Origin of the sequence: Nonomuraea ferruginea, from assembly GCF_039540635.1 — a bacterium.
Lineage (GTDB): Bacteria > Actinomycetota > Actinomycetes > Streptosporangiales > Streptosporangiaceae > Nonomuraea > Nonomuraea ferruginea.
In genome coordinates, this window is the sequence record NZ_BAABFD010000009.1 from 1 (window position 1) to 55,112 (window position 55,112).

General features: G+C 70.1%; 58 protein-coding genes and 1 tRNA gene (1 of these 59 running past the window's edge). 39 read left to right on the top strand and 20 right to left on the bottom strand.

Annotation, left to right across the window (positions count from 1 at the left end):
* Positions 1 to 109: 109 nt before the first annotated feature.
* Positions 110 to 433 (bottom strand): winged helix-turn-helix domain-containing protein, encoded by a 324-nt coding sequence (locus tag ABD999_RS18040; RefSeq protein WP_345482802.1) that lies wholly within the window; start codon positions 431 to 433, stop codon positions 110 to 112.
* Between the two features lie 138 nt (positions 434 to 571).
* On the opposite strand from ABD999_RS18040, the gene ABD999_RS18045 reads away from it, so the two are divergent.
* The 4 genes from ABD999_RS18045 to ABD999_RS18060 all read left to right on the top strand — a co-directional run bounded on the left by ABD999_RS18045 (position 572) and on the right by ABD999_RS18060 (position 4,192).
* Positions 572 to 844, top strand: coding sequence for a hypothetical protein (locus tag ABD999_RS18045; protein ID WP_271279003.1), 273 nt, complete (start codon positions 572 to 574; stop codon positions 842 to 844).
* Between the two features lie 626 nt (positions 845 to 1,470).
* Complete coding sequence (locus tag ABD999_RS18050) at positions 1,471 to 2,163, top strand: GntR family transcriptional regulator (protein ID WP_271279004.1); 693 nt, start codon at positions 1,471 to 1,473, stop codon at positions 2,161 to 2,163.
* Complete coding sequence (locus tag ABD999_RS18055) at positions 2,160 to 3,068, top strand: aminoglycoside phosphotransferase family protein (protein WP_271279005.1); 909 nt, start codon at positions 2,160 to 2,162, stop codon at positions 3,066 to 3,068. The genes ABD999_RS18050 and ABD999_RS18055 overlap by 4 nt, the downstream gene beginning before the upstream one ends.
* A gap of 224 nt (positions 3,069 to 3,292) precedes the next feature.
* Positions 3,293 to 4,192, top strand: coding sequence for a hypothetical protein (locus ABD999_RS18060; protein ID WP_271279006.1), 900 nt, complete (start codon positions 3,293 to 3,295; stop codon positions 4,190 to 4,192).
* Here the strand turns inward: ABD999_RS18060 and ABD999_RS18065 are convergent.
* A complete protein-coding gene (locus ABD999_RS18065; RefSeq protein WP_486348711.1) occupies positions 4,078 to 5,451 on the bottom strand; it encodes an NsdA family TPR-like regulatory protein in 1,374 nt (457 codons plus the stop codon). The two genes, ABD999_RS18060 and ABD999_RS18065, sit on opposite strands and share 115 nt — an antisense overlap.
* Before the next feature lie 321 nt (positions 5,452 to 5,772).
* Between ABD999_RS18065 and ABD999_RS18070 the strand changes: the two genes are divergently transcribed.
* The 15 genes from ABD999_RS18070 to ABD999_RS18140 all read left to right on the top strand — a co-directional run bounded on the left by ABD999_RS18070 (position 5,773) and on the right by ABD999_RS18140 (position 18,868).
* Positions 5,773 to 5,940 carry a hypothetical protein gene (locus ABD999_RS18070; RefSeq protein WP_271279008.1) on the top strand — a complete coding sequence of 56 codons (168 nt, stop codon included), beginning with the start codon at positions 5,773 to 5,775 and terminating at the stop codon, positions 5,938 to 5,940.
* Between the two features lie 23 nt (positions 5,941 to 5,963).
* Positions 5,964 to 6,293, top strand: a complete 330-nt coding sequence (locus ABD999_RS18075; protein WP_271279009.1) for a WhiB family transcriptional regulator — start codon at positions 5,964 to 5,966, stop codon at positions 6,291 to 6,293.
* Complete coding sequence (locus ABD999_RS18080; RefSeq protein ID WP_271279010.1) at positions 6,294 to 6,671, top strand: RRQRL motif-containing zinc-binding protein; 378 nt, start codon at positions 6,294 to 6,296, stop codon at positions 6,669 to 6,671.
* Entirely contained in the window at positions 6,668 to 6,862 is a 195-nt protein-coding gene (locus tag ABD999_RS18085) for a hypothetical protein (protein ID WP_271279011.1), read from the top strand. Before ABD999_RS18080 ends, ABD999_RS18085 begins: the two co-directional genes overlap by 4 nt.
* Positions 6,859 to 7,842 (top strand): DUF2637 domain-containing protein, encoded by a 984-nt coding sequence (locus tag ABD999_RS18090; RefSeq protein ID WP_271279012.1) that lies wholly within the window; start codon positions 6,859 to 6,861, stop codon positions 7,840 to 7,842. The genes ABD999_RS18085 and ABD999_RS18090 overlap by 4 nt, the downstream gene beginning before the upstream one ends.
* A complete protein-coding gene (locus tag ABD999_RS18095; protein ID WP_271279013.1) occupies positions 7,842 to 8,246 on the top strand; it encodes a hypothetical protein in 405 nt (134 codons plus the stop codon). Before ABD999_RS18090 ends, ABD999_RS18095 begins: the two co-directional genes overlap by 1 nt.
* Positions 8,243 to 10,495, top strand: coding sequence for an FtsK/SpoIIIE domain-containing protein (locus ABD999_RS18100; RefSeq protein ID WP_271279014.1), 2,253 nt, complete (start codon positions 8,243 to 8,245; stop codon positions 10,493 to 10,495). Before ABD999_RS18095 ends, ABD999_RS18100 begins: the two co-directional genes overlap by 4 nt.
* Before the next feature lie 140 nt (positions 10,496 to 10,635).
* Positions 10,636 to 10,854, top strand: a complete 219-nt coding sequence (locus ABD999_RS18105; RefSeq protein ID WP_271279015.1) for a hypothetical protein — start codon at positions 10,636 to 10,638, stop codon at positions 10,852 to 10,854.
* Between the two features lie 44 nt (positions 10,855 to 10,898).
* Positions 10,899 to 11,795 (top strand): bifunctional DNA primase/polymerase, encoded by an 897-nt coding sequence (locus ABD999_RS18110; protein ID WP_271279016.1) that lies wholly within the window; start codon positions 10,899 to 10,901, stop codon positions 11,793 to 11,795.
* On the top strand, positions 11,792 to 13,366 hold the full coding sequence (locus ABD999_RS18115; RefSeq protein ID WP_271279017.1) for a YfjI family protein: 1,575 nt from the start codon (positions 11,792 to 11,794) through the stop codon (positions 13,364 to 13,366). Before ABD999_RS18110 ends, ABD999_RS18115 begins: the two co-directional genes overlap by 4 nt.
* Positions 13,363 to 13,593 (top strand): helix-turn-helix transcriptional regulator, encoded by a 231-nt coding sequence (locus ABD999_RS18120; protein WP_271279018.1) that lies wholly within the window; start codon positions 13,363 to 13,365, stop codon positions 13,591 to 13,593. The genes ABD999_RS18115 and ABD999_RS18120 overlap by 4 nt, the downstream gene beginning before the upstream one ends.
* A 2-nt stretch (positions 13,594 to 13,595) precedes the next feature.
* Positions 13,596 to 14,990: a tyrosine-type recombinase/integrase gene (locus ABD999_RS18125; protein ID WP_271279019.1), complete on the top strand. Its 1,395-nt coding sequence runs from the start codon at positions 13,596 to 13,598 to the stop codon at positions 14,988 to 14,990.
* Between the two features lie 315 nt (positions 14,991 to 15,305).
* On the top strand, positions 15,306 to 15,920 hold the full coding sequence (locus ABD999_RS18130; RefSeq protein WP_271279020.1) for a toll/interleukin-1 receptor domain-containing protein: 615 nt from the start codon (positions 15,306 to 15,308) through the stop codon (positions 15,918 to 15,920).
* Entirely contained in the window at positions 15,920 to 17,845 is a 1,926-nt protein-coding gene (locus tag ABD999_RS18135) for a hypothetical protein (RefSeq protein WP_271279021.1), read from the top strand. Before ABD999_RS18130 ends, ABD999_RS18135 begins: the two co-directional genes overlap by 1 nt.
* A 117-nt stretch (positions 17,846 to 17,962) precedes the next feature.
* Positions 17,963 to 18,868 (top strand): hypothetical protein, encoded by a 906-nt coding sequence (locus tag ABD999_RS18140; RefSeq protein WP_271279022.1) that lies wholly within the window; start codon positions 17,963 to 17,965, stop codon positions 18,866 to 18,868.
* Here the strand turns inward: ABD999_RS18140 and ABD999_RS18145 are convergent.
* A complete protein-coding gene (locus tag ABD999_RS18145) occupies positions 18,837 to 19,895 on the bottom strand; it encodes a hypothetical protein (RefSeq protein ID WP_271279023.1) in 1,059 nt (352 codons plus the stop codon). The genes ABD999_RS18140 and ABD999_RS18145 overlap by 32 nt on opposite strands.
* A gap of 232 nt (positions 19,896 to 20,127) precedes the next feature.
* Positions 20,128 to 20,199: transfer RNA gene (locus ABD999_RS18150), tRNA-Arg, on the bottom strand.
* A gap of 115 nt (positions 20,200 to 20,314) precedes the next feature.
* On the opposite strand from ABD999_RS18150, the gene ABD999_RS18155 reads away from it, so the two are divergent.
* Positions 20,315 to 20,692, top strand: coding sequence for a response regulator transcription factor (locus ABD999_RS18155; protein ID WP_148034913.1), 378 nt, complete (start codon positions 20,315 to 20,317; stop codon positions 20,690 to 20,692).
* Here ABD999_RS18155 and ABD999_RS18160 read toward each other — a convergent pair.
* Positions 20,682 to 23,417, bottom strand: coding sequence for a helix-turn-helix transcriptional regulator (locus ABD999_RS18160; protein WP_148034120.1), 2,736 nt, complete (start codon positions 23,415 to 23,417; stop codon positions 20,682 to 20,684). The two genes, ABD999_RS18155 and ABD999_RS18160, sit on opposite strands and share 11 nt — an antisense overlap.
* Before the next feature lie 100 nt (positions 23,418 to 23,517).
* Here ABD999_RS18160 and ABD999_RS18165 point away from each other — a divergent pair, with 100 nt between their 5' ends.
* The gene (locus ABD999_RS18165; RefSeq protein WP_148034121.1) at positions 23,518 to 24,135 is read left to right on the top strand and encodes a LysE family translocator; all 618 of its coding nucleotides are present in this window, start codon (positions 23,518 to 23,520) and stop codon (positions 24,133 to 24,135) included.
* 4 nt (positions 24,136 to 24,139) lie between these two features.
* A complete protein-coding gene (locus tag ABD999_RS18170) occupies positions 24,140 to 24,682 on the top strand; it encodes a TetR/AcrR family transcriptional regulator (protein ID WP_148034122.1) in 543 nt (180 codons plus the stop codon).
* Between the two features lie 35 nt (positions 24,683 to 24,717).
* On the opposite strand, the gene ABD999_RS18175 is transcribed toward ABD999_RS18170, so the two are convergent.
* The 6 genes from ABD999_RS18175 to ABD999_RS18200 are packed head-to-tail and all read right to left on the bottom strand — an operon-like array spanning position 24,718 to position 33,882.
* Positions 24,718 to 25,914, bottom strand: a complete 1,197-nt coding sequence (locus ABD999_RS18175) for a hypothetical protein (protein ID WP_271280026.1) — start codon at positions 25,912 to 25,914, stop codon at positions 24,718 to 24,720.
* Between the two features lie 12 nt (positions 25,915 to 25,926).
* Positions 25,927 to 26,307, bottom strand: a complete 381-nt coding sequence (locus ABD999_RS18180; RefSeq protein WP_148034124.1) for a RidA family protein — start codon at positions 26,305 to 26,307, stop codon at positions 25,927 to 25,929.
* Complete coding sequence (locus tag ABD999_RS18185; protein ID WP_271280029.1) at positions 26,304 to 27,383, bottom strand: alanine racemase; 1,080 nt, start codon at positions 27,381 to 27,383, stop codon at positions 26,304 to 26,306. Before ABD999_RS18185 ends, ABD999_RS18180 begins: the two co-directional genes overlap by 4 nt.
* A gap of 36 nt (positions 27,384 to 27,419) precedes the next feature.
* On the bottom strand, positions 27,420 to 28,955 hold the full coding sequence (locus ABD999_RS18190; RefSeq protein ID WP_261808823.1) for an N-acyl-D-amino-acid deacylase family protein: 1,536 nt from the start codon (positions 28,953 to 28,955) through the stop codon (positions 27,420 to 27,422).
* Between the two features lie 11 nt (positions 28,956 to 28,966).
* Positions 28,967 to 33,202, bottom strand: a complete 4,236-nt coding sequence (locus tag ABD999_RS18195) for a DUF4153 domain-containing protein (protein WP_271280025.1) — start codon at positions 33,200 to 33,202, stop codon at positions 28,967 to 28,969.
* A complete protein-coding gene (locus ABD999_RS18200; protein ID WP_271280024.1) occupies positions 33,199 to 33,882 on the bottom strand; it encodes a response regulator transcription factor in 684 nt (227 codons plus the stop codon). The genes ABD999_RS18195 and ABD999_RS18200 overlap by 4 nt, the downstream gene beginning before the upstream one ends.
* A gap of 72 nt (positions 33,883 to 33,954) precedes the next feature.
* Between ABD999_RS18200 and ABD999_RS18205 the strand changes: the two genes are divergently transcribed.
* From ABD999_RS18205 to ABD999_RS18215, 3 genes are all read left to right on the top strand, one after another.
* A complete protein-coding gene (locus tag ABD999_RS18205) occupies positions 33,955 to 34,797 on the top strand; it encodes an arylamine N-acetyltransferase family protein (RefSeq protein WP_271280023.1) in 843 nt (280 codons plus the stop codon).
* A gap of 46 nt (positions 34,798 to 34,843) precedes the next feature.
* A complete protein-coding gene (locus tag ABD999_RS18210; RefSeq protein WP_345482803.1) occupies positions 34,844 to 35,923 on the top strand; it encodes a protein kinase domain-containing protein in 1,080 nt (359 codons plus the stop codon).
* Positions 35,924 to 36,017: 94 nt separating this feature from the next.
* Positions 36,018 to 36,209: a hypothetical protein gene (locus tag ABD999_RS18215; protein ID WP_148034129.1), complete on the top strand. Its 192-nt coding sequence runs from the start codon at positions 36,018 to 36,020 to the stop codon at positions 36,207 to 36,209.
* A 19-nt stretch (positions 36,210 to 36,228) separates the two neighbouring features.
* Here ABD999_RS18215 and ABD999_RS18220 read toward each other — a convergent pair whose 3' ends face one another.
* Both ABD999_RS18220 and ABD999_RS18225 read right to left on the bottom strand, forming a co-directional pair.
* Positions 36,229 to 36,531, bottom strand: a complete 303-nt coding sequence (locus ABD999_RS18220; RefSeq protein ID WP_187281369.1) for a DUF3817 domain-containing protein — start codon at positions 36,529 to 36,531, stop codon at positions 36,229 to 36,231.
* 2 nt (positions 36,532 to 36,533) lie between these two features.
* Positions 36,534 to 37,316, bottom strand: a complete 783-nt coding sequence (locus ABD999_RS18225; RefSeq protein WP_271279106.1) for an SURF1 family protein — start codon at positions 37,314 to 37,316, stop codon at positions 36,534 to 36,536.
* A gap of 104 nt (positions 37,317 to 37,420) precedes the next feature.
* On the opposite strand from ABD999_RS18225, the gene ABD999_RS18230 reads away from it, so the two are divergent.
* The gene (locus tag ABD999_RS18230; RefSeq protein ID WP_187281371.1) at positions 37,421 to 37,597 is read left to right on the top strand and encodes a hypothetical protein; all 177 of its coding nucleotides are present in this window, start codon (positions 37,421 to 37,423) and stop codon (positions 37,595 to 37,597) included.
* Positions 37,598 to 37,670: 73 nt separating this feature from the next.
* On the opposite strand, the gene ggt is transcribed toward ABD999_RS18230, so the two are convergent.
* A complete protein-coding gene (gene ggt, locus ABD999_RS18235; protein WP_271279107.1) occupies positions 37,671 to 39,407 on the bottom strand; it encodes a gamma-glutamyltransferase in 1,737 nt (578 codons plus the stop codon).
* A 95-nt stretch (positions 39,408 to 39,502) separates the two neighbouring features.
* Between ggt and ABD999_RS18240 the strand changes: the two genes are divergently transcribed.
* From ABD999_RS18240 to ABD999_RS18260, 5 genes are all read left to right on the top strand, one after another.
* Positions 39,503 to 40,615, top strand: a complete 1,113-nt coding sequence (locus tag ABD999_RS18240; RefSeq protein ID WP_271279108.1) for a sensor histidine kinase — start codon at positions 39,503 to 39,505, stop codon at positions 40,613 to 40,615.
* Positions 40,612 to 41,259 carry a response regulator gene (locus tag ABD999_RS18245; RefSeq protein WP_148034132.1) on the top strand — a complete coding sequence of 216 codons (648 nt, stop codon included), beginning with the start codon at positions 40,612 to 40,614 and terminating at the stop codon, positions 41,257 to 41,259. The genes ABD999_RS18240 and ABD999_RS18245 overlap by 4 nt, the downstream gene beginning before the upstream one ends.
* A gap of 111 nt (positions 41,260 to 41,370) precedes the next feature.
* On the top strand, positions 41,371 to 41,568 hold the full coding sequence (locus ABD999_RS18250) for a helix-turn-helix domain-containing protein (RefSeq protein ID WP_271279122.1): 198 nt from the start codon (positions 41,371 to 41,373) through the stop codon (positions 41,566 to 41,568).
* 8 nt (positions 41,569 to 41,576) lie between these two features.
* Positions 41,577 to 42,050, top strand: coding sequence for a Clp protease N-terminal domain-containing protein (locus ABD999_RS18255; protein ID WP_271279109.1), 474 nt, complete (start codon positions 41,577 to 41,579; stop codon positions 42,048 to 42,050).
* Complete coding sequence (locus ABD999_RS18260; RefSeq protein ID WP_271279110.1) at positions 42,050 to 42,421, top strand: VOC family protein; 372 nt, start codon at positions 42,050 to 42,052, stop codon at positions 42,419 to 42,421. The genes ABD999_RS18255 and ABD999_RS18260 overlap by 1 nt, the downstream gene beginning before the upstream one ends.
* Before the next feature lie 4 nt (positions 42,422 to 42,425).
* Here the strand turns inward: ABD999_RS18260 and ABD999_RS18265 are convergent, their stop codons facing one another.
* On the bottom strand, positions 42,426 to 43,049 hold the full coding sequence (locus ABD999_RS18265; protein ID WP_271279111.1) for a methyltransferase domain-containing protein: 624 nt from the start codon (positions 43,047 to 43,049) through the stop codon (positions 42,426 to 42,428).
* A 135-nt stretch (positions 43,050 to 43,184) separates the two neighbouring features.
* Between ABD999_RS18265 and ABD999_RS18270 the strand changes: the two genes are divergently transcribed.
* Positions 43,185 to 44,051 (top strand): sulfite exporter TauE/SafE family protein, encoded by an 867-nt coding sequence (locus ABD999_RS18270; protein WP_271279112.1) that lies wholly within the window; start codon positions 43,185 to 43,187, stop codon positions 44,049 to 44,051.
* A gap of 53 nt (positions 44,052 to 44,104) precedes the next feature.
* Positions 44,105 to 45,532, top strand: a complete 1,428-nt coding sequence (locus tag ABD999_RS18275; protein WP_271279113.1) for a tetratricopeptide repeat protein — start codon at positions 44,105 to 44,107, stop codon at positions 45,530 to 45,532.
* Here ABD999_RS18275 and ald read toward each other — a convergent pair.
* Positions 45,529 to 46,644, bottom strand: a complete 1,116-nt coding sequence (ald, locus tag ABD999_RS18280; RefSeq protein ID WP_271279114.1) for an alanine dehydrogenase — start codon at positions 46,642 to 46,644, stop codon at positions 45,529 to 45,531. The genes ABD999_RS18275 and ald overlap by 4 nt on opposite strands.
* Before the next feature lie 65 nt (positions 46,645 to 46,709).
* On the bottom strand, positions 46,710 to 48,095 hold the full coding sequence (locus ABD999_RS18285; protein ID WP_271279115.1) for an aspartate aminotransferase family protein: 1,386 nt from the start codon (positions 48,093 to 48,095) through the stop codon (positions 46,710 to 46,712).
* A 233-nt stretch (positions 48,096 to 48,328) separates the two neighbouring features.
* Here ABD999_RS18285 and ABD999_RS18290 point away from each other — a divergent pair, with 233 nt between their 5' ends.
* Complete coding sequence (locus tag ABD999_RS18290) at positions 48,329 to 49,669, top strand: M20/M25/M40 family metallo-hydrolase (protein WP_271279116.1); 1,341 nt, start codon at positions 48,329 to 48,331, stop codon at positions 49,667 to 49,669.
* Here the strand turns inward: ABD999_RS18290 and ABD999_RS18295 are convergent, their stop codons facing one another.
* Together ABD999_RS18295 and ABD999_RS18300 are read right to left on the bottom strand one after the other, a co-directional pair.
* Complete coding sequence (locus ABD999_RS18295) at positions 49,670 to 50,170, bottom strand: pyridoxamine 5'-phosphate oxidase family protein (RefSeq protein WP_271279117.1); 501 nt, start codon at positions 50,168 to 50,170, stop codon at positions 49,670 to 49,672.
* A gap of 40 nt (positions 50,171 to 50,210) precedes the next feature.
* Positions 50,211 to 50,837, bottom strand: a complete 627-nt coding sequence (locus ABD999_RS18300; RefSeq protein ID WP_271279118.1) for a winged helix-turn-helix transcriptional regulator — start codon at positions 50,835 to 50,837, stop codon at positions 50,211 to 50,213.
* Positions 50,838 to 50,904: 67 nt separating this feature from the next.
* On the opposite strand from ABD999_RS18300, the gene ABD999_RS18305 reads away from it, so the two are divergent.
* Positions 50,905 to 51,390: a pyridoxamine 5'-phosphate oxidase family protein gene (locus ABD999_RS18305; RefSeq protein ID WP_271279119.1), complete on the top strand. Its 486-nt coding sequence runs from the start codon at positions 50,905 to 50,907 to the stop codon at positions 51,388 to 51,390.
* Positions 51,390 to 52,040 (top strand): alpha/beta fold hydrolase, encoded by a 651-nt coding sequence (locus ABD999_RS18310; protein ID WP_271279123.1) that lies wholly within the window; start codon positions 51,390 to 51,392, stop codon positions 52,038 to 52,040. Before ABD999_RS18305 ends, ABD999_RS18310 begins: the two co-directional genes overlap by 1 nt.
* Here ABD999_RS18310 and ABD999_RS18315 read toward each other — a convergent pair.
* On the bottom strand, positions 52,031 to 52,561 hold the full coding sequence (locus ABD999_RS18315) for a cysteine dioxygenase family protein (RefSeq protein ID WP_148034143.1): 531 nt from the start codon (positions 52,559 to 52,561) through the stop codon (positions 52,031 to 52,033). The two genes, ABD999_RS18310 and ABD999_RS18315, sit on opposite strands and share 10 nt — an antisense overlap.
* 103 nt (positions 52,562 to 52,664) lie before the next feature.
* Here ABD999_RS18315 and ABD999_RS18320 point away from each other — a divergent pair, with 103 nt between their 5' ends.
* From ABD999_RS18320 to ABD999_RS18330, 3 genes are all read left to right on the top strand, one after another.
* On the top strand, positions 52,665 to 53,558 hold the full coding sequence (locus ABD999_RS18320) for a LysR family transcriptional regulator (protein ID WP_271279120.1): 894 nt from the start codon (positions 52,665 to 52,667) through the stop codon (positions 53,556 to 53,558).
* Positions 53,559 to 53,588: 30 nt separating this feature from the next.
* Entirely contained in the window at positions 53,589 to 54,215 is a 627-nt protein-coding gene (locus tag ABD999_RS18325) for a LysE family translocator (protein ID WP_271279121.1), read from the top strand.
* Positions 54,216 to 54,940: 725 nt separating this feature from the next.
* A protein-coding gene (locus tag ABD999_RS18330; protein ID WP_345482805.1) for a hypothetical protein crosses the window boundary here: on the top strand, positions 54,941 to 55,112 show its beginning. It continues 6,287 nt past the right edge of the window; 172 of the gene's 6,459 nt are visible here — the first part of the coding sequence; the start codon lies at positions 54,941 to 54,943; its stop codon lies off the right edge, out of view.

The window sequence follows — 55,112 nt, forward strand, 5'->3', positions numbered from 1 at the left end:
AGTGATGGTGTTATCGCTGAAATCGTGTCACTAGGGCCTTTCGCCGTTTCCACCAAGTCGTAAGCCACCGACCTGCGGTTTCACACCCGAACATGCCCTGGATCATGGATTAGCTGCGGAACGCGGGGTCTCGCCTCTCATCCGGAGTTGGCATGCGCGTGATCACACGTGCCCCGCCCGGAACATGATGCGGCTCGCGGGTTGGCTCAGTGGCCACCATCGACCCCCGCTTGCGCACCGTGGTGATCCGTCCTTCGGCACGGAGGTGGGCCAGGGCTTCGCGTACGGTGTCGCGGCCCACCTCGTACATCTGTGAGAGCTGAGACTCCGAGGGCAACCACGCGCCCGGCCGGTAGCGGCCGGCCGTGATGTCGTCGCGGATCGCAGCCGCGACCTGCCGGTAGACCGGCACCCCAGAGCTGTAGTCGATCACGGCAGACAAGTGTCACAGGGCCATATTGCCATGAGCCTTGTGGCCATGAAGCCCTAGCGTTAACGTGGGCAAACACCTGTTAGAGAAGATTTTCAAGGAACCAATTATCCGAAATTAGGACGGAGGACGCAATCTCACATGACTACGGCTCGCGAGGCTCTGTCTGACCCTGATCTCCGTGGCGCGTTCAGGTGGTTCTACGTCTGGCGCGACCCCGACGGCACCTGGCACGCCAGGCCCCTCCCCAAGCTGACCAGCGAAGAGATCGCCTACCGGATCCTGCCGGAGCTGGTCGCCGACTCCCCCATCCAGCTCGCCTACAAGTGCACGTGGCAGCGAAGCCGCCGCAAGGTCTACCGCTACCTGCAGAGGTACGCCAAGAGGAGCGCCACCCTTGAGTCAGCCTCCTGAGCCGCCCCCGGTGCGGTGGGAGCCGTACCAGCGCCAGCCCCGGGACCGCATCCGGATCACCGAGACCTCGTGCTGCGGGGCATACGAATGGGCCGCTCAAGGCGGGCTCTTCCTCATCCTGCGGCCCGCCCGTGTATCAGGCCGCTACGAGGAGACGGCCAGAGGTCTGTACCGACAGGCACGCGAGGTCTGGGCGAAACTCCAGGTCTTCCACAACCTGCAACACCGGCACGAGGAAGCGGTTCGCGCCGCCGCCAGACGCGAACGCCGTCTTCGTGGACGTCGCGGTGAGGAAGCCGCGTGACACGCACTCGCCCAAGCACGTGACACCCCCGCTTCACCCCTCCTGATCAATCTGCGAGTTTCTGCGGCATAACGCGGATCTTCACCGACGCGTATGTGAGCCACACGCCGCCCCGGCCTGTACGCGCTACCGCGAGTTCTGCGAATTGCGCGGCCGTACCAGCAAGATCGCAGCTCATCGCCGCACGGCAACAACCTGGTGCCGCCTCGCGTCCGGCACCCTCATGACGGGAAAGGAATAGAGGGACGTGAGGCCGGTAAGCCCCGCCGGCCACGCGTGCCCGCCCTACCCTAGAGACACTGTGCCTCGGCGAGGGAGCGCGATGAGCAAGGCGACGGATGCCCCTACCTACGTTCGGATAGCCCAGGACATCCGCAGTCGTATCCTCCAAGGCGATCCCCCCGCCGGCGCCATGCTCCCCTCCGAGGCCACGCTCGCGCGCACGTACGGCGTCGCGCGGGGAACGGTCCGCCAGGCGGTGGCGGAGCTGGAGCGCTCAGGGCTGGTGGCGAGCGAGGTCGGCCGAGGCCGGCGCGTCATGGGCAGCGACCCGGCGACGGCCACCCGAGCCGCGGCCACGCAGTACGAGACCATCGCCGAGACGCTTCGCAAGCGCATCGACAGCGGCGATCTCGTCGCCGGCCAGCAGCTACCCGGTGAGGCCGCCATCGCCGAGGAGTTCGGGGTGTCGAAGGGCACCGCCCGTCAAGCGCTTCAACTCCTGGCCGGCGAACGGCTCATCGCGGCCATCCACGGCAAGGGCTGGTTCGTCGGCGGTCCCGAGCACGCGCGGACTCGTGCCGACGTGGTCGCCGCCGAGTTCCGGAAGGACATCGCCACAGGCAAGCTCGCGGTGGGGTCCGTCCTGCCCGGGGAGAACACACTCGCCCAAGAGCGCGGCGTCGGCCGCATCACGATCCGGCGCGCCTTCGCGCTTCTGGAGGCGGAAGGAGCCATCGAGAAGAGGCCCGGCCTGGGCCGCGTCGTCAAAGCACGATCCAAAGGTGACACGTGACCGTATCTCAGACGCCCTCGATCCCCTTCACTTCCGTTGAGGCGCTGGCGACCTTGCAGGAGACCTGCAAAGCAGCAGGACTGGCCGATCAGGACGCCCGCCTGATCCGCCTCGGCGAAAACGCCCTGTTCGTACTCCCCGCCGAGCAAGTGGTCGTGAGGATCGCGCGTAGCGTCGAGGTGCTGGACGACGTACGCAAGGAAGTAGCTGTTTCAGCTTGGCTGAACAAGTCAGGGCTACCGGCGGCGAGAACGACGGCGCATGACCAACCGCTCATCGTGCGAGGCCGCCCGGTAACGCTCTGGCACCTCATCCCCGACAGCGGTTCGCCCGCGACCCTCGATGACCTGGCCGACGTCCTGCGCGAACTCCACGGCCTGGCCGTCCCCGCCGACCTGGGGCTGCCGGCGATGGACATCCTCAGCCGCGTCTCCGAACGCATCAACGCGGCGTCCGTCCTAACCGATGAGGATCGAGACTTCCTGCTGACGCGGCGACGCGAGCTACAAACCGCCTACGACGCGCTGGCCTTCCCTCTCACGCCGTGCGCGGTCCATGGTGACGCGCACAACGAGAACCTCATCAAGACCCTCGGCGGGAACGTCCTGCTCATCGACTTCGAGCGCTTCGCGTTCGGTCCGCCGGAAACAGACCTCGCCGTCACCGCCATCGAGCACACCGTCGGTTGGGGAACGCGAGCCGAATACGACAGGTTCGCGGAGCGGTACGGCTTCGATGTCCTGGCCTGGGAAGGCTACCCGGTGCTCAGAGACATCAATGAGCTGAAAATGACGACCTGGCTCATGCAGAACGTCAGCGAGAACGAAGCCATAGCGCAGGAGTTCCGCAACCGCATGTACTCGCTACGGAACCCCGACATGCCCCGCCGCTGGCGTGCTTTCTGAAAGGTCGATGTCCCTGGCCTGGAGATAGCCGCCCAGCGGGAAACCAGCACTTGTGCCGCCTACCCGAAAATCAAGGTCGGCGTCTGCGGCTTTCAGGATGACGCCTTACCCATCGTGTTGTGGCATCGGTCAGTCGCAGGGATGGAGTACCTCTCCTCAGCAGCCTCAACGCTCACCGCCCAAGATCACCGATAGGGTGCGCCAGAAGCAAAGGAGCCGCTGACGTGTCACCCTCAACCCCGTTAGCCTGGGCGGCGGCCCTCGCCGCCGCGGCCTACCCCACGTGGGACTCCTGGAAGACCTGGTTCGAGTGGTCCTCACTGTTCGCGGCCGCCGGCGTGTCCGAGAAAGAGCACTACGGGGGCACCGTCGAGGGGGTCGTGGGCTGCGTACGCTTGTACGACTCGATCGACCGCTCCCCGTTCCTGCCGCTGCGCGACGACCTCGCCACACTCACCGAACTCGCCACGACCTGGGCCGTGCCGGTGCTGGTCGTGCTGATCGCCCTCGTACGCCGGCGCTCGGCGACGGTGGGACCGCGCGCCGCATGGACGCTGACGCTGATCGCGCTCGTCCGGCCGCTCTCGGCCGACTACCAGGGGGACGGCATCTGCTCCGGCTCGCTGCCCATGTTCACCCCGGACTGGTTCGAGGCTGTCTCCGGCGGCTGGGGGCTCTATGAGCTGTGCCTGCTGGCAGCTGCCCTGCTGGTGCTGCTCGCGTCCGGCTCCCCGGCGCCGCCGATCTCCGGGCGGCGCGCGCTGACGGCGGTCCTGGATGTCCTGGTCGTGTACGGGGTGATGACTCTCGCCCCGCTCGTCACCGGGGACGAATCCCTGCGCGTCGGCCTGCTACGCCAGCTCCGGTTCGACGACATCCGCGACCATCCCGCCCGGCTGCTGGTGCTCGTGCTGCCGGTCGGCTACCTCCTGTGGAGACACGGCCGGCGGGAAAGGGGTAAGAGAAACGGTTCACGTCCGGACAAGCCGCCTCGCCACGGGTACGACCATCAATCGCTCCTCGGCGAGTACTTCCGGGCGACGACGGCGTTGAACTCTGCCACCTGGTCATCGCTCGCGTACGCGTCCAGGTCTGCTTGCAGGTCTCGGATGTACCGGAGATAGCGCTCCGACTTGAGCGGCCCGGCGAGGTCGATGGCCTCCAATGCGACAGCCGCAGCCTGGGAAGGCTCGCCCATGTGCACGTAGCTCGCCGCCTGGACCAGCCGGTCGAAGGCCAGGGTCCGCACGTACATCGGATCACAGAGCCCGACCGCCTGGCCGACGAATTCCATCGCCTGCGACGGCCTCTGCAGATCCCGGTAACAATGCGCGCCTTCGCTCGCCAGCTCGGCGGCGTCGAAGTAGCCGACCCACGACGGATCATCGTCCACGTTGCGCTGCGCGAACCACTTCTCCGCCTCAAGCAGGGCACGCGCACATGAGGTCTCATCGCCATTTCCAGCGTGGGCACGAGCCTCCATGGCGAAGAACAAGGCCATGGGCGTCGCGGTGGACGCGTTACGGCAGCCCTCCTGCGCCGCACGCGCGAGTTGGATGGCCTGATCGTATCTGCCCAGGTAGTTGGCCTGGTGGCTCATGTCGGCCAGGATCAGGCCGCCCAACATACGATCTCCGGACACCTGAGCGAGACGCAGCCCTTGCAGGAAATAGCGCTGTGCGAGCCCATGCCGGCCAAGGTCGTACGCCGTCCAGGCGACCAGTTCCGTGATTTCGGCCGCCGCCGCGTACAACGCTCGTCCTACCGACTCTTCGAACTTCCCATCGAGCATGGGAACGACTTCACGGTTGTAATACTGGACCAGCGCAGAACGCGCATGGCCGCCGCCGAACTGGAAACCCATGTTCGCGAACAGTTCGGTGGTGGCGCGAATGGTTTGGACATCCCAGATACCAACGGATGGCCGCGCATGCTCTCTCATCGATAGCGGCTCCGGACGCGACAGCAACCATGCGATAAGAGATTCGTTCCACGCATCCGGAACTACTACCGACTGAAGCGCCACCGGGTCGTCGGCGAGGTCCCGGCGTGTCAGACCCAGCAGCCGGCTTCCCACGTCGGATATGCCGCCGCCATGCGCCAGACTGCGTTCAAGCGTCTCAGGCGTCACGACGCTCGCGAAACCGATGTCGTCCAGCGTGAAGGTCGTGCCCGCCTTCTTGCTGAGCGCCTCAGCAATGAACCGCGCGGTGGCCGGCCGCGGCTTCACTCCGTCGAGCCAGCGTTTGACGTCCACATGTGTACAACTCAGCGTTACGCCATCTTCTTCTGCAATCTGCCGCACTCGTGAAGCAAGCCCCGAATTAGAACAATCAGCACGCCGCATCGCGTCTGCAAGCCCCACATTGGGCATTCGGGACATCTTCACCTCCGCATGTGCACGCCTCGGCAATCATGACGCGAACACGGCCTCATAGGCCCGCGTTCCCGAGAAATTCTGACCCGTGTTTCTCCTGCTCAGGGCTTGAATCACCCCCATAAAGCACCCCCTGTGCATTCAGTCCCGATCATGAGCACGGTGTTGCCGGAGAGCTCGACGAGGAAGGCTTTAGTCAGCAAGAGCGGGCGAGCCGAGCACCGCGGGACTCCGACACGAACAGTCCCTATGACTTGACTCTCCGTAGCTATACATGTTCTATGTCTCTTAGTACCTGCTTGCAGGTCAGAACCGAGAGGGCTCAACATGCTCGTCCGTCCACGCAAGGTGCTCCCGACCGTCATCACGATCTGCCTCGCCCTCTACGCCCTGAAGGACCCGGAGGGCGCGGCGACCGTGGCCAAGGCGGCAGCGCACCTGGTCATGAGCGCTTCCGAGTCGCTCGCCCGGTTCATCCACACCGCCAGCAACTGATCACCCAGGAAAGAGACCCGACAGTGGCTCACAACCCGAACCGCCCGCTCCACCCGGCACGCATGTCGCTCGCCGACCTCGAAACCGTCTGGCAGAGCAACGGCGAGACGCCGCTCCCGGAGTGCACCTACGACCCGGCGCTGCACACCGGCCCGCGACTCACGATCGAGAGCACCGAGGAGCGCGCCGCCCGCGAGGCCGTGGCGCGCGAGGTCTGCGCCACCTGCCCGGCCCTGCTGCTCTGCGAGCTGTACGCGAGGCAGGCCCGCCCGGCCTCGGGCATCTGGGCCGACCGTACGCCCGCCGAGCTGACGACCCACACCACCGCACTGGAAGACATGGAGGTGGCCTGAATGGCCCGCCGCACCCGCACCCGCTTCTGGGACCCGTCCGGCAACCGGTACGGCATCCCCACCTACCCGAGGAAGAAGATCCCGCCCCACCTGCGCACGCTGCGCCAGCTCGCCGCTGAAGGGCTCCGGCCGGGCGGACAGGAACCGCAGGCCCAGGTCCTGTGGTGCTCGCGCCTTCCCGGCCCGCCCCGTGTTCGCGCTGCCTACCTGTACGACGTGCGGTTCGCCCTGCCGAAGCGCAGCCGTCGCACCCGCACGACGCCCCCGAAGGTGAACACCTCCCGCCGCACATGTTCCGAGTGCCTGACCGACGTCGGCTACGTCCTGCCGCGCCACCTCGGCGTTTGCCTCGACTGCGCCGAGGAGGCAGCCGCATGAGTCGCCGCACCCTCGACACGTCCGGACGCCCTGGCGTCACCGTCCACGGCGCGAAGCTCCCGACCTACTACCAGCCCGAAGCCGGGCGTGACGGCTGGCTGGAGGCCGACCGCAAGCGCGGCATGAGTCGCAGCGGGCGCCCCACACGCGAACGCCGCCCGCGTACCGCCGAAAGGAAAGACACCCGATGACCATCTACGAGACCACACCGCGCCCGCTGGCCGAAGGCGAGCGCACCGCGATATCCGCCACCGCAGCCGTCACGGGAGCGCTCGGACTGCTGGGGTTCGCCAACAGCTTCGAGCGCGTCGCCACAGCGGCTGAGCCCTCGTTCGGGTGGTTCGCCTGGACGGTGCCGCTCGGCATAGACCTCGGCATCGCCGTGTTCTCCGCGCTCGACATCGTCCTGGCCCGCCTCGGCATGCGTCTGAGCTGGCTGCGGTTCATCCCCTGGGCGCTGACCGCCGCGACGGTCTACCTCAACGTGGCCGCCTACCTCAACGTCTCTGGGCGGACGGACTGGTTCGCGGTCGTCGCGCACGCCCTGCTGCCGCTCCTGTGGGTCATCGCCATCGAGGTCGGCGCCCACGTCGTACGTAAGCACGCGGACCTGACCAGGCCAGACCGTATGGACGGCATCCGCCGCTCACGCTGGCTACTCGCCCCTCTGGCGACAGTTTCCCTGTGGCGCCGCATGGTGCTCTGGGAGGTCCGCAGCTATCCCGAGGCCCTCGGGCAGGAGCGCGAACGCATCATGGCCAAGACCGAACTCCAGGACCGGTACGGCCGGCTGTGGCGGTGGAAGGCCACCCGGCGTGAGCGGGCCCTGTACCGCCTCGGCGAACTCACGCCCAAGCACACGGAGACGCCACTCGCCGTGGCGGCGGCAGAAACCCACCGCGCTGCGCTGCCGCCGGCCCCGCCGAAGCGCCCGGCGCGCAAGCCCAAGCGAGCGCAACCCGCACCGCCGCCGAACGTAGGAGACCTCTTGCCCCTGGGACGACACGTAGCCGCCGACCTGATCGCACAGGGCGACCCGCTGACCCGCGACCGCCTACGCGACGCCATCCGAAGCCGCGGCCAGAGCATCTCGACCGACCGCGCGGGCGCACTCCTGGCCCGGCTCAAGGCGGAAGGCCCCACGGCCGTACCGGAAGGCGAGGCCGCCTGATGAGCCTGAGCATCACCGACACGCGCATGACTTCGGACGGCTGCCCGAACGTGGCGGAACTCCTCGCCGGCGGATGGACAGTCACCGGCTACCCCGGACGGCTGTTCGACCGCAACCAGGCCATCACCGCCATGCTGCTGGCCGAACTGCTGGCACTGACCCTGCCCGCCGATGGACGCAACGCGCTCCTGGCCCACTGCTGGCGTACCGAACTCGACATCACCGAAGCGGACGGACCGCACACGCCGACCGCTGGCCCCACGACCACCGACCGCCCGGACGAAACGCGGTCCGACCGCGCATCGACCCTGACCGCTAGCTGGGACGCGGCCTCATCCGCCAAGACAACGACCGCGCCCCAGAACTCCGCCAACCACCAGGCAGCAGAGGTGCATTCATCATGACGCAGCGACCGGACGACCCCAACCACGACCCGGAGAACGACGGCACGCCCGACCGGTCCGTCCGCCCGGACGATCCCGCGCCGGACGACAAGGGCGCGGAGATCGTCGACCTCGACGCCGCCCGGTCCGGCCGCAACGCCGACCGGTCCCCGTCCGAACCGAAACCCACGACGGACGACGCGGACGGACCGGTCTTGGAGGGCGAGGTGCTCCGGGTGGACCGGCCCGGTCCGGCCCGTACGGACTGGCGGGCGAGCCTGGAGCGGAAGGCAACCAGCCGACAGCCGCTCATCCCGCTGTGGCTGCGCTCCCGCGCCGAGGCCATCGAGACCGTCAGGTGGGCGAGCCTCCATTACGTGCACGTGGCCGGCTACCAGGTCCTGCGCGCCCCGCTGTATGCCGGACGGCTCACCGTCCGGGCTCCGCGCGGCCTGGTCCGCCTCGTGAGCGGCATCGTGCGGTGGACCTTCGACCTTGAGGGCGAGCCCGTACGCCTGGCCGCCGTACAGAAATCCGACTACGAGGGGTACCTGAAGCTGAGCAGGCAACGAGACTCTCGCGTACGGCTGCGTGTCTGGATCACGGGAACGATCCTGGTCACGCTGCTCATCCTGGCCATCGTCGTGACCGGCCAGCCGACGGCCGCCCAGTGGGGAGCGCTCGCCGTGGCCATGGCCGCACTGGGCATCCTCGGCAAGCCTGCCGACCAGCCTCTGATCAACCGCGCCGTCATGGCGTCCGAGGTGGAGAAGCTGACCAGCGACATCGTGGTCCGCGCGCTGAGCGTGCTCGGCATCGCCGGTATCACGCAGGCGCTCTCCAAGAACCCCAAGGACGCCATCCGGTTCGTCGCCCCGATCACCCGCGACGGCCCCGGCTGGCGTGCCGACATCGACCTGCCGTACGGCGTGACCGTGGCCGATGTGCTGGACAGGCGGAAACAGCTTTCCGGCGCACTGCGCCGCCCGCTCGGCTGCATCTGGCCTGAGGGCGACTCCTCCATCCACGAGGGACGGCTGATCCTTTGGGTGGGCGACAAGGACCTGTCCACGACCATCGTTCGTTCCCCGCTCAAGCAGGCCCGCTCGCACGACGTGTTCAAGGGCATCCCGTTCGGCAACGACCCGCGCGGCCGCCTGGTCACGGTGCCGCTGATCCAGCACAACGTGCTGATCGGCTCCCAGCCCGGCCAGGGCAAGACCTCGTCAATACGCGAGCTGGCCGCCGGGATCGTGCTCGACCCCACGGTGGAGGCGTGGTTCCACGAGCTCAAGGGCACCGGCGACCTGGACCCGTACGACAAGGTCTGTCACCGCTACGTCTCCGGCATCGAGGACGAGGCCATCGCCTACGCCGCCGACTCTCTGACCCTGCTGCGCAAGGAGGTCATGCGCCGCTCGGCCGCGCTCAAGGCCCTGCCCGCGGACCTGTGCCCGGACAAGCGCGTCACCCGTACCATCGCCGACAAGCGCTCGCTGGGCCTGCATCCGCTGGTCTGCATCATCGACGAGTGCCAGAACTTGTTCGCCCACGCTGAGTACGGCGACAAGGCAGGCGATGACGCTGAGTTCATCATCAAGCTCGGCCGCGCCCTGGGCGTGGTCTTGATCCTGGCCACCCAGCGCCCGGACAGAGACAGCCTGCCCACTGGCATCTCCGCGAACGTCTCCATCCGGTTCTGCCTGCGGGTGGCCGGCCAGCTCGAAAACGACATGATCCTCGGCACCTCGGCCTACAAGAACGGCATCCGCGCAACGGTGTTCGTCCCGGAGAAGGACGCGGGCACCGGCTACCTGGTCGGCGCGACGCCGATGCCCAAGGTGGTCAAGGCCGCCTACCTCAACACCCCGGACACCCAGCTCATCGCCGACCGCGCCTACGCACTGCGCAAGGCAGCAGGAACGCTGTCCGGATACGCCCTCGGCGAGACGTCCGAGCAAACCGTGCCGAGTTACGACCTGCTAGCCGACATCCTGGGCGTGGTCCCGCCTGCTGAAGCGAAGGTGTGGAACGAGGTCATCGTGGATCGCCTGGCCGAGCTGCGGCCGGACATCTACGGCCCGTGGGCGGCGCTGGAGGGCGGCGCGAAGACAGCCCAGCTCACCACCGCGCTCAAACCGTACGGCATCCGCACCTTGCAGGTGTGGGGCACGCCGGAGGGCGGTGGCAAGGGCGCCAACCGCATCGGCATCACCCGCGACGACATCGTCACCGCAGTCACCCAGCGCGACAAGGGCAAGGCGTCGTAGCCCAGTCGATCGCCTCTAGACCTAGAGGCACACCCCTCTAGGTCTAGAGGCTCCCCTAGAGCCCGAAATGGTGTTCTACCTGGGCTCTAGCGCCTAGAACCCGACCTGCGGAAACCCTGAAAACGGCCCTGGAGGCCCTCATGGCCACTGTCATCGCCCTTCTAGCAGCCTGCCTACCGTTCATCACTCTCAGTTACATCATCATCTGCCTGGCGTGGCCCTGGAGCCGCTGCACCCGATGCCGCCCCGGCGGCAAGAACCGCACCTGCCGTGCCTGCAACGGCACCGGCAAGCGGCCCCGCCTCGGCTGGCAGATCTACGTCTACGCCCGCCGCCTCCACCGCGACGGCAACCACTGATGCCGCCCAACGCCCACGCGGCATCACCTGTTGAGGAGATCCACATGCATGACCTCACCCGCTACGCCCTGGCCGCCGCCGCCCGCGGCTGGCACGTCTTCCCGCTCGCACCGCACGACAAGCGTCCGCTGCCCGGCTTCACCGCCTGGGAGCAACACGCCACTACCGACACCGCACTCATCCGCCACATGTGGGCCCGCAGCCCGTTCAACATCGGGATCGCCTGCCGCCCGTCCGGCCTCGTGGTGCTCGATCTGGACGTGCCCAAGCCCGACGAGCATCCGCCGGTCAACTGGGCGCTGCCCGGTATCCACGACGGCGCGGATGTCCTGGCCTCGCTGTGCGAGCAGGCCGGCCACCCGCTACCGCTGGAGACCTTCATGGTTCGTACGCGGCGCGGTGGCACCCACCTGTACTTCACCGCACCGGACGACCTCGACCTTCGCAACAGCGCAGGCAAGCTCGGATGGAAGATCGACACCCGGGGGCATGGCGGCTACGTCGTCGGCCCCGGCAGCCACGTCGCCCTGCCGGACGGCAGCGGCTCCTACGACGTCTTGCACGGGCCGACACCGGCCGCGCTCCCGGCCTGGCTGACCGAGCGCCTCACCTCTACGCCGTCGCCCGCATCCAGCACATCCGCGGGGGCTGTGCTGGCCGCTTGTGGTGGGGACCGAGCAGCCGGATACGCCCTGGCGGCACTGCGCGGCGAGGTCGAACGGGTCCTGGACGCCAATCCCGGCACCCGTAACGACACGCTCAACATCGCCGCGTTCGCCCTGGGCCAGCTCATCGGGATCAGCCTGCTACCTCGCAACCTTGCCGAGGCGTCCCTGCTCAACGCAGCCGAGGCCATCGGCCTCGACTTCCGCGAGGCGTTCAACACCGTCCGCTCAGGACTCGACAGCGGCCTTAGCCGTCCCCGGAGGGCAGCCGCTTGACCATCACCAAGCCGACAGCTGAAGCCATCCTGTCCAACGTGGGCGCCGCTGCCCAGCTCACCGAGCTGCACAGCGCGCCACCAGTCTGGGAGACACCAGCGCCGCTGGGGCAGCGCGGTGAACTCCCGTCCTTCCCGGTGCACGCGCTCCCGGCCTGGGTCGCCGAGCACGTCAGCGCGGTGGCCGAGGAGACACAGACGCCGCTCGACCTGGCGGGCTGCGTCGCCCTGGCCGCCCTGTCCACCGCCGCCGGCGGACGCACGATCGTGAGCGTTCGCGGCTCATGGGTGGAGCCCGTGAACCTCTTCGTCCTGGTCGCCATGCCTCCTGGATCGCGGAAGTCCGCCGTGTTCCGCGCCATGACCACGCCCCTGACCCGTGCCGAAAGCCTCCTGCTGGACCGCATCGGACCGCAGATCACCGAGGCCGAGGTATCCCGTCGTCTGGCCGTGGAAATGGCCGAGAAGGCCACTCGCACCGCGGGGACGGCACGCGGCGAGGCGGCACCGGAAGCCATCGCCGAGGCCCAGAGCGCGGCACTGGCCGTGGAAGGCATCAAGGTCCCAGTCAAGCCGCGCCTCGTGGCCGACGACATCACACCCGAGACGGCAGCAAGCCTGCTGGTCGAGCAGGGCGGACGCCTATCAGTACTCAGCGCAGAGGGAGGCATCTTCGCCACGCTCGCCGGCCGCTACTCCGGTACACCCAACCTGGACCTGTTCCTCAAGGGGCACGCCGGAGACCCGCTCATCGTGGATCGCCGAGGCCGCAGCGAACGTGCGGACAACGCGGCCCTGACCATGGGGCTCGCGGTGCAGCCCGAGATCATCGCCGACATCGCGAGCATGCCCGGCTTCCGCGGCAAGGGGTTGCTCGGACGCATCCTGTACAGCCTGCCCAAGAGCAACGTCGGATACCGGCGCGTGGACCCGCCGCCCGTGCCCGAGCACATCGCGGCCCGCTACGACGCCAACCTGCAACGGCTCACGATCGGCATGTACGAGTGGGACGACCCGGCCCGCCTCACCCTGACGACCGAGGCCGCCGAGATCTTCACCGAGCATCGCCGCAAGACCGAGACCCGTCTCCGTCCGGACTCAGGAGACCTCGGGCACATCACCGACTGGGCAGGCAAGTTCGACGGCGCGATCATGCGCATCGCCGGCCTCATCCACCTGGCCGCTGACGTCGAGTCCGCCTTTCGCCACCCGATCAGCGCTGACACCGTCAACGCCGCCATCGGGCTGGGCAGCTACTTCGCCGCTCACGCCCTGGCCACTTTCGACGCCATGGGCGCGGACCCCGACATCGAAGCCGCCCGCACCGTCCACGCCTGGCTCCACCGCACCGGCACGACACGCTTCACCGTCCGCGAGGCGTTCACCGCCCTGCCGCGCAACCGCTTCCGCAAGGTAGGCGAGCTGGAGACACCACTCGACCTCCTGGAACAGCTTGGCTGGATCCGCCGCGAGCCCGAGCCACCTCGCACCGGCCCCGGCCGCCGGCCCTCACCCGCCTACGCCGTCCACCCCTGCCTGCACGACCAGAACCACACAGGGATGCGCCCGTGAAGCCCACCGCCATCAACATCGCCCACGCCAGCAATCGCACCGGCACCTGGATGACCGTCCCCGAACTGCTCGCCGAACTCGACATCAAGCGCCGCACTTGGCAGCGATGGCGCGCCCTCGGCGTGGCTCCGCGCTGCCATCGGCTTCCCAACGGCGAACTCCGCATCAAGCGCCGTGACTTCGAATCCTGGCTCGACTCGCTGGCCGAAACCCGGAGGGCAAGCTGACCATGAAGAGCTACCGCGTCCGTATCTGGAAGATCTCCACCAAGAAGACCGGCGGTCGCCCACACATGGTGCGGTGGGTCGTCGAAGACAAGGTGTTCTCCGAGCTCTTCACCACGTGGGAACTCGCCGACAGCTTCCGCGCCGACCTCAAGAGGGCTGCCCAGAACGGCGAGGCGTTCGACACCGAGACCGGCATGCCGGACTCCAAGGCACGCGCCCAGAACGCGATGACGTGGTACGCCCACGTCTGCGACTACGTGGACACCCGGTGGTCCAAGGTCTCTGGCAGGCAGCGAATCTCGATCGCGGAAACGCTTGCGGCGGTGACTCCACTCCTGGTTCGCGACCGTCGCGGCGCACCCGACGCGCGTGTTCTGCGCTCAGCGCTCTACCAGTGGGCGTTCAACAAGCAACACCGCGACTCCGACAAGCCCGAGGACATCGCCGAGGCACTCCAATGGATAGCCAAGGCATCCGTCCCGGTAACCGAACTCGCCGACTACGACCGCATCACCAGTGCGTTGGATGGGTGCGCCCGCAAGCTCGACGGCACAGCCGCCTCTGCCGGCTACTACAGCCGCCGCCGTCGCGTGCTGTTCAACGTGCTGCGCTACGCGGTGTTCAAGAAGCGTCTTGCCAAGAACCCGCTCAGCGAAGAACTCGACTGGAAGCCGCCCGAGGCCGAGGTATGCGAGGAGATCGATCCTTCCGTCGTGGCCTCTCCTGAGCAGGTACAGGAGCTGCTGACCGCCGTCAGCTATGCGGGCTGGCGGCGCGGGGATCGGCTGGTGGCGTTCTTCGCCTGCATGTACTACGCGATGATGCGCCCCAGCGAGGTGGCCGCTCTGCGACTGGGGGACTGCACCCTTCCCGAAAAGGGGTGGGGACAGCTTATCCTCAGCGGCTCAGCACCGACTGTGGGCAGCAAATGGACGGACAATGGTCAAGCCCACGAGCAACGTGGCCTCAAAGGCCGCCCGCGCAAGGCCAAGCGGGTCATCCCCATCCCGCCACAACTAGTGTCCGTCCTCCGCGATCACATTCGGCGCCACGGCGTGGCGCAGGACGGTCGGCTCTTCCGCACTGAGCGGGGCGGAACCCTCTACAAGTCCGGCTACGTACGGACCTGGAAAACCGCCCGTGCGCTGGCGCTACCGCCAGCGCTGGCCGCCTCCCGACTCGCCAAGCGACCTTACGACCTCCGCCACGCTGGCGTGTCCCTACGTCTGAACGCAGGTGTCCCGGCGACCCAAGTGGCTCAGTGGGCGGGTCATAGCGTAGAAGTGCTGTTGAAGATCTACGCCAAGTGCATTTACGGGCAGGACCACGTCTGGCACACCATGCTGGACGGCGCGCTTGGAGGTACTTCCAGCCAGCGAATCGACAGCGATCGCTGAAAGCATCCTCCGCCTCAGAACATCGATGGTGTCCGTGGCAATGTAAAAGTGGCCAGACCCACACGCACTTGGCCGTTGACAGATGGTGACCGCTGTAGATGCCGAGGGCTGATGACCAGGCGTAGACCAGCAATCTAACTGGCTGCGCCTGGTAGGTGCTGTTGTTGGGGACGTGGCATCGGCTGTGGACTGGCTGTGGACGGCGGTACCCCTGTCTCGTAGAGGAAACGGGTACATCCGTGCGGGGTACTTGTCATCCTCCATGGCTGTGTCAGACTACTTTGCGTTGCTGCCTGGCTGGATGGGGCGCCGTTGATGGCTGACATTTTTATCAATTTTCGTTCTGACGATACAGCTGCCGCAGCGGTATTGCTGGACAGCGAGTTATCTAGACGATTCGGGTCGGCTCGCATTTTCCGTGCTAAAAAATCTATTGCAGCAGGCACAGACTATGCTGAAGCACTTCTAGCTGCTGTCAGGGGTAGCAGCGCGCTCCTGGCCCTCATTGGACCGAACTGGCTGGCAGGGGCAACTATCACTGGGCATAGGCCGATTGATGATGAGCGCGATTGGGTTCGTCGGGAGATTGCTGAAGCGCTCACCAATAGAGTGCCCATAGTGCCTGTTATCATCGGCCGGCGGACACCTTCGCTCAAGGCGCGCGATCTGCCAGATGCACTAAAAACTCTGGCGTCGTTACAAAACCGTCGTGTCGATCTAGATGATCCGACTCCAGGTGTGGCTCGGCTAGGGGACGACCTTGCCGAACTAATTCCGCATCTCGCCGACAAGGCTCAACCAGAACCAGGGGCAGGTCAACAAACTCCTGCCGTAGGCACGATCATTTATGATGCCCACGGTCCGATCCATACGGGAAGTGGAAATCAATACGTGCGCTACGAAGGTTACCCGCCCGGGCAGGATGGGTGATGGGCGTGGGCGAGGTTATCGGTACGATCGTAAGCAGGCCGAGTGGTAGCACGCATGCCGGTAGTGGTGATCAAAACGTATACAACGGCCCAACTTACATCTTCGACCCACAATCGCAGCGTCCAAAGCGATCACCTCGTGCTGCTCATCGGAAAGATTTGGAGTGGCTTGATGATCGCTTTGTCGAGCCGAAGAAGTATCTAGAGGCAGCTACATGCCTGCGTGAGTGGAACGTTGTTCTTATTGCTGGCCGGCCGGGTAGCGGTAGCCGCAGTACGGCTCAAATGCTGCTGCATCGCTTACCAGGCGTCGATGGCCCCTATAGGGAAATACCCTTCGATCCAACAGAGGGCGACAGGGGTATTGTAGTGCAATCAGGAGACAGGATTCTGATTGATGCCTCTGCCGTATCTGATGAGCTGTACTCGGCTCTTCACGATCAGCTATTGGCGCGGCAGGCTAACGTCTGTGATGTTGGTGCTTTCATGGCAGTGGCGGTGCCAGCCGACATCGATACTGTGATACATGGCGATCTGGGGCGTCGAATAATACAAATCGAGAAGCCTGCGGTACACGTAGCGCTCCATCGCTATCTAGATTGCGATGGCATCGAAGTTGGGCTTGGCGATCTGGACCATCCTGCGCTTCGACTTAGGCCCATGAGGGACCTAGATAAACTCGCGCAGTCGATAGGAGATGCAAGGGAAAAGGGTGTCGGAGGCATCCACGAATGGCTTGAAGGTGCCCTCAAATCCGCTTCGGAACAGGCTAATGACGTCGCTAATAAAGCTAGAAGGATGAACGGATCTGAGCGCATTCTGTTCTTGGCTGCAGCGATGTTGCATGAAGCTCACGTCGATGCCGTCTACGACGCTGCTCAATCACTTCAAGGGCAGGTTGAAGTGGCTGGTGAGCCTACTCCATTATTGGAGCAGGAAGGGCTTGTGCGGCAGTTGGATAGTTTCAACGCAACTGTCGACGAGATGCGCGGCTATATTTCTTTTCCGGGATTTGATTACGATTCCAAGATTCGTACACATTTCTGGTCTAACTATCCTGGACTGCGCACCCAGTTCCGAGAGTGGATCAGGGATGTCGTCGACCAATCGACGTTGAGCGGTGGCGATCGTGACAGAGTCATCGCACGATTTGCGGAGCAGGCACTGCGAACCGGACGGCCAGCGGATCTTACTTCCTTGGCGGAGGGTTGGTCGGCCAAAGGAGCCTTGACGGCACGTTGGCCGGACGCAGTCAGGGTGCTGCAGTTGGGGTTAGAAGATCCACGTCATAGCAGCGCGATCCGCCGCAAGATCAGAGAGTGGGCGCTTCAAGAGAACCTTCCGGCCGAGCGAGGCCAAGTGTTGGTGGAGATATGTGCGGACGTGATCGCGCGGACCGACCCATTGAGCGCCGCCATACGGTTACGTCATCTCGCCCGACAGGAAGACCGAAGAACCTCCAGCGCCGCGCGAGAGGCAATACGTAGCCTCTGTCGCCAGGATCGCTGGTTCTGTCGGGAATTGATACATTTGTTAGTCGCTCGCATGGGTACAGCGCGCGTCGTTTCGCCAGCCGATATTGAGATCTTCCTGTATGTCACAGAACCGGACGAGAGTGCGGTTATCGTGTCGTCCCCTGGCCTCCGGCTATTGCTGACTCAGGGGTGGCAATTGGTTATGGCACAAAGTGAGACCCCTCAATGGCGTCGAAGCGTACAAAAATGGCTTGAAGCAATTAGCGAAAGCCGCCTTGATGAAGGTGCTCTAGACATCCTCTTGGATGCGGCTGCACAGAAAGACGATGTCTTAAGCTGCCTCTACGCCACTGCAGTTCGGTGGCGCCAGGGCCAAGTTGCGAACGTGCAAGAGCGTATGGCGGTCGCCAACCGCTTTTGTCAGCGGATCGATGATTTGCAAGGCCTATAACGGAGGCAGCTCATGAACATCAGAAACGTTGTATTGACTAGCATTGCCGCAGTTGCTGCTCTCCTCCTGGTGTTAGCGCAGGTCGGAGCATGGTCCATCTGGCTCATAATACTGCTCATGACAGCGCTCACCCTTTGTGCTGTTGCGGCATGGTTCCTCGTTCCCCAAAGTGCGCCGCGACCGCGAGATAGTCGGGAGCGCGTTGCGACGGTGTTTCAGGAGGTACGAGTCGGTGACATTGGCCTGCCAAGCTCACTGCCCGATTACACGTTCAGATTCTCGGCCGCTGTCCGATGGCGAAGACTTCGAGACGGCAATCATGCAAACCCGGCCGCATTAGCAATTGAGGACGTCATTACGCGGGCCAGCGTCATCGTTGCAACAGAGACACCAGAAAAGGTTTCCGCTCTTTCGCAACAGCTGAGTGTGGCCCTCGGTATACCGAAGCCGAACCGTTCAGGTGAGGTGGAGGCCATGACAAGTGAAGTCTCCCTGAGTATGCCTGCGGAGGATGTGCAGCGCCTAGAGAAGATGGCCGAACTTCGTAAAGACGAGGCGCTTTGGGAGGAGCAGCGACGTTACGAAAAAAGTCGGCGCGAGTATTTAGGCGAGGATGTGCTGAAATCCCCTGGGAGCGCAGTCGTCTGGTGGCTTGCGACGAAGGAAGACGGGGTGGATCAAGCTGCTGCTCTGATCGACACTCTAGCTCGACTCTCAGCTGCTGCAAATAACGATGAGTCTGTTCACAGCGGACTTCACCGTAAGGTGAACGGGGATGGTCTTGTCGATAGAACTTTGTCGGCTGCGGACGTGCTGGAGGACCTGATGGCCCGGATAGATCTGGACGCCGACAGCGACGCGGGGACTACTTTCGTGGACCGGGTGGCCAATGATATGGAGAAGGCGGGCCGCAGCGAGCATGCGGAGGAGATTCGCCACAGGTTCGAAATTCAAGCGCCGTGGGAGGAGCTTGAGGGCGGGAACGGAAGTCCTAGGTCGGAGGGGAACGATCCAGAGTCGTAGTGAAGGAGACATCCTGCGCTCTCAGCCGGCTGTACACCGCATCGAACGTCAAACCCGACACGAAGCCGATCGGGAGGATGAAGAAGAGAAGCCGGCGAGACCCCTCCGTGGTGAGGATATCTGGGGTTGTGGTTAGTTGGGCAGCGAGGAACAGCAGGGCGGTAATGGTTCCAGCAGCTGAGCCCAGCACAGCGGTACGCACCCAACTCTTGGCCACATCGAAGGCGTTGCGCATGATCGCGCCGCAGCCAGCCGCTAGAACAGGAGCCCCGACTAATGCGGTGATCCCAAGAGCAGTTCCGGGCGGTTGCGAGTAGGACAGCGGTATCGCGGCCAGCGCTAGCAAGAGGAACAGCACTCCCACCGCGAGGCTTGCCGTCGCATGCCAGCCTGCATGTCGTTGTTCGGCGTCGGACTCTTGGATTCGTGACGTGCGGAGCTCGCACTGACGGCTCAGCGACGCTACAAGGCGGCTGGGGGACTGCGCTTGCCAAGCTTCCGCCATGACATGGGCGTCCTCGTCACTGACGAGATCGTAAGCTGCAGCCAGACGTCGCCAAACGCGCTGAGCAGCACCACCCAGCGAGGCTGCCGCGACGACGGGAATCGAGCGGGATATGGCGATCAGACCTGCCGTGAACGCCGATCGGCCGCCTCCGATGATGAGCACACCGTCGGCTGACAGGAGCGCTCGGTAATAACCAACCTCCCAGTCGTCGCCTGGGTCCGGTCGTACATCGAAGCAGTCTCGGAAGGCGGTGGCCTCGGCGAAACCTGCTTCCTTGCCGAAGCGGCTGTTGACTTGAATGGATCGCTGCTCCGCGCAGCCCGAGCTGATGTAGCCCTTTACTACGCTGGATTCGATGAAATCGGGATTGCTGGAGAAGACAGCTAGTCTGTAACTGTTGACCGCAAGCTCCCGTCCTAGGGACTCGGCAGCCGAGATCACCTGAGCGGCGTCTGTCAGGGGTGGCTCGTAGGTGCGATGTGGCGACGCACTCCCGACTATGGCAATCAGTGGGCCCATGGGCCCTGATTTTCTGCGCTGGGGAGGAGGCTCGCAAGATTGTTGCGTGGCGCTCTACGTATCGAAGCTGCCTCGTGCGCGGTGGTGGCTCCTGGCCTACCATGATCGGTACGTGTCTGGTACGTGATCATGGTCACATGCTTGCCGTCGGTGGCAGCTGGTGGCACACCTGGAAAGCAGAAGGACCTGCGTTTCCGCAGGTCCTTGCCCATCTTGCGATGTAGATCGCGAGTGCCCCCTGTAGGATTCGAACCTACGCACCCGGCTCCGGAGGCCGGTGCTCTATCCCCTGAGCTAAGGGGGCTCAACGAGAACCAAGGCTACCAGTATCCCGCACCCACTCCGCACCAGATAACCGTCCGCCAACACATCCACAGAAAACCCCACGTGACCGCCCCGCTACCGCTAGCTTGACCGCCGTGGGTGACGTTCTTGGCAAAGTTCTGGTCGTAGACGATGACGAGGTCATTCGTCAGCTCATCGCCGTCAATCTCAACCTTGAGGGGTTCGAGGTGGAGACGGCCACCGATGGGCAGGATTGCCTGGATCGGGTGCTGGAGGTGCGGCCGGATCTGATCACGCTCGACGTGATGATGCCGATGCTCGACGGGTGGACGACGGCGGCGCGGCTGCGGAACGACGAGGCGACGCGGCACATCAAGGTGGTGCTGATCACCGCCAGGGCGCAGGACGACGACAAGCGCCGGGGCAGGGAGATCGGGGTCGACGCCTATCTGACGAAGCCGTTCGATCCGGCCGAGCTGATCCAGGTGGTGCGGGACCTCGTCACGGGATGAGGCCGTCGCGGCGGGCGATGGCCGCGGCCTGGGTGCGGGTGGAGACGTCGAGTTTGGCGAGAATGTTGGAGACGTGGACGCTGACCGTCTTCTGCGCGATGAAAAGCCGGCCGGCGATCTCCTTGTTGGTCAGCCCTTCGGCGACGAGACCGAGCACCTCGTGCTCGCGGGCGGTGAGCAGGCCGTCGGTGCCGCCGCCGCCGAAGCGGGCGCGGCGGGCGAGGTCGGCGAGGGCGCGGCGCAGGGGTTCGGCGCGCAGGCGGGTGGCCGTCGCGTCGGCTCGGGACCATTCGGCCTCGGCGGCGTCGCGGTCGCCTGAGGCGAGGAGGGCTTCGGCGAGGCGCCAGCGGGCGCGGGCTTCCTCGTAGGGGAAGAAGGAGAAGGCGCCGGCGACCTGGCGCCACAGCTCGGGGTCGGGGCGGCCGTGGACGCGGTGCCATTCGGCCTCGGCGCGCAGCGCCCACGCCTGGCCCTCGGGGCCCATCTGGACGCGTTCGCCGACGATGCCGGACTCGACGGCGTGGCGGGCGGTGGCGAGGAGGTCGTCGGCGCCGTCGGTGGTGCCGAGCTCGGCGAGGGCCCAGAGGCCGACGGCGGCGATGCGGATGCTGGCGGCGTCGCCGGCGAGCAGGGCGTCGAGGGCGGCGCGTACGTGGTCGAGGGCGGCGGCCGGGTCGCCCTTCCAGAGGGCGTGCTCGGCGGCCAGGCCGCGGAACATGTAGGCGATGAACTGGTCGTGCCTGAACGGGCTCAGCCACTCCAGGCGGCTCTCCACGTCGGGGCTGCCTCGGCCGACCTCGATGAACAGGGCGAACGACGAAAGCGTGGCCTCCGGGATGGTGCCGACGCGGGCGGCGAAGCCGGACGCGACCGCCTCGGCCTGGTCCCAGTCGCCGGAGGCGTAGTGGATGAGGAAGCGGAGGAAGCGCAGCTCGGTGCCGTAGGTGCTCCAGTTGAGGCCGGTCTCGTAGGCGAGGCGGATGCCGGCGTCGGCGACCTCGGCCGCCTCGGCCATGAGGCCCTGGTCGTAGTGGATGCGGGCGTGGTGGAAGCGGGCGCGCAGGTCCATCGCCAGGTCGCCGGTGCGCTCGGTGGTGACGAGCCGCACCAGGTCGTGGGCCTTGGTGAGGCCGTGGTGGAGCTCGGTGTAGATGGCGAGGATGATCTGGGCGCTCGTCTCTGCGTCCTTGGCGCCGGCGCGGCGGGCGGTGTCGAGGGCGCGGTGGGCGAGCTCCTCGACCTCGGCGTGGCGTGGGGTCCACAGGAGGGCGCGGGCGTGCGTGGCCAGGGCTCTGGCCAGCGAGACCTGGTCGGACGCGGTCGCGACCGCGTGTTCGGCGGCCACCACGGCGGCGTCGAGGTGGTCGATCTCGGCGAGGTAGTAGGCGAGCCGTTCGCTCACCTCGGAGGTCTGCGGCAGGGCGCGCAGGGCGGTGACGGCGCGGTGGTTGTCGCCGCTGTCGGCGGCGGCGACGGCGCTGCGGAGGGCGATCGTCTCCCGGGTCTCGCCGGCCAGCTCCTCGGCGCGGTCGACGCGGTCCCACAGGCCGAGCGCGCGGTCGTAGTGGTTGTGGGCCTCGGCGGGGGCGCCGAGGCGCTCGGCCTGGCGGCCGGCTTCGGCGGAGGCGGCCAGCGCGCCGGCCAGGTCGTGGCCGGCGAGGTGGTGGTGGGCCAGCTCGGCGGGCGAGGTGAGCAGGCGGGCGAAGGCGGCGTGGAGCCGGGTGCGCTCGCCGGGCAGCAGGTCGTTGTAGACCGCCTCCTGCAGCAGGGCGTGGCGGAACGCGTAACCCTGGCCGTGGACGCGGAGCAGCCCGCGCGAGACGATCTCCCGCACCGCCTCCTCGAACTCCGGCAGCGGCAGCCCGGAGACCTCGCGCAGCAGCTCGTCCTCGACGCGGCGGCCGGCGACGGCGGCGGCGCGCAGCACCCGCTGGCCGGGCTCGGAGAGCACCTCGACCCGGGACATCAGCAAACTTGCCAGGCCGTCGGGCAGGTCGTCGCCCTCGGCCAGGGCGGCGAACAGCTCCTCGGCGTAGAACGGGTTGCCGTCGGCACGGCTGATGATCAGGCCGAGGTCGCGGGCGGCGACGGAGCCGAGCGTGGACACGTAGTCGGACATCTCGCCGGCGCCGAGCGGGCCCAGCTCGACGCTGGTGACGGTCGGCAGGCGCTTGAGCTCGGCCAGGACCGAGCGGAGCGGGTGGCGGCGGTGGATGTCGTCGGTGCGGTAGGTGCCGGCGACGCAGACCCGCTCGGTCTGCACCATGCGGCTGAGGAACACGAGCAGGTCGCGGGTGGACCGGTCGGCCCAGTGGAGGTCCTCGATCACGAACAGCACCGGCTGGACCTCGTTGAGCAGGCCGAGCAGCGAGCCGAACAGCCGCTGCTGGGTGAGGCCGGCCTGCGGGGCGGTCTCGGTGCCGGGCAGGAGCTGGCCGAGCAGCGGGTGGGCGGCGGCGGCCGCGGCCACCGCGGGCTCGGCGCCGCGCAGGGCGTCGGCCAGCGGAAGGTAGGGCAGCGTGTCGCCGAGCTCGGCGCACTGGCCGACGAGCACGCGGAAGCCGCGCTCGCGGGCCTCGGCCACCAGCTCGGTGGTGAGGCGGGTCTTGCCGATGCCGGCGTCGCCGCCGACGAGCGCGACCCCGGCGGTGCCGGCCGCGGCCGCTTCGAGCACGCGGACGAGCCGGGAAAGCTCGGTCGCTCGCCCGACGAGAGAACCGTTCACGCCGTCACTATGCCATGCGGGGCCGACAATCGATTGGCCCACCTCAAGCGGGGCGGATTGGCCCTTATATGGGGACCAAACGTGCTCGTACAGTCAGCGCATGGTCTCCCTCACGACGTTCCTGCTGTTCGCCACCGCTTCGCTCGCCCTGGTGCTGGTCCCGGGGCCCAACCACCTCTACATCACCGCCAGGGGGCTGGCCCAGGGCCGGTCGGCGGGCCTGGCGAGCGCGCTCGGGGTGGAGGCGGGCACGCTGGTGCACATCGCCGCGGCGGCGCTGGGGCTGTCGTACGTGATCTCGCAGTCGGCGACGCTGTTCGCGATCGTGAAGTGGGCGGGCGTCGCTTACCTCGTCTATCTGGCGATCAGGGCGTTCACCGCGAAGGACGACGAGACGACGCGGGAGCCGCCCCGGCAGCCGCTGCGGCAGGTGTTCCTGGAGGGCGTGCTGGTCAACGTGCTGAACCCCAAGGTGACGCTGTTCTTCCTGGCGTTCCTGCCGCAGTTCGTGGACCCGTCGGCGGGGTCGCCGGCGCTGCAGGTGGTGGTGCTCGGCCTCACGCTGCTGCTGCTCGGGCTGATCTCGGACGTCGTGTACGCGGTCGCGGCGGGCGCTCTGGGCGGCCGGCTCGCCCGCAGGGCCAGGACCTTGAGGTACGTGAGCGGTGTCGTCTATCTCGGTCTTGGCGTGGCCACCGCGTTCGCCGGGAGAAAATGATCGCATGGCGCCGAGGAAGCAGCAGGAGATCTTCGACGCGACGCTGCGTCTGGTGGCCGAGAAGGGCTACGCGGGGCTGACCGTCGAGGGTGTGGCGGAGCGGTCCGGGGTGAACAAGACGACGATCTACCGGTGGTGGCCGTCGAAGGCGGCGCTGCTGGGCGCGGCGCTGGTCGAGGCCGACCTGCTGGGGTTCACGGCGCCCGACACGGGGAGCCTGCGCGGCGACCTGGTCGCGCTGGTGGAGGGGGTGGTGCGGCTCCTGTCGGAGCCGCCGGCCGCGGATGTCGCGGTGGCCGCGCTGGGCGCGGCGGTGGAGCATCCGGAGCTGGACGCGCGGCGGTTCTTCGCCGACCGGTTCGCCAGGGAACGCGAGATCTTCGAGCGTGCGGTACGGCGGGGCGAGCTGAAGGAGTCGGTCGACCCGATGCTCGTGGTCGACCTGCTGGCCGGGGCGGTGTGGGTCAGGTCGGTGTTCCGGGGGGTGCCCCTGCCTGACGGGTTCGCGCGGGACGCGGTCGCGGCGGTGCTGGACGGGGTCGGCTGAAGGCCGCGTACGGCGGGAGCGTGCCGTACGTCAGGTCAGCGGATCTCCGAGAGGGCGGCCGGGATGCGGTCGAGCACCGGGTGCGGCATGAGGCCGTAGGCGTAGAAGTCGACCGCCGACGCGCCCGCCGCCTTGGCCGCGCGGGCCTTGGCGACCAGCCGGTCGGCGGAGTCGGTGTCGGGGTAGCCGGGCCGCAGCACCGCGCGCACCTCGCGGTCCTTGCCGACCGAGCGCAGGTAGGCGCCGACGTCGTCGGCCACCCTGGCGGCGTCGCGCGCGTACGCGAGCACGGCGAAGGCGGGCACCAGGTCGCCGAGAGCCACCAGGTCGACGCCGAGCTGCCAGGCGTCGTGGGCGGCCAGCCCGGGGGTGGGCAGCCCGTCGCGGTAGCCCTTGACGCCGCCGGTCGCGTCGGCGAACACCAGTCTCGACCCCTCGTCGCCGACGGCCGACGCCACTTCGGAGACGAGGGTGGTGACGGTCTCGGAGCGGGCGCGGGCGTAGGCGACGACGTCGGGCCCGGCGTACGCGGTGAGCGCGGCCCTGGTCACCTCGCCCTGCGCGGGCGGGTCGCCGTCGAGCACGCCGCCGAGGATCCTCGCGCACTCCTCGCGCGCCACCTCGGCGTCCACGCCCAGGTCGGCGGCGCGGCGCATGCAGTAGTCGCAGAAGCAGAGCCCGAACATGCAGGCGTCCATCGGCCCGAGCGGCACGAACGAGCGCTCCGCCCGCAGCGGCCTGAAGTGCAGCGACTCGGCCACCACGGAGTCGACGCCGAGCCTGGCCACCGCCCTGGCGAGGGCGACGGCGTACGCGCGCGCGTCAGGATGGGCGGGGCACAGGTCGGCGGGCGAGCCGCGGTCGCCGAAGCAGTCGCGCACGGTCACGTCGGGGTGCGCCTCGCCGAGCGTGGCGTTGCGCAGGAACACGGTCCAGCCGTGCAGCCGCAGGCCGCGCTCGCCGCACGCCTCGCGCAGCCCGTCGAAGGCGTCCTGGTGTCCGGCCGGCGGCCGCAGCCGCAGGCTGGAGAACAGGTCGCCGGGCGGGGGGAAGTGGGCCCCGTCGCGGCGCACGGTCAGCCGGGACAGCCCGTGCGGGGTGACGTCGCGGGCGGCGTGGTGGACGGCGCCGACCGTGACGCCGGCCGCGCCGTACCCGCTGATCCTGTCGAGCACCCGCTCGACGCCCTCGCCGCGCAGGTCCTCGACGAAGGCGAACACCGAACTGTCCACGACGGGCGTCCCTCAGGCGCTCTTGTGCGCGACGAAGTCGATCTCCACCAGGATGTCGAGCAGCTGCGACCCGACGGTGGTGCGTACGGGGTAGGGCTGGGTGAAGTAGGACTGGTAGACCTCGTTGTAGGCGGCGAAGTCGCGCTTGAGGTGCTGGAGGTGGACGGTCGCCTTGACGACGTCGTCGAAGCCGAGGCCGTGGGCGGCCAGGATGGCGCCGAGGTTGCGCATCACCTGGTGGGTCTGGGTGACGATGTCGTCGCCTGCGAGCTCGCCGGTCTGCGGGTCGAGCGGACCCATGCCGGAGGTGTAGACGAAGTCGCCCACGACGAGCCCCTGCGAGTAGGCGCCGATGGGGGCGGCGCCCTCGGTCGTTCTCAGCTCTTTCTTCACGGCTGCTCCTGGAAACGGGTGGTGATGGTGCCGGCAACCCGGTAGTCGCCGTCGACCAGGGGCAGCTCGCGCCACTTGTCGAAGGCGGTGCACGGGTGGGAGATGCCGAACGCGAGCAGGTCGCCGGGCCTGAGCCCGTCGGCGCGCACGATCGTGTGCTGGTCCTGCATCTTGACGACGGTGACGCCGCCTCGCCTGGGCACGGGCAGCCCCTCGTCGTACGGGGCGTCGCGCTTGCCCATGCCCACCACCGCGAGGCCGGGTTCGGGGGTCGACAGGACGTGCGCCCACACCTCCAGTGCGGGGCGCAGCTCGCCGTCGATCCGGTTGTACGGGGTGCGCTCGCGGTAGTAGCCGTCGTCGTGGGTGACGTAGGCGCCGCTGCGCAGGATGACCTTGGCATGGGTGGCGACCAGGTGGCGGCCGATCACGTCGAACCACTGGCTGCCGCCGACGGTGAGGATGGGGGTGCGGATGCGGAGGTGTTCGACGGCCTCCTGCAACAGATCCAGATATTTCCGGACTTCTTGCGCCGTGGCGAGCGATCCTTCGTACCCGGCGACCCCCACCAGCTCGACCCCGTCGGTCCGCTGGACGTGCGCGGCCAGCGCCAGCAGGTCGTCGAGCGTACGGCACCCCGCCCTGCCGCCCGGGTGGCCCAGCTCGGCCAGCACCTGGAACGGCCGCGAGCCGGCGGCGGCGGCCAGGAGGTCGGCTCCCGCCGGGGAGTCGACGAAGGACATCAGCGTGAACCCGGGGTCCGCGTCGAGCTCGGCGGCCGCCCAGCGCAGCCCCGCGGGGTCCACGACCTGGTTGGCCACCATGATCCGGCTGACCCCGAACCCGCGCACCGTCCGCGCCTGCGCGGGCGTGGCCACGGTCAGCCCCCACGCGCCCGCGTCGAGCTGGCGGGCGGAGATCTCGGGTGACATGTGGGTCTTGGCGTGCGGGGCGAGCTCCATGCCGTGGTCGCGGGCGAAGGCGGCCATGGTGGCGATGTTGTGGTGCAGCGCGTCGCGGTGCACGACCATCAGCGGGAAGCCCAGCTCCCCGCCGAACACCGAACGCCCCAGCATCTCCGGCACACACTCCCCCTCTGCCCGGTTCTGACCTTATCCTGCGGATCTTGGCCGGAGGGCCCTGCCGGGAGTGGCCCCGGTCAGCTCGCCGTCCGCCAGCACCCGCTCCCCCGACACCAGCACGTCGCCGATCCCGGCGGCGAGCGTGCGCGGCGCCTCGTACGTGGCTCTGTCGGCGACGGTGCGCGGGTCCAGCACCACCACGTCGGCGGCGAACCCGGGACGCAGCAGCCCCCGGTCCGCCAGCCCGAACCGCCGCGCCGGGTGGGACGACAGGTGGACCACGGCCTGCTCCCACGTCCAGTCGCCGAGCTCGCGGACATGACGGCCGAGGAAGCGGGCGAACGCCCCGAAGCCGCGCGGGTGCGGGTGGCCGCCCACGTAGATGCCGTCGGAGCCGCCGGTGTGCGACGGGTGGCGCAGCACGCGGCGCACCGACTCCTCCCCCGCCGGGCCCTCGTCGGGACGGGCCGACACGCAGCCGGCCTCCAGGCGGGTCTCGACGAGCAGGCGGCGGCAGAACTCGGCCGGCTCCACCCCCGCGCGCTCCGCCGCGGCGACCATGGTCATGCCCTCGGACCATTCCAGGCCGGGCGCGTGCGAGACGGTCAGCCGCGGCCAGGTCCGCTCCAGCTCCGGCCACCAGGAGTCGAGCTCTCCGGAGCGGAGCATCTCCAGGGCTCTCTCGGTGTCGGCGGCGGGCACCTGGGGCGGCAGCGCCACCATGGCCAGGATCGTGCTGCTGCGCAGGTAGGGGTAGGTGTCGAAGGTGAGGTCGACGCTCCCGGCCTGCGCCCGGTCGAGCAGCGGCAGCAGCAGGTCGGCCGGGCCGTGCAGGTGGGAGACGTGCACGGCCGCGCCGGACCGGGTGGCGATCTCCACCACCTCACTGATGCCGGTCTCGGCCCTGGCGCCGTAGGCGCGCATGTGGGTGACGTACGGGAGACCGCCGAGCGGGCGGCAGAGCTCGGCCAGCTCGTCGGCGCCCGCGTAACGTCCCGGCAGGTACTCCAGGCCGCTCGACAGCCCCACGGCGCCCTCGGACAGTCCGCGCTCGACCGCCGCCAGCATGAGCGCCAGGTCGTCACGGGAGGCGTGGGCGGGCGAGGCGCCCATCACGTCGTAGCGGATCGTGCCGTGCGGCAGCAGGTAGGCGGTGTTCAGCGCGACCGCGCGGTCGTAGCCGCCGAGCAGCTCGGCCACGGTCAGCGGGCCCTCGCCGAGCGGGCCGTTCACGGCCGCGAAGTAGCGGGACGCGTACGCCACGGTCTCGGCCGAGCCGGGCGCGAACGACAGCCCGTCCTGGCCCAGCACGAACGTGGTCACGCCCTGCCGGAGCGCCGCGAGCTGCACCGACCGGTCGAACACCACCGCGTCGCCGTGCACGTGGCAGTCGACGAACCCAGGAGCCACCAGCCGCCCGGCCGCGTCGATCTCGGCGGCCGCCCCGGCGCCGTCGAGCCGGCCGACCGCCGTGACCCGGTCACCGGTGATCCCCACGTCCGCCCGGTACGGGGGAGCTCCGGTGCCGTCGAGCACCCGCCCGCCGCTGATGACTACGTCGAACATCACCCCAAGATTCAACCACCAGGAGCCTGTACGAAACACGACCCGTCAGAACGCGTCAGCGTCGGGTCCGAGAGATCCTTGCCGATGATCGGGCGTTCGGCGAGGAGGGCGCGGGCCGCGGTCCTGTCCAGGTTCCAGCCGTTCCACGAGTCGGGCCGGTCCAGCCCGTTCGCCGCCACGACGTCGGCCAGCACGCAGCTGCGCAGCGGCTCCGGCAGCCGGTCCAGCGCCGGGACCGCCTCGGCCCCGAGGTCGCCGAGGTAGTCCGAGTCCAGCTTCTGCACGCCGCGCACCGCCACCTGGGACTCCGCCACCCGCAGGTCCGGGTTCACCACCGCGAAGGCGCCCAGGGCCAGCCCGGTCACCAGGACGATGGTGCGCGGCAGCCATCCCGAGCCGCGGCCGGCGAGCCGCCCCGCCCCGGCGAGCAGCACCAGCGCGAACAGCGCGCCCAGCCAGTAGACCGTCGCCTCCACCGACAGCCGCAGCCGGGACAGCCCGTACGCGTCGGTGTAGAGGTCCATCCGGTGCAGCGCGGAGAACAGCACCACCATGGTCAGCCCGCAGAGCACGCCGAGCTGCCCGGCGAGCACCCACCGCTCCCGCCGCTCGGTCTTGATCACGCCGGCGGCCACCGCGACGATGCCCAGCACGGCCAGGCTGACCACGACGAGCTGGAAGAAGCCCTGCCTGGCGTACTCGGCGTAGGTGAGACCCGCGGTCTTCAGCACCCACGCGTCGCCGCCGAACAGCGCGGTGATCTGCACCGCGACGAACGCCGCGAACAGCAGGTTGACCGCGGTGAGCGGCACCAGCCAGATGGACCTGCTCACGGGCATCTTGATGTCGGGGCCCACGGGGTCGGCGACCGGCCGGAGCGCCACCAGCACCACCGCCGCCAGCAGCGCCGCGAACACGGCGAACAGCACGATCCGCGCCGGCAGCGACTCCGCCCAGTCGGGCGTGGTGGTCAGCCGCTCCACGTAGGAGGCGAACACCGGGTCGGCCGAGGAGAACAGGAGCCCGAACACCACCAGCAGCACCGCCGTGATGCCGAGCCCGGTCAGCGTCGGCAGGATCCGCCGCCTGGCCGCCAGGCCTTTCAGCGGCGCGGCCAGGAACCAGGGCAGCGGGCCGAACGCGAGCAGGATGGAGGCGCCTCCCCTGATGACGCCCAGCCATCCGAGCCCCGCACCCGACACGGCCAGCGCGGCCAGCCCCGCCCCCGCCAGGAGCAGGATCGTCACCAGCCAGTCGGCGTCCCTGACGGCCGCCATCGCGATCAGCCAGTACGAGGTGAGTCCGAACGCGATCGTCCACGGCGTCATCCGCCGTACGACGGCCGGGAGCGCGGCGGCCCCGAGCACCACGCACACCAGCACGATCCCCAGCCCGATCTGGGCATCGGGCAGCGCGATCGCCGCGAACACCCCCGCCCCTCCGGCCGTGGGCAACAGCCACCGAGGCGTCTCGGGCAGCTCCGGCCGCGGGAAAAGCGGCGGCGGCGTATAAACCGGCGGCGGCCCGTACGCATTGCCCGCTCCCAGCCCGTACTGACCCGCCGATCCCGATCCGTGCTGCCCTACGGACGCCGCCCCGTACTGTCCTACGGACCTCGCCCCATGCTGCCCTGCGGATCCCGACCCGTGCTGCCCAGCGGATCCCGACCCGAGCTGCCCAGCGGACCTCGACCCGAGCTGCCCTGCGGATCCCGACCCGTGCTGCCCAGCGGACCTCGACCCGAGCTGCCCTGCGGATCCCGACCCGTGCTGCCCTGCAGCTCCTGGGTCGTGCTGTCCTGCGGACCCCGATCCGTGCTGTCCTGCAGATCCCGACCCGAGCTGCCCTCCGGGCCTCGGCCCGAGCTGTCCTGCGGATCCCGGGTCGTGCTGTCCAGCGGACCCCGGCCCGCCTGGTGGCACCTGTCCGCTTGAACTGACCGGGCCGTACCCCTGCACACCCGCACCGGCTGCCGCGTACGTCTGCCCGCTCGCACCCGCTTGCGCACGCCCGCCCAGCCCGGCCTCCCCGCCCGGACCAGCCGATCCGTACGCCTGCGCGACCGGCCCGTACGTCGCGACCAGGTGAGCGTGCTCGGCGGCGCGGCGGGCCGCGCTGGCGCCCAGCGACGCTCCGATGGCCCCGAACAACGCGGTGACGCACACGAGCGTGACCACCGCGGCCGAGTCCCCGAAGATCACGCTCGCGAAAGCGGCGGCGAGCAGCCCGGCCACGAACCCCACGGCCAGCCCGACGATCCCCCCAGCCACGATCTTGACCAGCCCCTTGATCGGCGAGTCATCCCCCGGCACCGGCGGCACGCCGCCCACCACCCCGGAGCCACCCCGCCCCGCTGAAGAAAGCCCCGGATCCCCACCGACACCCACCACGTCACCCCGCCCGGCCCTCACCCGCGCGGCGGCCGCAGAGCCCACACCCAGAGGGTCGCCCCCAGCACCCGCGAGCGCGGAACCGGCCCGTGAAGCATCGCCGCCCACCGGCACGGAGCCGGCCCGCCCGGACAACGCGTGCGCGAGACCAGACCCGGCACGCGACGCGCTGACCCGTCCAGAGTCACCCAGCGCGGAGCCCGCCCGCGCGGAATCGGACCCCCCGGAACTAGGCAGCACCGAGTCCTCCTGCCCGGCGTCCACTGCAGGCACATCAACGCCCCCCGAACTCGCCGCCATGGCGCCAGCCGACCCGGGCGCGTGTGCGAGATCGGACCCGGCACGCGACGCGTCAGACCATCCGGAGTCACCCAGCGCGGAGCCCGCCCCAGCGGGGTCGGGCCGCCCGGAACTCGCCGAGCCCTCCTGCCCGGCCTCCACCGCGAGCGCATCAACGCCCCCCGAACTCTCGCCGACCGACCCGGACGCATACGCGAGACCGGACCCGGCATGCGACGCATCAGACCGCCCCGAGCCGACGTACTCCGAACCGGCCCGCGTGGGCGGCGCGGGGTCGGCATCCGAAGCCTCGGCACGTCCAGCGGTCGTAAGCGTGGAGTCGACGCGCAGGGCATCGATGCCGCCGGAACTCGCAGGCACGGCCCGAGCCGACACAGCGCCAGCCGGTTCGGCGTCAGCGGGTTCGGGATCGGCCGGTTCGGCGCCAGCCAGCGCGGCGCCGGCCGGTACGGCGCCGGCCAGTTCGGGGTTGGCGGTGGCTGGATCTGTCGAGGTGGAGGCGGATGCCGTGATGGGGGAAGGCGCGGGATCTTGGGAACGTGGCGGGCGGGCCTCTTCGGGCGCCATCGCAGTCCTCCCTGGTAGGTCGACGAGCATGCGGCATCCCGCGCAGTCGTCGATGCGGATCGAACCGCCGTGCAGTTCGACGATCTCCTTGACGATGGCCAGGCCCAGCCCGGCGCCCCCGCCGTCGGCGGTGCGCCCGGCGTCGAGCCTGGAGAAGCGTTCGAAGACGCGCGCCCTGGCCGGCGCCGGGATGCCCGGCCCCCGGTCGGCGACGGAGAGACACACACCGGCCCCGGAAGACGAGGCGGTCACGGTGACCGTGCCGTCCGGCGGGCTGTGCCGTACCGCGTTGTCGAGCAGGTTGGCCAGGACCTGCGCCAGCAGGTCGGGGTCGGCGAGGACCACGAGCCCGGCGGGGACCGAGGTGGCGAGCCGGACGTCCTCGCGCGCCAGCGCCGCCTCCAGGACGGCCTGCTCCACCAGGGGCCGGAGCTCGACCGCCTCCGGTTCGATGAGCCGCGCGCCGGAGTCGAGCCGAGACAGGTCGAGGAGCTGGGCGACCAGCCGGCCGAGCCGTTCCGTCTGGGCGAGCGCGGTGCGCATGGTGACGGGGTCGGGCGCGGACACGCCGTCCACGACGTTCTCCAGGACGGCGCGCAGGCCGGTGATGGGCGTACGCAGCTCGTGGCTGACGTTGGCGACCAGCTCGCGGCGCTGCCGGTCGACCTCGCCGAGGTCGGCGGCCATCGCGTTGAAGGCCCGCGCCAGCTCGCCCACCTCGTCGCGCGAGGTGGCCTGGACGCGCAGCGAGTAGCGGCCCTTGGCGATGGTCTGGGCGGCCCTGGCCATCTCGCGCAGCGGCCTGGTCATGCCCATGGCGAGCAGCTGCACCATGATGAGGGCGAGCGCCACGGCCACGCCGATGCGCACCTCGCGCGAGAGCCCCGAGTTGATGCCGACCTCGTTCACCACGAACGCGGTGGCGACGGCCAGCACGATGACGATGCCGAGCTTGACCTTGATCCGGCCCAGGAAGTCGAGCGGTCTCATGGCCGCACCAGCGCGTAGCCGACGCCGTGCACGGTGCGGACCACGTCGGAGCCGAGCTTGCGGCGCAGCGCCCGCACATGGCTGTCGACCGTCCGGGTGGCGGCCGCCTCGGAGAACCCCCACACGTCCGACAGCAGCCGTTCCCGCTCGAACACCTGGCCCGGCCGCTCGGCGAGGCGGCGCAGCAGGTCGAACTCGGTGCGGGTGAGCTGGGCCTCGGCGCCGCGGACGAAGACCCGGCGGGCGGCGGTGTCGATGCGCACCTCCCCCACCTTGATCACGGTGTCCTCGGCGGCGAGCTGTCCGGCCCGTTCCACCCGGCGCAGCAGCGCGTGGATCCTGGCCACCAGCTCGCGCATGCTGAACGGCTTGGCCAGGTAGTCGTCCGCGCCCACGCCCAGCCCGACCAGCACGTCGGTCTCCTCGCCGAGCGCGGTCAGCATGAGGACGGGCACCGGCCGGGCGGCCTGCATCCTGCGGCACACCTCCAGCCCGTCGAGCCCCGGCAGCAGCCGGTCCAGGATCACCAGGTCGGGCTCGGCCCGGTCGAACTCGGCGAGCCCGGTCTGCCCGTCGCCGGCCGTCCTGACCTGGAACCCCTCGGCGGCCAGCCGGTCGCGCACGGCCAGCGCGATCGTCTGGTCGTCTTCCACCACGAGAATGCGTCGCCGCTGCGTCACAATCGAGAGCCTAGAAGCGGGGTGTGCAGACGGCACTCCCCAATTCGTGCACATCCGGTGCAGACTTGGGCAGTGGACATCCCTGGATACTTGCGCCGTCTCGGCCTGCCCGAACTGGAGCACGCCGCGCCCTCCGCCGCCGCCCTGCGCGCCCTGCACACCGCGCACGTGGAACGGGTCGCGTACGAGGTGCTGGAGATCTGGCTGGGCAGGCCCACGACGGTGGATCCGCTGGAGTCGGCGGGCCGGATACTCGGCGGCCGCGGCGGCTACTGCTACCACCTGAACGGGGCGTTCTCCGAGCTGCTGGCGAAGCTCGGCTACGCGGTGACGCGTCATGTGGGCGGGGCGCAGGGCCGGGGCGAGGAGCCGGGGATCACCGGCAACCACCTGGTGCTGACCGTGTCGGGGCTGCCGGACGAGACCAACCCTGGTGGCGCTTGGCTGGCGGACGTCGGGCTGGGCGACGGGCTGCACGAGCCGCTCCCGCTGGTCTCCGGCGTCTACCGTCAGGGCCCGCACGAGTACGGGCTGCGCCCGTCGGACCTGGCGCCCGGCGGGTGGCGGCTGGACCACGACCCGAGCGGCTCGTTCATCCGCATGGACTTCGGCATGGAACCGGCCGTGATGGCGGACTTCGCGGCCAAGCACGAGCACCTGACCACGTCGCCGGAGTCGGGGTTCGTGCGGGTCGCGGTGGTGCAGCGGCGGGACGCGCGGGGAATCGACAGCCTGCGCGGGCTGGTGCTGTCGCGGCTCGGCGTGGGGGCCGACAGGGTGACGCTGGACAGCGCCCGCGACTACTTCGCCGCGCTGGCCGACGTCTTCTCCCTGCCGCTGGAGGACGTGAGCGGCAGGGAGAAGGAGAAGCTGTGGGGCAGGTTGCACGCCGCGCATGAGGCGTGGCTTGCCTGACGGGGTACACAGCTCGTCGGGAGGCGTATCGCTGGTGCACGTGGCCATGGGAGACACCGGGAAGCTCGCGGGGCGTTATCGGCTGCTGAACCCCCTCGGCGGGGGCGAGCTGTTGCTGGCCTTCGACGAGGTGGAGCACCGTGACGTGGTGGTGCGGCGGCTGCGCGCCCCCGCCGGGAGCCTGGACACGGCGGTGCGGGAGGCGCGCCGGACGGTGGGGTTCGTGCATCCGGCGATCGCGCCGCTGCTCGACGTGCCGGTGGAGGGCGGCGAGCCGTGGCTGGTGACGGCGTTCGCGGAGGGCTCGTCGCTGGAGCAGACGGTGCGCGGGCGGGGTCCGCTGCCGGTGCGGCAGACGGCCCGGGTGGGCGTGTACGTGCTGTCGGCGCTGACGGCGGCGCACGCGGCCGGGATCGTGCACGGGCGGGTGCAGCCGGGCAACGTGCTGCTGTCGCCGACCGGGCGGGCGTTGCTGACCGGGTTCGGGCTGCCCTCGATGGGGATGCGGCCGGGCGCCGATCTGTGGTCGCTGGCCGCCACGCTGCACTTCGCGGTCGAGGGCAGGCCGCCCGGCCAGGTGCCGGCCGAGGCCTCGGACCCGCTCCGGGCGCTGATCAGGGCGATGCTCACGCCGGCCGTGCCGCCGGTGGACGCGCTGGAGTGGACGCTGGGGCGGCTCGCGTCGGACCGCTCCCTGGAGCAGGTGGTCGCGGCCGACGGGCCGCTGCCGCCCGCGCGGGTGGCGGGCGTGGGGCTGGCGGTGCTCGACCGGCTCGCCGCGTGGCACGGGCGCGGCGAGCACCACGGCGGGGTGCAGCCGGGCACCGTGCTGATCGACGCCGAGGGCCGGGCCGCGCTGGTCCCGCCGCCGGTGCCGGCGCCGCCGCCCGCCTACCTGCCGCCGGAGGTGGTGCCGGGTCCGGCGGGCGACCTGTGGGCGCTCGGGGCCACGTTGTTCCTGGCCGTGGAGGGCAGGCCGCCCGCTCCCGGCGCGTCGCTGCTGCGCGCGGGGCCGCTGGCGCCGTATCTGGTCGGATTGCTGTCAGGGCCGCCGGCCGGGCGGCCCACGCCGGAGGCGCTGCGGCGGCAGCTGCTCGACGTACTGGCCCGTTGCGATATATCGTGATCGGGGAACCCCGGCGGTGGGCTCGCTCGTTGTCCGCACGACGCAGAATGTGGGAGAGGCGGGGCGTGCGCTCCGCGTTCGGAGGATGTTGAGTATGTCGCCAATCCAGAAGTACGCCATCGGCGCCGGCGTGGCAGTCCTGTTCTCGTGGATCTTCCTTCCGGGCTGGCTGACCCTGCTCGTCGTCCTCGGCGTGGTCGCCGCCCCGGTGGTCGGCTATTTCATGCTCGACCCGTCGCAGCGCGAGCGGCTCAAGAGGGCCCGCCGGCGCGGCATCGGCCGCTGAGGCGATCCGGCGGGGGCCCTCAGGCCTCCGCCGCCGTCGCCACCCGCTGGGTGACGCGGCGCTCGACGTAGAACGACAGGAACGGCACGGTGCCGCCGAGCATGACGCCCAGCATGTAGGGCCACGCCCAGCGGGCCTTCATGCCCAGGTTCATCACCGCGACCAGGTAGAGCATGTAGAGGCCGCCGTGGATGGGCGAGATCACCTTCGACGGGCCGGGGATGTCGAAGCCGTAGCGCAGCACCATGCCGCCGCAGAGCACGAGCAGCATGACGCCGACGATGTAGGCGAGCACCCGGAAGGGCTTGAGAGCCGATTCCACCGTTAACCTTCCAGAACCATTTCGGGGGACTCTTCACGGTCCCGATCCGCTCGTACGGCGTCGCGTACGAAGTGGAACCACATGAACACGGCGAACCCCGCGAAGATCCACCAGTTGGCGGCGTAGGCGAGGTTGCGCCAGGTGACTTCGCCACCGGCCATCGGCGGCGGCGAGGCGACCTGGGTGAGCGCGCCTGAGGGCGGCTCGGCCACGACGTAGCCGTTGCGCACCTGCTCGCCCTGCCACAGGTTGACCAGCTCGCCGGTCGCCACCGTCTGCACCTGGCCGGGGGGCAGTCCTTCCTGCCTGCGCTGGACGGTGTCGCTGCCCTGCTGCGGGCGCAGCCGGCCCGGCACGCTCATCCGGCCCGCCGGCACGGCCGTGGCCGCGGGGTCGGCGGCGTCGGCCACCCAGCCGCGCACCACCGGCATCAGCGTGCCGTCGTCGAGCCTGATCGGGGTCAGCACCCAGTAGCCGTGGTCGCGCGAGACCTTGCCGCCGGGCGCGTCGACGTCGGGCCGCCGGTCGGCGACCAGGAGCTGGCGGCCGGCTTCGTAGACGCCTTCGACGGTGACCTTGCGGGCGACGGCGGTGCCCTGCATCTGCGCGCCGAGGGGGGCCAGCTCCGTGACGGGGACCGGGGCGGGGTCGGTGGTCATCATCGGCCGCCCCGAGTCCTCGAACACGCCGAGCTGCCAGCGGCCCAGCATGATGAACGCGATCACGACCCCGATCGTGAGCAGGTGCAGCCCAAGCAGGCGCGGCGAGAGCAGGGTCTTGAGCATGGATTAAAAGTATCCGCCCACGTGACCGGTCTCGTAACCAGCCCGCCGCAGGGAAGGCGATAAAACGCGCAAATGCGGCAGGCGATCACGCTAGGCTGCTGGCCATGTCTGACCAGCATATCGATCCCGCGGGCAACACCCAGCAGTTCCGCGCGTTCGCGCAGCGGTCCGAGCAGGAGTCTGCCGCCTCCGCTGCCAAGAAGTCGCCGGTTCTGCCGATCATCGCGGTGGTCGTCGTCGTCGCCGTCATCGGTGTGGCGGCGTTCCTCCTGCTGCGGTAGACCTCCCTTCACGTCACGGGGGGCCACCCGCCACGGACCGTGGCGGGTTTTCGTCATGCCCCGGGCCCTCTGATCAGCGGCGCTGACGCACCACGAGAGCGCTGCCGCCGCCGCGCCTGGACGGCTCGGCGACCGCCTGGACGCGGTCCCCGCGGAGGAACTCCAGCGCGGTGGCCGCGCCGATCTCCGGGTTCAGCACCAGGTCGTGGCCCCTGGCCTCCAGCTCCTGCTCGTAGCGGTCGAGGAAGCCCTGCTCGGCCTGCGTCTGCGCGGTGTTGCGCTGCGTCGCCCTGGGCGCGGCCAGCGCCTCGGGCAGCGACATGCCGAACTCGTACCGGTTGACCAGGATCTGCAGCACGGTCGTGATGATCGTGGAACCGCCCGGCGAGCCGAGCGCCATCACCGGCCTGCCGTGGTCGAACACCAGCGTCGGCGCCATCGACGAGCGCGGCCGCTTGCCGGGGGCGGGCAGGTTCGGGTCGCCCGGCGCCGGGCCGAAGGTGAAGTCGGTCAGCTCGTTGTTGAGCAGGAAGCCGCGGCCCGGCACCACGATGCCGTTGCCTCCGGTGGACTCGATCGTCAGGTTGTACGCGACCACGTTGCCCCACCGGTCGGCCACCACCAGGTGCGTGGTCTCCGGGCCCTCGGCCGTGGTCTCCGCGGCGGTGCCCTGCGGCGCCGGGCAGGTCTCGTACGAGCCGTCGGGGCTGCCGGGAGCGGCCGGGTGCGCGATGGCGCGGTCGCCGACCAGGCAGGCGCGTTCCTTGGCGAAGCCGTCGGACAGCAGCTCCTTCAGCGGCACGCCAGGCACGTCGCCGACGTAGGCGTTGCGGTCGGCGAAGGCCAGCCTGGACGCTTCCAGATACTCGTGCACCCCGGTTTCGGGCAGCGCGTCGAGGATGTTGAGCGCCTCCCCCACGGTCGATCCGCCCGACGACGGCGGCGCCATGCCGTACACCGTCAGGCCCTTGTAGCCGGACCTGGTCGGCTCGCGCATCAGCGCGCGGTAGTCGCGCAGGTCGCGCAGCTCCATCAGGCCGGGCCTGACGTTCCTGGTGGCTCCGGGGGCGACCGGCGGACGCTTGACCGTGGCCACGACCTCCTTGCCGAGCTCTCCCCCGTACAGCCAGCCGGTGCCGCGCCGGCCCAGCTCGCGGTAGGTGGCGGCCAGCTCGGGGTTCCTGAAGACGGAGCCGACGGGCGGCGGCGCGCCGTTCGGCAGGTAGAGCTTCGCCGTGGAGGTGAAGTCCTTGAAGCGGGCGGCGTTCTGCGCGGTCTGGTCGTGGAACGTCTGGTCGACCACGAATCCCCTGGACGCGACCGTGACGGCCGGCTGGAGCGCCTGCTTCAGCGACATCGTGCCGAACCGGCGTAAGGCCAGGTCCCACTGCGCGACCGCGCCAGGCACGCCGGCCGACAGGCCGCTGGTGACCGCCTCCTCGAAGGGGATGCCCTCCAGCGAGGTGGCGGTCATGGCCCGGGGCGCGGCCTCGCGGCCGTCGATGGTGTGCACCTTCCGGCGCTGGGCGTCGTAGTAGACGATGAAGCCGCCGCCGGCCAGACCGGCGGAGTAGGGCTCGGTGACGCCCAGCACCGCGCCGGCGGCCACGGCGGCGTCGACGGCGTTGCCGCCTCTCTTGAGCACGTCGACGGCCGCCTTGGAGGCGTCGAGGTCGACGGTCGCGACCGCGCCTCCGTACCCCTCGGCGACCGGGACCTTCTGCGGTTGGTGATGTGGTCCGGCCACCGCCGGCGCGGCGGGGGCCAGGGTGACGAGGACTGCTGCTGCGGGAACGATCACGTGGCGCATGGACTCCACGATGACCTAGGTACGCCCCGGGCGGTAGGGCCCCCTGCGACACCCGGGGGATGCGCCGGCCGGCACCCGGGCCTAGCGTGGTGGTCGTGCGCAAGAAGTCAGTGCTGGACCCGTACAACGCGCTGGTGGTGGCGGCCGCCCAGCTCGTGCTCTCGTACGGCGCGTACTGGGGGCAGCGCGACTTCCGCGAGCCGCTGGACTGGCTGGCGGTCGCGCTGCTGCTGGTGGGGCCGGTGGGCGTGCTGCTCCGGCGGCGCTATCCGGTCGGGACCGCGGTCGCCGCGCTCGCGGCCACCTACGCCTACACCTGGTCCGGATACCCGTACGGGCCCGTCTACCTGTCGCCGATCATCCTGCTGTTCTCCCTCGTCACCCTGGGGCAGCGGGTCAAGGCGTGGGTGATGGCCGGGGTGACCATCGTGGTCTTCATCACCTACGGCTACATCCGGTCGGGCGAGCCGACGGGGCTCTTCCACGACCTGGCGGTGACCGCGTTCGTCCTGCTCCTCATGGTGGTGGCGGAGCTGACCAGGATCGTCAGGGAGCGGCGCGCCCAGCAGCAGCGGGCGGCCGAGGAGGAGAACAGGCGGCAGGCCAGCGAGGAGCGGCTGACCATGGCGCAGGAGCTGCACGACGTGCTGGCGCACAACATCTCGCTCATCCACGTGCAGGCCTCGACCGCGCTGCACCTCATCGACGACAACCCCCAGCAGGCACGCACCGCGCTGGCCACGATCAAGACCGCCTCCAAGGAGGTGCTCGGCGAGATGCGCTCGGTGCTGAACGTGCTGCGCGACGGCGCCCCCCGCTCCCCCACCGCCGGGCTGGACCGCCTCGACGAGCTGCTCGAGCGCTCCGGCCTGGACGTGACGCTGGAACGCGCCGGCTCGCGCGCGCTGCCGCCGCAGGTCGAGCGGGCCGCCTACCGGATCGTCCAGGAGTCGCTCACCAACGCCGCCAGGCACGCCCCCGGCGCGGCGGTGACGGTCCTGCTCGCGTACGGGGCCCGCGAGCTGGTCATCGAAGTCACCGACGGCGGCTCCACCACACCCCCCGTGCTGGCCGGAGAGGGCAGCGGCAACGGCATCCCCGGCATGCGCGAGCGCGCCGTCGCGCTGGGCGGGACGCTGGTGGCCGGTCCATCAGGCCGCGGCTTCCGGGTCGCGGCCCGCCTGCCCCTTCCCGAGGAGAAAGCATGATCAAGGTGTTGCTCGCCGACGACCAGGCGCTGGTGCGGGCGGGCTTCAAGGCCCTGCTCGACGCCCAGCCCGACATGGGCGTGGTCGCCGAGGCCGCCGACGGCGCGGAGGCCATCCGGCTGGCCCGCGAGCACGGGCCCGACGTGGTGCTCATGGACATCCGCATGCCGGGCATGGACGGGCTCACCGCCACCCGGCAGATGCCGGAGGGGCCGCACATCATCATCCTGACCACGTTCGAGCTGGACGAGTACGTCTTCGAGGCGTTGCGCGGCGGGGCCAGCGGGTTCCTGGTCAAGGACACCGAGCCGGCCGAGCTCATCCAGGCGGTGCGGGTGGTCGCGGCCGGCGAGGCGCTCCTGTCGCCGAGCGTGACCCGCCGCCTGATCGCCGAGTACGCGTCGCGCGCCAAGGAACCGCTGGCCGCCGAGAACCTGGACCAGCTCACCGACCGCGAGCGCGAGGTGCTCACCCTGGTCGGCGGCGGCATGACCAACGACGAGATCGCGGCGAAGCTGTTCATGTCCCCGGCCACGGCCAAGACGCATGTGAGCCGGGCGATGATGAAGCTGCACGCCCGGGATCGGGCGCAGCTGGTGGTGATCGCGTACGAGTCCGGCCTGGTGAAACCGGGCTGGCTGTGACCCGGTCGCGCTCCTCGAACCAGCCGCGGATCAGCGGCACCAGGTCGGACGGGTTTTCGTCAGGCTAGGTTGACAGCCACTTGATTGTCAGCCTAGCCTGACAGCGTGGACATGGGAGAACTCTCTGAGCGCATCAGGTCCAACGACCCCGCCGTAGGGCTGAGGGCCGTCGGCGCCCTGCACCGCCTCGCCGAGCAGGTCGAGGCCGTCTCCGTGGCGCTCGCCCGCGAGCAGGGCTGGACGTGGGAGCAGATCGGCGACGCGCTCGGCATGTCACGCCAGTCGGTGCACGCCAAGTACGGGAAGTGAGGCCAGGCATGTTCGGCATGGAGAAGAGCCCGTTCGCGGTGGCCGTCAAGGCCGCCATGGAAGAGGCCAGGCGGCGCGGCGACCGGCGGATGGGCACCGAGCACCTGCTGCTCGGCGTGCTGCGCGACCCGTCGGGGCCGCCGGCCGGCGCGTTCGGGGTCCGAGCGGAGGCGGCCAGGGCAGCGCTGGACGAGCTGGACCGGGCGGCGCTGCGGGCCATCGGCGTCGACCCCGGTTCCGTGGCGGACGCCAGGCCGCGCAGGCACCCGTCGCTGCCGGGCACCGCGCTGACGTCGAGCGCCCGCGCCGTCATCAACCAGGCCGTCAAGGCCACGTCCCGCAAGACCAGGGACCGCACCGGGCCGAGCGCCCTCCTGCTCGCGCTCCTCGACCAGCGCCACCCGGACCCGGTGGCGGAGCTGATCGACCACCTCGGCGTCGACCGCGCCGCCGTCCGCTCCCGGCTGGAGCGGGCCGCCTGATGGCCGGACTGCGTGACGTGGTGGTCGACTGCGCGCACCCCGCCTCGCTCGCCCGGTTCTGGGCCGCCGCGCTCGACGGCTACGAGGTGGCTCCGTACGACGACGCCGAGCTGGCCAGGCTGCGCGCCCAGGGGATCGACGACCCCGAGGACGACCCCACGGTCCTGGTGGAGGGCGGGCCTCCGCGGCTGTGGTTCCAGCGGGTCCCGGAGCGCAAGGCGGGCAAGAACCGCCTCCATCTCGACCTTCAGGCCGAGGACCGGGAGGCCGAGGCCGAAAGGCTCGCCGGGCTCGGGGCGACCGTGCTGGACCGGCGCGAGGAGTGGACGGTGCTGGCCGACCCCGAGGGCAACGAGTTCTGCGTCTTCTGAACCCTCACGGCCCGAAGGTGAACATGCGCTCGCCCGGCACCAGAGGCTCGGGGCGCCCTGTGAAGCGGTGCGCGCCCACGCCGAACCCCGCCTCCGGGTCCGACAGCCACGAGAGCTCGAAGCCGCGCTCGCCGAACCACTCACAGATCAGCGGCACCAGGTCGGGCGGGGTGCGGTGCCGGGTCCAGATGACGGTGCCGCCGGTGGCGCAGAGCCGCGCGCAGTAGCCGACGGTGCGCCGGACGTCCTCGTCGGTGAGGTTGCCGAACAGCCCGCAGGCGAGCACCAGATCGGCGGGCGCCATGCCCTCGTAGCAGTCGGTGCGGGCGGCGTCGGCCGTCACCACCTCGACCTGGTCCAGGCCCGCCGCCGCGGCCGCCCGCCGGGCGATCGCGGCGTTGCCCGGGTCCAGCTCCACCAGGCGCGCCCGTACGTCGGCACGGCGGGGATGACCGGCCAGCACGCCGAGGACGTCACGGCCCTGGCCGGCGCACAGGCTGATCGCCTTCACCGGGCCGGGGGCGCAGGCGTCCAGCGCCGCCCCGACCCGCTCCTGGACGGCCCGCAGCCGCCGCGCCAGCCACGAACCGGGGAGGTCGTACGCGTCGTGCCAGGTCTGCCAGTCCATGACGCACATCCTCGGGCGTACGGGACGGCGAACGGAAGCAAAGGAGGTAAACGGCACGGAGGGTGAAAGAACTGTCACTGGCCGCGTCCGGGCCAGGGCCGTTACGTTCGGAGGAGACCTTCGGCGGAGGGGACGATGATGCAGGCGGCGGCCCTGTTCGGCAGTGGTCTCGTCGCCGGTCTGGTGGCGGGGACCGCGTCGTGCACGGCCGTGCAGGGGGGCCTGCTCGTCGGGCTGACCGGGGAGCGCGACCGGGTGGTGCTGGGGTGGTTCCTGACGGGCCGGCTGCTGTCCTACACGGCGGCGGGCGCGCTGCTCGGGCTCGCGGGCTCGGCGGTGAAGCCGCCGCCGCAGGCGCGGGCGGTGCTGCTGGTGGCGGCGGGCCTCATGGTGATCGCGTTCGCGGTCAGGCTCTACCGCCGCCCCGGTTGCCAGCCGCCGCGCCGCGCGTTCGGCGGGCTGGGCCCGCCGCTGCTCGGGGCCGCCACGATCCTGGTGCCGTGCGGGGTGACGATCGGCATGGAGCTGGTCGCGATCACCAGCGGCTCGGCGCTGTCGGGGGCCGCGGTGATGGCCGGGTTCGTCCTCGGCACCGCGCCCGCGCTGGCGCTGCTGGGCTGGCTGCTGCGGCGCGTCACCCGTACGAGACTGGCGAGGGCGGCGGCGGTGCTGGCCGTCGCGGCGGGGCTGTGGACGGTCGGCACGGGCGTCAACCTCGGGGGCTGGCTGCCCGCCACCGCGACCACGACCGGCACGCGGAGCCCTGTCGTGACCATCTGGGCGCTGCGCGACGGCTACCGTCCGGCGGCGGTGGAGGCGCCCGCCGGGGTGCCGGTCGAGGTGGTGTTCAAGCTGGTCGACCGGGGCTGCACGGAGACCGTGGCGTTCGCCGGGCGGGACCTGGCGCTGCCCGCGACCGTGCGGCTGCCGCCACAGCCGCCGGGCACGCTCCGCTACGCCTGCGGCATGGGCATGTTCACCGGGATAATCAAGTTCTCCTGAGGCGCTCGGCGATTACGGTTCGCAATCGGGCGATCACATGCCACCCTTCTGGCATGCTCTGGCAAGGTGATGCGACGAGGCCGGCCGTCCCGGCGCCGCGCGTGGGTGACGAGGCGGAGCTGCTGATGGCCGCGCAGCGGGGCGACGCCCAGGCCGCGCACCGGCTCGGCAGGCTCTACGCCCAGCGCGGCGACCGCGGCGCGGCCCGCCACTGGTGGGAGTCCGCGGCCGGGGCCGGGAACGTCGACAGCGCCTACAACCTGGGCCTGTGGCACGAGAAGCACGGCACGCTCGACGAGGCGCTCGGCTGGTACGAACGCGCGGCGGCGGCGGGTGACGCCGAGGCGGCGGTCAACCTGGCGACGCTGCTGCAGGAGCAGCGCGGCGACCCCGGCAGGGCCAGGATCTGGTTCGAGCGCGCGGCCCAGGCGGGCAGCCGGACGGCGGCGCGCAGGCTGGCGCTGATCTGCGAAGACACCGGCGAGCTCGTGGCGGCGCGTGACTGGCACCGGCAGGCGGCGGCGGGCGGCGACGCCGCGTCGGCGCACGACCTGGGTTTCCTGGCCTACTCGGCGGGCGAGGACGCCGAGACCGTGCGCTGGTGGGAGACCGCCTGCCGGGCCGGTCATGCCGGCGCGGCCTACTGCCTGGGCCTGCTCCTGCAGGCCGGGCGCGATCCGGAGGGCGCCGAGGCCTACTACCGGCTGGCCGCCAAGAGCGAGCATCCCGGCGCGGCGGTCCAGCTCGGCGCCATCGCGCTGTCGCGCCGCGACCTGCGCACCGCCAGGGGCTGGTACGAGCAGGCGGCGTACGCGGGTCGGCTGGAGGGCCAGCGGATGGCCGGGTTCGTCTGCGTGGAGCTGGGCGACGCGAAGGGCGCCAGCCACTGGTTCGGCAGGGGCGCGGCGGCCGGAGACCCGGAGTCGGCGTTCAACTTCGGGCTGCTGCTGATCGCCGAGTTCGGCGACCTGAAGGGCGGCCGCCACTGGTTCCGGCAGGCGGCGCTGGCCGGCCACCACCAGGCGGCGCTGGAGCTGGCCGGGCTGCTGTCGGCGGCGGGCCGGGGCGCCGAGGCCGAGGAGTGGCTGACCGACCCGCCGCCGCCCGTCTGGGACCGGACGGCCGAGCCGGAGCTGGCCGCCAGGGCCGAGCTGGCGGCGCTGGCGACCGATCGCCGTGGCGGCGTGGCCCTTGAGGTGGCGGAGCTGAACGAGATCCTCGGCACCTGGGACCTGGTGACGAGGCCGCTGCTCGACCACGGCGAGGTGATCGCCTGGCTGGTGGCGCGGAGCGGGCTGCACGCGAGCGCGGTCGAGCACCTCGCGTCGGTGCGCGGCACGCTGCTGCGCCCGGGCAGCGCCCCGTGGCCCAGCCCGGTGGAGGTCGCCCACGTGCTGTCGACGGCGCGCGAGCTGCGCGGCAGGCTCGGGCTGTCCGGCGCCGCACGTGACGGCGCCGACGCCCGCATGCCCGGGTTCTAGGCCGCCAGGACGTCGGCGACTTTGGTGTGCGGCAGGTGGAGCGCCTGGGCGACGGGCTCGTTGGTGAGGGCGCCGTCGTGGGTGTTGAGGCCGCCCGCGAGGCCCGCGTCATCCTTGAGCGCGTCCTTCCAGCCCAGGTCGGCCAGCTTGAGCGCGTACGGGAGCGTGGCGTTGGTGAGCGCGTAGGTCGAGGTGTTGGGCACCGAGCCCGGCATGTTGGCCACGCAGTAGAAGACCGAGTCGTGCACCCGGTAGGTGGGCTCGGCGTGCGTGGTCGGCCGCGAGTCGGCGAAGCAGCCGCCCTGGTCGATGGCGATGTCGACGAGCACCGAGCCCGGCTTCATGCGGGCGACCAGCTCGTTCGAGACCAGCGTCGGGGCCTTCGCGCCGGGGATGAGCACCGCGCCGATGACCAGGTCGGCGGCCAGGACCTCCCGCTCGATCGCGTACGCGGTCGACACCAGCGTCTTGAGCCTGCCCTGGTAGACGGCGTCGATGAAGCGCAGCCGGTCGACGTTGGTGTCGAGCACGGTGACGTCCGCGCCCATGCCGACGGCGATCTGCGCGGCGTTCAGCCCGGAGACGCCGCCGCCGATGACGACGATCTTCGCGGGGGCCACGCCCGGCACGCCGCCGGGCAGCACGCCGCGGCCGTCGTTGAACCGCATCAGGTTGTACGCGCCCACCTGCGGCGCCAGCCTGCCCGCCACCTCCGACATGGGCGCGAGCAGCGGCAGCGCCCCGTTGACCTGCACGGTCTCGTACGCGATGGCGGTGGTGCGGGCGGCCAGCAGCGCGTCGGTGCAGGGCCGTGAGGCGGCGAGGTGCAGGTAGGTGAAGATCACCAGGCCCTCGCGCAGCCGGTGGTACTCCTCGGCGATCGGCTCCTTGACCTTGAGCACCAGGTCGGCCTCGGCCCACACCTGGTCGGCGCTGTCGCGGATCTTCGCTCCGGCGGCGAGATACTCCTCGTCGGTGATGTGCGAGCCCTCGCCCGCGCCGCGCTGGACGGTCACGTCATGGCCGCGCTCGACCAGCTCGTGCACCCCGGCCGGGGTGGCGGCGACGCGGTATTCGTGGTTCTTGACCTCGGCAGGTACGCCGATCTTCATGGGCTGTCTGTCCTTTCGGAGAAAAAAATATCCGGTACGGGATCCCGTACCGGATATTTTGTCGATCAGAGGCGCGCCCACGCCTCCTTTAGCACACTTCGAAGAATTCCGCCGATCTCCTCGAACTCCTGCGGCCCGGCGATCAACGGCGGCGCGAGCTGGATGACGGGGTCGCCGCGGTCGTCGGCCCGGCAGTAGAGGCCGGCGTCGAACAGCGCCTGCGACAGGAACCCGCGCAGCAGCCGCTCGGACTCCTCGGCGTTGAACGTCTCCTTGGTGTCACGGTCCTTGACCAGCTCGATGCCCCAGAAGTAGCCGGAGCCGCGCACGTCTCCGACGATGGGCAGGTCGTCCTTCAGGCCCTCCAGCGTAGCCCTGAACAGCGGCTCGTTCCTGGTGACGTGGCCGAGCAGGTCCTCGCGCTCGAAGATGTCGAGGTTGGCCAGCGCCACGGCGGCCGAGACGGGGTGACCGCCGAAGGTGTAGCCGTGGGCGAAGATCTCGTCGCCGTTCTTGAAGGGCTCGAACAGGCGGTCGTGCGCGATCATCGCGCCGATCGGCGAGTAGCCGCTGGTCATGCCCTTGGCGCAGGTGATGATGTCGGGGACGTAGTCGAACTTCTCGCCGCCGAACATGGTGCCGAGGCGGCCGAAGGCGCAGATGACCTCGTCGGAGACGAGCAGCACGTCGTACTCGTCGCAGATCTCGCGCAGCCGCTGCCAGTAGCCGGGCGGCGGCGGGAAGCAGCCGCCGGCGTTCTGCACCGGCTCGGCGAAGACGGCGGCCACCGTGTCGGGGCCCTCCATCTCGATGGCGCGGGCCACCCGCTCGGCCGCCCAGTAGCCGTACTCCTCGGGCGTCATGCCGGGGACGCCGGTGGTCTCGTCGGCGCGGTAGTGGTTGGTGTTCGGCACCCGCACGGAACCGGGCACGAGCGGCTCGAACATCTGCTTGAACGCCGGGATGCCGGTGATCGACAGGGCGCCCTGCGTGGTGCCGTGGTAGGCGATCTGGCGGCTGATGACCTTGTGCTTGAGCGGCTTGCCGATGAGCTTGTAGTACTGCTTGGCGAGCTTCCACGCGCTCTCGACGGCCTCGCTGCCGCTGGTGGTGAAGAACACGCGGTTGAGGTCGCCGGGCGTCAGGCTCGCCAGGCGCTGGGCCAGCTCCGCGGCCTTGGGGTGCGCGTACGACCAGAGCGGGAAGAACGCCAGCTCCTGCGCCTGCTTGGCGGCGGCCTCGGCCAGCTCGCCGCGTCCGTGGCCCACCTGGACGACGAAGAGCCCCGCCAGACCGTCGAGGTAGCGCTTGCCGTGGATGTCGTAGATGTAGGAGCCCTCACCGCGGACGATGGTGGGCACCTCGGACTTCTGGTAGGAGCTGTGCCTGGTGAAGTGCAACCACAGGTTGTCCTGCGCGGCCTTCAGGACGTCGTGTTCCGGCTGCGTCATGTGTATCTTCCCTCGTTCGATCTGCACACCAGTGTGCAACCTCACCAGCCACTTTGCCAAGGGATTGCGTCGCTACTCCAGTGACGTGAACCGAGATCCGCAGAACTTTTCGGTAACAACTACGAAATCCGCAGGTACTCTGGCGCAGTGGTCACACCCTTTCACCTGCTGTGAGCGACGGTGTGATCCAATGGAACGCCCGACCACCGAGAAGACCCCCGGGGGACCGTCCCGTGACTCCTGAGCAGATCGAGAGCGCCGTTGCGGCTGCGATGCCGCAGACCGTCGAGGAGCTCAAGCGACTGGCCGCCATCCCGTCGGTCGCCTTCCCCGGCCACCCCGAGGAGCCCGTGCACGCCGCCGCGGCGGCGGTGGAGGAGCTGCTGCGCAGCACCGGCCTGCCGCGCGTGCAGCGCGTCCCGGTCGACAACAGCTACCCCGCCGTGTTCGCCGAGGCTCCCGCGCCGCCCGGCGCGCCGACCGTCCTGCTGTACGCCCACTACGACGTGCAGCCCGCGGGCGACCCGGCCTCCTGGCGCACGCCGCCGTTCGAGCCCACGCTGATCGACGGCAAGCTGTACGGCCGCGGCGTGGCCGACGACAAGTCCGGCGTCATGTCGCACGTCGCCGCGCTCCGCGTCTTCCAGGGCCGCTTCCCGGTCGGCGTCAAGGTCATCATCGAGGGCCAGGAGGAATACGCCGGCGAGCGGCTGGAGGCGTTCGTCGAGCGCAACCCCGACCTGCTGCGGGCCGACGCGGTGGTGGTGGCCGACACCGGCAACCCGCGCGTCGGTGACCCGGCGGTGACGACCTCGCTGCGCGGCATGGCGGCCTTCACCATGGAGGTGCGCACGCTCCGCGAGCCGCTCCACAGCGGCTCGTTCGGCGGCGCCGCTCCTGACGCGCTGGCGGCGCTGATGCGCATGTGCGCCGCGCTGCACGACGAGAACGGCGACGTCCGGGTGCCCGGCCTGCCCCGTGGCAGCTTCCTGGGTCAGGGGCCGACGGAGGAGGAGTTCCGCAAGACCGCGGGCGTGGCCGACGGCGTGTCGCTGGTCGGCTCCGGCTCGCTGGCCGACCGGCTGTGGGCCTCGTACGCGATCACCGTGACCGGGCTCGACGTGCCGTCGGTCTCGGGTGCGGTCAACGCCGTGCAGCCGGTGGCGCGGGCCAGGGTGACGGTGCGGGTGCCGCCGGCGGGCGACCCGAAGACCACGGTCAACGCGGTGGTGGAGTTCCTGCAGCAGGTGGCGCCGTGGGGCGTGCGGGTGTCGTTCGGCGACCTCACGGTCGGCTCGGGCTTCCAGGCCGACTCGGGCGGCACGGCGCGCGCCGCGCTCAACAGGGCGATGGAGCGGGCCTTCGGCCGGCCGCCGCGCGACGTGGGCGCGGGCGGCTCGATCCCGCTGGTCAACACGCTGCTCAAGCAGTTCCCCGCGGCGGAGATCCTGCTGTTCGGCGCCGAGGACGAGGACGCCGCCTGCCACGCGCCGAACGAGCGGGTCGACCTGGAGGAGCTGCGCCGGGTGGTGACCACCGAGGCGCTCTTCCTGCAGGAGCTGGCGCAGCCGTAGTCAGAAGCGCCAGCGGGTCTGCGCGTAGTCGCCCTTGCGGAAGCCGAAGGCTCGCGCGGGGGCGACCTCGAACACCAGGGCCCGCCCGCCCGCGCTGTTGTGGAAGGCCCCGTCGTGGACGTCGAAGTGCCAGTCGGGGCCGTACTTCGCCTCCCAGGCTTCCGCCAACGCCTTCAGCCTGCCCTCGTCGGTGACCTGCTCGGCTACGCCCTCCACGACCAGGTCCAGGCCCTGTCTCAGGGTGTTGGCGCCGGTGGTGAGCGCGACCTGCCGGTTGGCCTCCAGGTTTCTGGCCTTCTGCTCCTCCGGGCCGGTGCAGAAGTGGAGCGCGCCGTCCTGCCAGACGGCCAGCAAGGGCGTGACGTGCGGGCGGCCGTCGCGGCGTACGGTCGACAGCCACCAGACCTCGGCGCGTTCCAGCAGCTCGGCGGCCTCCTCCCAGGTGGTGGCGGCGGCGCCGCCGGCGCTGAAGCGGGCATCGAGCTCGGTGATCGGTTTCATGGTGGTGTTCCTCCTTCGCAAGGAGTGGGCCCGGCGGACGTCAGGGACTCATCGGCGGGCGCGGGAAGAGCGTGACGAACCGCTCGGCCACCTGCCGGTCCCCCTCCACCTCGGACTCTTCCAGGTTCCGGCCGGCGAACACCACGCTCCTGATCGTCTCGGCGTCGGCGCGCAGCACGGCGTCTCCTCCCGCGCCGTCCCTGGCGAAGGTGAGCTGCCCGGCCGAGACCGTCGCCAGGATGCTCTCCTCGCCGAGCCGCAGCTCGACGCTGCCCTCGAAGCCGTCCGCCGCCCCGGGGTCGAACGTCGACTTCAGGGCGTACAGGAGCGCGTCGACGCTCAGCGGCCCGGTCGAGGTGAGCGGCATCCGGCTGCCCCACTGGGCCAGCGCCAGCACCACCGGCTCCAGCTCGCTCCCCCGTTCCGTCAGCTCGTACACCCGGCTCGCGGCGGGCGGCGGCAGCTTGCGGCGGCGCAGCACGCCGGACTCCTCCAGCTCGCGCAGCCGCTGGGAGAGCACGTTCTGGCTCGCGCCGGGCAGGCCGGCGCGCAGGTCGGTGAAGCGTTTGGGGCCCAGCAGCAGCTCGCGCACGATCAGCAGCGCCCACCGCTCCCCGACGTGGTCGAGGGCACGGGCGACGCCGCAGGGGTCGTCGTAGGTTCGCATCGAAAATCCTTGCGAATTCGTACATGTTAGTCCTAGTTTAGGACCAACACGTGATTGGAGCCATGACATGAACGCTCTGGACACCCTTCCACAGGGAGATGTCCGGCTATTGGAGCATCCGACCGCACGCAGGCTGCTCGTCTCGAAGGAACTCGCCCGGGTGGCGTACGTCGCCGCCGACGGGACCCCACGCGTCTACCCGACGCTGTTCCACTGGAACGGCGAGGAAGTCGTCATGGCCACGTTCGCCGGCGCGGTCAAGATCAACGCGCTGCGGGCCAGGCCCGAGGTCGCCATCACCATCGACACCACGGCCACCCCGCCGGAGGTGCTGCTCATCCGCGGCCGGGCCGAGGTGACCGACGTCGACGGCATCGTGCCGGAGTACGCGCTCGCCCACCACCGCTACGCGGGCCCTCAGCAGGGCGCCAGGAACGTGGCCGAGGCCGACCGGCCGGGAGTCCGCATGGCCCGCATCGCCGTCCGGCCTTCGTGGGCCGGGGTGCTGGACTTCCAGACCCGCCTGCCCGGCCAGATGCCCTCGGCGACGTGATGGCGACGTTCGCGCTGATCCACGGGGGCGGCGGCACCTCCTGGCCGTGGCGCCCGCTGGAGACCTGCCTGCGCGGGCGGGGGCACCGCACGGTGGCCGTGGACCTGCCGCTGGACGATCCGGAGGCCGGGCTCGCCGATTACGCCGACCACGTGATCGCCGAGGTGCGGAAGTCCGTCGGGCACCTGGACGGCCTCGTCGTCGTGGCGCACTCATGGGGCGGGTTCGTCGCCCCGATCGTCTGCGACCGGGCGAAGGCCGACCTGCTGGTGCTGCTGGCGGGCATGGTGCCGGCGCCCGGTGAGCCGCCCGCCGACTGGTGGGCGAACAGCGGCTTCGGCGACAAGGACATCGACGACCCGGTCGCGCTGTTCATGCACGACGTGCCCGCCGACCTCGCGGCCGAGGCGCTGCGGCACGGGCGGGGGCACGCCGAGAAGGCGCTCGTGGAGCCGTGGCCGCTGGACAAGTGGCCGGACGTGCCGACCCGCTACCTGCTCTGCCGCGACGACCGGTGGTTCCCGCCCGAGTTCGTCCGGCCGATGGTGCGCGAGCGGCTGGGCATCGAACCGGACGAGATCGGCGGCAGCCACAGCGTCATGCTGTCGCGGCCGGAGGAACTGGCCGACCGGCTCGCCGGCTACCTCTGAACGACCGGCAGCTCGTACACGCGGCGGACGCTGCTGCCCAGCCTGCCGATGTCGGCCCCGTACACGTGGATCGACACCCCCGTCTCGGAGCTGGTGTTGCGCACCAGGTGGATGTCGCCGGGCGGGGCGAAGCCGCTGACGTCGCCCGGCCGGTTGTCGGCGCGGCCGATCTCCACGAGATGGTCGCCCTCGTCCCGGTAGAGGGTCTCGTGCTCGTTGCCACTCAGCACGGCGAACGCGCACCACGAGATGTGGTCGTGGATGGCGGTCTCCTGACCGGGCCGCCAGACCACGGCCACGATCGAGAAGTCGTCCTGCGCGTGCAGGGGCCACGACACGTACGTCTCGGGCGAGCCCAGCCGCTCCTGTGCGGTCAGGATGTCCAGGCTCGGCAGCCGGTCGCGCATCAGGTCAGCGACGGCGAGTGCGGTGTCGCGGGCGGGAAGGCGGCGCGCGGTCAGCGCGCCGACGCCCGCCACCAGCTCGGCCAGGCCGGGCCGTACGGTCGTGACGGTGTCCATGCATCCTCCCGAGGTCGTGCGGCGTCCTCTTCCTACGGTCTCGCGCTGACCATCGATAGGTCCAACAGAAGTATTCGAGCCGACCTATAGATATGATTGATGAATGCTGGATGTCACCCGGCTCCGCGTCCTGCTCGCGGTCGCCCGTACCGGCTCTCTCACCGCGGCCGCCCGGGAGCTGCACTACGCGCAGCCGTCCGTCAGCCACCACCTCGCCAGGCTGGAGGCCGAGACCGGCGCCAAGCTGATCCAGCGGGCCGGGCGCGGCATCCGGCTGACCGAGGCCGGCAGGCTGCTGGCCGAGCGGGCGAGCGACATCGTCGGGCGGCTCGACGCCGCCGCCGAGGAGCTGGCCGCGCACGTCGGGCTGCAGACGGGGCGGGTGCGGCTGGCGGCGTTCCCCTCGGCGCTCGGCACGTTCATCCCCGAGGCGGCCGCCCTGCTGCGGAAGTCGCACCCGGGGCTGCGGCTCGAACTCACCGAGACCGAGCCGCCCGAGGCGCTGCGGCTGCTGCGGGCCGGGCGGGTGGACGTCGCGGTCATGTTCCGGTACGACGACACGGCGCCGGAGGCTCCCGGGCTTCAGCTGATCCACCTGTGGGACGAGCCGAGCTACCTGATCACCCCGGGGCCGGGGTCCGTGGAGGCCGGCTCGCCGGAGTCCGATGAGGCCGATCTGAGGGCTTTCACGGACGCGGCGTGGATCGCCGGGTGTGACCGGTGCCGGAGCCATCTGTTCGACCTGTGCGACAAGGCGGGGTTCGAGCCGCGCATCTCGTTCACCAGCGACGACATCGTGGCCGTGCAGGCGCTGGTGGCCGCCGGGATAGGCGTCACCGTGCTGCCGGCGCTCGCGCTGCGCGCGCACCGCCATCCGGACGTGACCGCGCGCCGCGTCCCGGGCTCCACCCGGCACGTGTTCGCCGCCGTCTACGGCCACCCGCCGCACCCGTCGGCCACCGAGGTGCTGGTCGCGGCCCTGCGCGACAGCCTTTAACCCCGTTGACGGGCTCCATAGGATGACGACATGCCGGATCTCTCCACACTCGCCCTCTTCTGTGCGGCCACCCTGGCGATTCTGCTCGTGCCGGGCCCGGCGGTGATCTTCATCGTCACGCGCAGCGTCGCCCAGGGCCGGGCGGCGGGGCTGGTCTCGGTTCTCGGCGTGCACGCCGGGTCGGTGGTCCACGTGGTCGCCGCCGCCCTCGGCGTCAGCGCCCTGCTCGCCGCGTCGGCGACCGCCTTCACGATCGTCAAGTACGCGGGCGTCGCCTACCTCGTCTGGCTCGGGCTCCGCAAGCTGCTGGCCCGGGGAACCGCTGAGGAGACGGTCGAGCTGCCGGAGCAGTCCAAGCGGCGGATGTTCTGGGAGGGGTTCGTGGTCAACGTGCTCAACCCGAAGACCGCGATCTTCTTCATGGCGTTCCTGCCGCAGTTCGCCGACCCCGCGGCTGGGGCGGTCGCGCCGCAGATGCTGGTGCTCGGCCTGCTCTGGATGGCGCTCGGCATGGCCTCCGACGGCACGTACGCGCTGCTGTCGTCGGCGCTGGCCACCCGGGTGCGGCGCTCGGTGCGGGCCCGGCGGCGGATCGACATCGGCAGCGGGCTGGTCTACTTGGGGCTGGCGGCCTGGCTCACAGGTGAGAAGGCCTGACAAGCCCGGAAATTTCGGTGCCGTAGTGCGATAGTGAGCGGGTGGCGGAATTCTCCCTGAGCCGGGGCGACATCGACGCCGGGCAGGGCATTCCAGGACACGGCGCCATGGACAGGCCACCACGCGACTCCAGATCCGCACGCGTCGCCTCAGAGCGGGTCGTCCAGGTGCACTCAGGCCACGACGATTTCACGGGCGTGACCGGCTCCGGGTACGTGGTCGCCCCCGGCCTGATCCTGACCTCCGCCCAGGTGATCGACCCCGCCGCCCCCTGCCACGTACGCGGCACCGGCCCCTGGACCCGGGCCCAGCCTGTCTGGCACGGCCACGGCCCCCTCGCCGCGGCCCTGCTCCACATCCCTGAGGTCCCCACCGTCCCACCGGCACCCTCACCGGCCCCGTCCCGGCTCCGGACAGGCGGGACGGCCCCGTCCGGGCGGAACCCCGGCTCGTCCCGGCTTTCGGTGGGTGGGGCGCCTGGAGGGAGTGGTGACGCGGCCCGGCCGTCCCCAGCACGGGGAGCGGGCGGGGGCGGAGGGGATCCCGGCTCGCCGGACCCGTCGGGGTCGGACGCTTCGGGGATGCCCTGGGAGGGGTCCTTTGGGCCGGTTCGGTGGGGGCGGGTGACCGGGGATGGGGTGCGGTGCGTCGTCCGGGGTTTCGCCCGAGCGGATTCGCGGGGTGAGCCGCTGGTTTCGGTGGTGGCGGCCGCCGGTGCCGGGACTGTGCCCGCTTCTCTGGGGGTCGAGTTCTCCGGCTCGCCGCCGGGTGCCTTCAGGCTCGGTTTCTCGGGCGCGGCCCTCTTGGCGGAGCCGACGGGTCAGCTCGTGGGGGTGGTCGTCTCCTGGTACGAGGACGGGCACGCGGATGTCGTACCGGTGGAGGCGCTGCTCCTGG

Coding starts and splice junctions, on each gene's coding strand:
- ABD999_RS18045 (WP_271279003.1), top strand. CDS start 572: ATGACTACGGCTCGCGAGGCTCTGTCTGACCCTGATCTCCGTGGCGCG.
- ABD999_RS18050 (WP_271279004.1), top strand. CDS start 1,471: ATGAGCAAGGCGACGGATGCCCCTACCTACGTTCGGATAGCCCAGGAC.
- ABD999_RS18065 (WP_486348711.1), bottom strand. CDS start 5,451: ATGTCCCGAATGCCCAATGTGGGGCTTGCAGACGCGATGCGGCGTGCT.
- ABD999_RS18070 (WP_271279008.1), top strand. CDS start 5,773: ATGCTCGTCCGTCCACGCAAGGTGCTCCCGACCGTCATCACGATCTGC.
- ABD999_RS18080 (WP_271279010.1), top strand. CDS start 6,294: ATGGCCCGCCGCACCCGCACCCGCTTCTGGGACCCGTCCGGCAACCGG.
- ABD999_RS18085 (WP_271279011.1), top strand. CDS start 6,668: ATGAGTCGCCGCACCCTCGACACGTCCGGACGCCCTGGCGTCACCGTC.
- ABD999_RS18090 (WP_271279012.1), top strand. CDS start 6,859: ATGACCATCTACGAGACCACACCGCGCCCGCTGGCCGAAGGCGAGCGC.
- ABD999_RS18095 (WP_271279013.1), top strand. CDS start 7,842: ATGAGCCTGAGCATCACCGACACGCGCATGACTTCGGACGGCTGCCCG.
- ABD999_RS18100 (WP_271279014.1), top strand. CDS start 8,243: ATGACGCAGCGACCGGACGACCCCAACCACGACCCGGAGAACGACGGC.
- ABD999_RS18105 (WP_271279015.1), top strand. CDS start 10,636: ATGGCCACTGTCATCGCCCTTCTAGCAGCCTGCCTACCGTTCATCACT.
- ABD999_RS18110 (WP_271279016.1), top strand. CDS start 10,899: ATGCATGACCTCACCCGCTACGCCCTGGCCGCCGCCGCCCGCGGCTGG.
- ABD999_RS18125 (WP_271279019.1), top strand. CDS start 13,596: ATGAAGAGCTACCGCGTCCGTATCTGGAAGATCTCCACCAAGAAGACC.
- ABD999_RS18130 (WP_271279020.1), top strand. CDS start 15,306: ATGGCTGACATTTTTATCAATTTTCGTTCTGACGATACAGCTGCCGCA.
- ABD999_RS18135 (WP_271279021.1), top strand. CDS start 15,920: ATGGGCGTGGGCGAGGTTATCGGTACGATCGTAAGCAGGCCGAGTGGT.
- ABD999_RS18140 (WP_271279022.1), top strand. CDS start 17,963: ATGACAGCGCTCACCCTTTGTGCTGTTGCGGCATGGTTCCTCGTTCCC.
- ABD999_RS18145 (WP_271279023.1), bottom strand. CDS start 19,895: ATGGGCCCACTGATTGCCATAGTCGGGAGTGCGTCGCCACATCGCACC.
- ABD999_RS18165 (WP_148034121.1), top strand. CDS start 23,518: ATGGTCTCCCTCACGACGTTCCTGCTGTTCGCCACCGCTTCGCTCGCC.
- ABD999_RS18170 (WP_148034122.1), top strand. CDS start 24,140: ATGGCGCCGAGGAAGCAGCAGGAGATCTTCGACGCGACGCTGCGTCTG.
- ABD999_RS18185 (WP_271280029.1), bottom strand. CDS start 27,383: ATGCTGGGGCGTTCGGTGTTCGGCGGGGAGCTGGGCTTCCCGCTGATG.
- ABD999_RS18190 (WP_261808823.1), bottom strand. CDS start 28,955: ATGTTCGACGTAGTCATCAGCGGCGGGCGGGTGCTCGACGGCACCGGA.
- ABD999_RS18195 (WP_271280025.1), bottom strand. CDS start 33,202: ATGAGACCGCTCGACTTCCTGGGCCGGATCAAGGTCAAGCTCGGCATC.
- ABD999_RS18210 (WP_345482803.1), top strand. CDS start 34,844: ATGGGAGACACCGGGAAGCTCGCGGGGCGTTATCGGCTGCTGAACCCC.
- ABD999_RS18215 (WP_148034129.1), top strand. CDS start 36,018: ATGTCGCCAATCCAGAAGTACGCCATCGGCGCCGGCGTGGCAGTCCTG.
- ABD999_RS18225 (WP_271279106.1), bottom strand. CDS start 37,316: ATGCTCAAGACCCTGCTCTCGCCGCGCCTGCTTGGGCTGCACCTGCTC.
- ABD999_RS18230 (WP_187281371.1), top strand. CDS start 37,421: ATGTCTGACCAGCATATCGATCCCGCGGGCAACACCCAGCAGTTCCGC.
- ggt (WP_271279107.1), bottom strand. CDS start 39,407: ATGCGCCACGTGATCGTTCCCGCAGCAGCAGTCCTCGTCACCCTGGCC.
- ABD999_RS18245 (WP_148034132.1), top strand. CDS start 40,612: ATGATCAAGGTGTTGCTCGCCGACGACCAGGCGCTGGTGCGGGCGGGC.
- ABD999_RS18250 (WP_271279122.1), top strand. CDS start 41,371: ATGGGAGAACTCTCTGAGCGCATCAGGTCCAACGACCCCGCCGTAGGG.
- ABD999_RS18255 (WP_271279109.1), top strand. CDS start 41,577: ATGTTCGGCATGGAGAAGAGCCCGTTCGCGGTGGCCGTCAAGGCCGCC.
- ABD999_RS18260 (WP_271279110.1), top strand. CDS start 42,050: ATGGCCGGACTGCGTGACGTGGTGGTCGACTGCGCGCACCCCGCCTCG.
- ABD999_RS18265 (WP_271279111.1), bottom strand. CDS start 43,049: ATGGACTGGCAGACCTGGCACGACGCGTACGACCTCCCCGGTTCGTGG.
- ABD999_RS18270 (WP_271279112.1), top strand. CDS start 43,185: ATGATGCAGGCGGCGGCCCTGTTCGGCAGTGGTCTCGTCGCCGGTCTG.
- ABD999_RS18275 (WP_271279113.1), top strand. CDS start 44,105: ATGCTCTGGCAAGGTGATGCGACGAGGCCGGCCGTCCCGGCGCCGCGC.
- ald (WP_271279114.1), bottom strand. CDS start 46,644: ATGAAGATCGGCGTACCTGCCGAGGTCAAGAACCACGAATACCGCGTC.
- ABD999_RS18285 (WP_271279115.1), bottom strand. CDS start 48,095: ATGACGCAGCCGGAACACGACGTCCTGAAGGCCGCGCAGGACAACCTG.
- ABD999_RS18295 (WP_271279117.1), bottom strand. CDS start 50,170: ATGAAACCGATCACCGAGCTCGATGCCCGCTTCAGCGCCGGCGGCGCC.
- ABD999_RS18300 (WP_271279118.1), bottom strand. CDS start 50,837: ATGCGAACCTACGACGACCCCTGCGGCGTCGCCCGTGCCCTCGACCAC.
- ABD999_RS18305 (WP_271279119.1), top strand. CDS start 50,905: ATGAACGCTCTGGACACCCTTCCACAGGGAGATGTCCGGCTATTGGAG.
- ABD999_RS18310 (WP_271279123.1), top strand. CDS start 51,390: ATGGCGACGTTCGCGCTGATCCACGGGGGCGGCGGCACCTCCTGGCCG.
- ABD999_RS18315 (WP_148034143.1), bottom strand. CDS start 52,561: ATGGACACCGTCACGACCGTACGGCCCGGCCTGGCCGAGCTGGTGGCG.
- ABD999_RS18320 (WP_271279120.1), top strand. CDS start 52,665: ATGCTGGATGTCACCCGGCTCCGCGTCCTGCTCGCGGTCGCCCGTACC.
- ABD999_RS18325 (WP_271279121.1), top strand. CDS start 53,589: ATGCCGGATCTCTCCACACTCGCCCTCTTCTGTGCGGCCACCCTGGCG.